The organism is Mycolicibacterium arcueilense, from assembly GCF_058536225.1.
In genome coordinates this window covers 221770-279440 of the sequence record NZ_JBZTYL010000005.1, presented here as the reverse complement: position 1 = coordinate 279440, position 57671 = coordinate 221770, and the positions used below count along the sequence as shown (strand labels likewise).

Genomic DNA, 57671 nt, shown 5'->3' with positions numbered 1-57671 from the left:
TGGGCTCCGAGTGCATCTCACGCCAGTGCGCGATCCAGCCCGGCAGCCGGCCCAGCGCGAACAGCACCGTGAACATGCGGGTCGGGAAGCCCATGGCCCGGTAGATCACGCCGGTGTAATAGTCGACGTTCGGGTAGAGCTTGCGCTCGATGAAGAAGTCATCGGTCAACGCGATCTCTTCGAGCTGCTTGGCGATGTCGAGCAGCTCATCGTCGCCGCCGAGCTTGCCCAGGATCTTGTCGGCCTGCTCCTTGACGATGCGGGCCCGCGGATCGTAGTTCTTGTAGACCCGGTGACCGAAGCCCATCAGCTTCACACCGTCTTCGCGGTTCTTGACCTTCTTGACGAAGGTCTGCACATCGTCGTCGCCGGTGCGGATCTTCTCCAGCATCTCCAGCACGGCCTGGTTGGCGCCACCGTGCAGCGGGCCCCACAGCGCGTTGATGCCACCGGAGATCGAGGTGAACAGGTTGGCCTGCGACGAGCCCACCAGGCGCACCGTCGAGGTCGAACAGTTCTGCTCGTGATCGGCGTGCAGGATCAACAGCATGTCCAGCGCCCGCACGATCTCGGGATCGACCTCATACGGCTCGGCCGGGAAGCCGAACGTCATCCGCAGGAAGTTCTCCACCAGGGTCAACGAGTTGTCCGGGTACAGGAACGGCTGCCCCTCGGACTTCTTGTAGGCATAGGCGGCGATGGTCGGCAACTTCGCCAGCAAGCGGATCGTCGACAGCTCGACCTGCTTCTTGTCCAGCGGATCCAGCGAATCCTGGTAGTAGGCGCTCAGCGCGTTCACCGCACTGGACAGCACCGGCATCGGATGCGCGTTGCGCGGGAAACCGTCGAAGAACCGCTTCAGATCCTCGTGCAGCAGGGTGTGCCGCTGAATCTGGGTGGTGAACGACTCCAGCTGCTCGGCCGTCGGCAACTCGCCGTAGATCAGCAGGTAGCTGACCTCGATGAACGTGGAGTTCTCGGCCAACTGCTCGATCGGGATACCCCGGTAGCGCAGGATTCCGGCATCACCATCGATGTAGGTGATCGCAGATTTGGTCGAAGCGGTGTTGACGAAGCCACCATCGAACGTGGTGTAGCCGGTCTTGGACAGCAACGGACCAAGCGCGATGCCGTCACTGCCCTCGGTGGCATGGACAATGTCCAGGTCAATCTCGCCACCGGGGTACTTGAGGGTGGCAAGCTCCTGCCCCCTCGACGGGTTTTCGGCCACGGGAATCCCTTCATCCTCGTTAGGAAGTCGTTGGGAACCAACTAACTGCTCTACAAAAGGTAGTCGCAATCGATCGGCGCTGCCCGCGGGGGGTTACCAACGGGTCACCACCAACTGCCCCGCGCCTCGTCACGGGCCTGGCCCGGACCGCCCCGATTTTCCTGAGATCCCAGCTCAGCGACCGTTCCAGATTGGCGCACCGACGCCCGTGGCCGCCCACTTATACTGCTCACGGCAACCCCGTGCGCGATACCGACGTGGTGCCGCACACAGGCAAGGAGGGGGCCGTGGCCGATTGGTCCGGGGGCCAGTTCGGCGTCGGCGGGCAGTCGCCCACGCCAGGTTGGCCGACGACGAATCCCAGTTTTTCGTCCGCTCCGCCGCCCCATTTCCCCGACTACCCGCTGGCGACACCGCCACCGGTCTTCGGTGCACCGCCAGGGGCTCCCCCGCCCAAACGCCGCAAAGGCATGGTCATCGGACTGGTGGTAGCTGCGGTGGTGACGGTGCTCGCGGTACTGGCGGCGCTGACCGTCGTGATCACCCGGTCGGATTCGGGCGGCAGCGGCGCAGGTGGCGAAAGCGCGCAAGCCGCGGTGGTGGCATACCTGGAAGCACTGGCCCGCGGTGATGCGGCCACCGCCCTGTCGTACAGCAAGTCCCAGCCGGTATCCGCAGACCTGCTGACCGACGAGATCCTCGGTCGCCAGATCGCGAAGTGGCCGATCACCGACATCCGCGTCCTCGACACCACCGACAACAGCGTCGTATCCCAGGTGCATGTCACGGCAAAGTTCGGCAACGAGGTCTCCGAGACCAGGCTGCTGGTGGAGAAGCACGGCGGCTGGAAGCTCACGAACGCGTTCATCAAGATCGACAAGACCCAGATCGGGCAGAAGGACGCCGAGACCCTCACGGTGTTTGGCCAACCCGTCGACCAACCCCGCTACGTGTTTCCCGGCTTTGTCGACGTCGGCAGCAGCAGCCCGTACCTCAGCGTCACCTCGAAACCGATGCTGCTGCAGGAATTGGCCGCCGGAGTGTCAATCATGTCGATGAGTTTCAAGCTCAGCGACGCCGGCGAGCAGGCGATCCGCGCCGCGATACCGGACTCGTTCTCACCGTGCACCAGTTCCAACCTGATCAGGCCGCCGGGCTGTCCCGTCCGGATCACGGCGACGAACTACGTTGACGGCACAGCCACCTGGGGCCCGATCGAAGGCGCCGACACGTTCAAGATAATTCCGCTGACCAGTGCGATGACGGCCTCGCTGATCGGCACCCTCACCGCGACCATCACCCTTCAGAACATCAACGGAGCCATGGTGCCGAACACCGTGACGGTTCCGACATCCGGGACCGCGGACCTGTCGACAAGCCCACCCAAGCTGACCTGGAACTAAAGACCTGAACGAGCGCGGAGGACATCGATGACATACCCACCACAGCCACCGCCGGAGTGGAACCAGCCGTCGGGCAATCCATTTGGCTCCAACCAGCCGTTCGGACAGACCCCACAGTGGCCGAATTACGGCCAGCAGCCGCCGACGTGGTCGGGGTACGGAGAGGCACCGCCCAGCGACTTTCAGCCACCCAATCGGAACAACACCGGTTGGATCCTCGGCACGATCGCGGGAGTGGTCATTGTCGCGCTCCTGCTCGGTGGCCTGCTGTGGAAGCTGAACTACGGCGACAAGAACGACACCAAGAACACCGCCGATTCCACCACTAGCTCGTCGGTTACCAAGGCCCCGCCGAGCACCACGGCGGCTCCCACCTCGACCGCACCGGCCGCACCGCCGAAAGCGGCACCCGCAAGCTGTGACGGCCGCACCGCGCCTCCCGGCCCCCAGACCCCCGCCGGATGGTCGACGGTGACCACCACTCGGGGACTCGCCTACGACGTGCCCGCGGACTGGACGGTCGAGGAATGCAGCACCACAGTCGGCTGGGAAAAACCTTGCCCCGATGGACCGTTCGGCTATTGCCCGGTGCGGCTCCTGAAAGGCGCGGCCACCATGCCCAGCAGGGCGTGCCCGAAAAGCAGCAGTGCCATCAGCGGAACCACGGTGATCTCGGATCTCACGGACGTCAACGAATCCGCAACGCTGGAAGCAAAGCTGGCGACCAAGATCTTCACGTCGGACAAGGGTGCGGTGCCGTCGGTCTCACTCGGAGCACCACGCAACCTCACCGTCTCTGGAGCGCCCGCAGCTCAGGTCGTCGCGACCGTGACCGGTATCCAAGACAACTGCGCCGGCAGCTCGGCGCTCTATTCGGTGGTGTCCACCACCGTGCCGGGTCAGTCCGGGACCGTGAACTTCATCATCGACCTGGAGCAGGGCGCTGACGGCGCGGCCGATCCGGGCGTCATCGACCAGATCGTGGGAACACTGCGCCGGATCGACTAGGTCGTGTCTGCTATTTACCGGCGCGGCACTGCACCCGTGTCGACTCCGCGCGAATAGGACTTGTCGGCGGCAAGTCAAGCCTTCCCGTGGGCCGCAACACCATTCACATCAGTTAGACAGTCTCTAAGTGTAGATTTCCAGCTACCTGATGGCTGTAATCCTCGGCGTAACTATCTCGAGGGTTGAAGTAGCTGCGTCTGGACCAGCGGCCCTGCTACACGCTGTGGCGAACGGGCAGCTTTCGGTCGTGAAATCGCTGCGCAAAATGCGGCAACAATCTGCACATCCGCCACAGTGTCGGCTCGTAACAGCCCCAACCGGCGAACCCACACATGGCCGCCGTCGTGGGGCTGCCCGATTTGCCAGACCCGGCCTAGGACCGGTTATCCCGGTATCCGCGAGAGGATCTCAGCGGTGACCGCTTCCGCGCGGCCGCCCGGGTCCGGGCTCATGAACACCACGTCGATCACGACGTTCGACTTGGCCACCACAGCACGCGCAGCGTGCTGACCTACCAGCTGCCCTTCCATCACCGCGCTGCTCACCAGCACGATCGACGAGTTGGTCGCCGAACGGGTCACCGTACCGACGTCGTAGACGACCGGCCCGGCCGGCGTTGTGTGCGTGACAGTTCCGCGACATCCCTGCCACACCTTCTCGATCGCGTCGACCTGTCGACTCGCCGCGGACGCATCGGCGTACAGCGTCGCTCGTTCATCGAGGATGCCCCGTATCAACATCGTCTTCACATCCACGCTGCCGAAAGATCGATCGTGTGTCGCGGTGTAACCGCTGTTCGCGAAAATATCGGGACTTCCGGAGGCTATGACCGGGAAACATTGCGGTGGTGCGGATATCGATTCGGCAGCAGTTCTCAATGCGGTCAAGTCGAACGTGCTGTATCCGTCGTTCAAACCGACGAGCCGGATGGAATCGTCGAGATTGAGCAGCAAGCCGGGCAGCTGCGCTTCGGTGACCAGGGGCAGCGGCGGGGGCTCCGGCGTCGTTGTCGTGGTCGTTGTCGTGGTCACGGGACTGGGTGTCGCCGTCGGCGCAGTTGACTTCGCCTCCGTCGCCGTAGCGCTCGAAGAACTCGGGATCACCGCCCAGATCACCAGCGCCGCAACGGCCACCACAATCAACGTGTACGACAGGCTCAACCCGACCAGGGCACGGTCACGCCCCCGCTGGCCGGTCCGCTTGATCTGCGACAGACCCAGATGGCCCAGCACCGCACCCACCGGCGCGAACAGGAACGCGAACACCACCGACAGCGTCGCCAACGTATTCGCCTCATCATTTGGCGGCGATGGCGGCGGACCTGCCGGGACGACCGGCGGCGCCAGATACGGCGGCTGGCCCGACGAGAACTGCTGACCCGACGGATACTGCCCAAACGGGGTGTCACCAAAAGGCGAACCGCCGAACGGATCCTGCGGACCCCCAAAACCACCCTGCGTCATATCAACCCGGAATTCTGTCGAAGATTCGTTTGACCACGGTGACCGCCTCGTCGGTCAGTCCTAGCCCCATGATGTGCAAATCCACGAGAACGTTGGCCTTGACGCCGATCGCACGCAGCATCCACACTTCCGAGCCCTGATTGCTGCTCCGCAAGGTGATGATTCCGTCTTTCTTGTCCTCTGGGCCACCCAGCACGAAGTTCGTGGAACGGCCGTCTTCGATCGTCCACTTCAAGGCCTTGCCGGCGCACCCACGCCACAGTTCGACGTAGTGGGCGAGCGCGCGTTGCGCCGCCGCGCCATCAGCGAACATCGCCACGCCTTCGTACGCCTCCATATCTACGCCGTCGAACTGTGCGACTCCCGCGGTCTTGACGTAACCGCTGTTCTCGAACGGCAGTGGTGTGAACATGCTGAATGAACTGGCGCATTCGACCGGACTGTACGTATGGGTGGCAGGCAGGCCGACATCCATGTTCTTCTCCTCGGCGACCAACTCCGGGTTCTTCGTGATCTCCTGCATCTCGGCCGGACTCGGGAGCAAGCCCGCCAACTGAGCCTCGGTGACGAGCGGCGGTGGCGCTGGGGTGGTAGTCGTTGTCGTCGTCGTGACGGGAGCCGTGGTCCTGGTTCCTGTCTCGGCGGTCGTGGTAGTCGAAGAACTCGGGATCACCGCCCAGATCACCAGCGCCGCAACGGCAACCACGATCAACGCGTACGACAGACTCAACCCCACAAGGGCACGATCCCGGCCCCGCTGCCCGGTGCGCTTGATCTGGGACAGACCCAGATGCCCCAACACCGCGCCCGCAGGCGCGAACACGAACGCGAACACCACCGACAACGTCGCCAACGTATTGGCCTCATCATGCGGTGGCTGTGGAGGCGGTGACCCTGGAGCCATCGGCGGCCCCGCATACGGCGGCTGCTGCCCCGATTGATACTGCCCGAAAGGCATACTGCCAAACGGAGAACCACCGAAGGGATCCTGTGGACCCCCGAAACCACCTTGTGTCATATCAACCCGGAATCTTGTCGAGAATGTGATTGGCGATGATGACGTGCTCACGCCCGTGCCGCTGCGCCCAGACCTGGGCATCCACCAACACGTTCGCCTTGACCGCAATCGCGCGGCTCATCACCACTTCCGGGGTACCCGGGCTGACGCTGACCAGCGAAGTGACACCGCCATCGTTCTCGGGTGCACCGAGATTGAACTCCATTGCTCTACCCGTCGATCCCGAGGTCACTTTCAGCACCCGCCCCGTACACCGGCGCCAGACATCCTGATAACCCGCCAGCGCCTGCTCGGCTGCGGCTGCATCGGGGAACCTGACAACGCCCTCGGCCGTGACGACGTTGTCGGCGCCCACATGGGTGGTCGCGTATGCCTCGCGGTAGTCACTACCCGCATACCCCTGGGGCAACAGACCCATGAACGAGGCCGCGCACTCGGCCGGGTCGAACGTGAATATCTCAGGCGGCTGGTCCTGGACCCGGGTCTGGGTTTGTGAGTTGGTCACGGTGTCGTCGTTCAGAATGTCCCGCATCTCAGCCAGGTTGGGCACCAGGCTGGGTAGGTCTTTGGCCGTCACGGTGGGCTCCGCCGGCAGCGAACTGGTGCTCGTGGGCGACACGGACGGTGAACTCATCTGCGACGTAACCGGTTTCGAATCGACACTTTTGGCACTGATGACGGCCCACACGACCAGCGCCACCACAACCAGCACGATGACCGCGTAGGACAGCGCCAACCCCACCAGTGCCCGGTCGCGGCCCCGCTGCCCGGTGCGTTTGATCTGCGACAGGCCCAGATGCCCCAACACCGCGCCCGCCGGCGCGAACAAGAACGCGAACACCACCGACAACGTCGCCAACGAGTTCACCTCGTCATTCGGCGGCGGCCCCGGCGGTTGCGGTGGACCCGGAACCGTCGGCGGCCCACCATATGGCGGCTGCCCCGTCGGATATTGTCCGAACGGGTTGCCCCCGAACGGATCTTGAGTGGTCACCTACAACACCCCGAAGCTCGAGGTGACCCACCGGATCGGGTCGGCGCACCGGAACGGGGCGATCCCCCGGGAATGCAGCTTGTTGCCGCTGGGCGGCTGCCCAAGCGCGGACACGACGAAATAGCGGTGCGGCAACACTATTCCGGTCGATGGATTCTCCACCGCGGCCACGATCGCGCCGCCATGCAGCCGGGTCAGCAGGCTGCGCACCTCTTCATGCAGCAGTTGCCCGCCGAGTTCGTCATAGCGCGGCGCGTCGGAGGTATCGCGAAGATACGCCGCGCCGGTGTTGGACATGATCATGCTCCACTCGGAGCCCTCGACATTCCGCAATGTCCGCAGCGCATCGAACTTCGACAGGATCACCGCGAGCTTCGGCTGTCCCTGCCCCACCGCCATCAACAGGTTGTTCAGCACCGACCGGGGATCACCGCCGCTGAACTGCTGGGCCGGCAACAGGTCTCGCAACTGGTCACGGATCGTCTGGACCCGCAGGGGATCGAACATGAAGAACACGGCGTCGGCGTTGGCGAAGAACCGGAACGGCGGCGTATGCAGGTCGCCGGATTCCATGTCCTCCCCGGCCACATCGCGCAGCACCAGGAACCGCCGAATCCCGTGCCAGCCGCCGATGGAGAACACCAGCGGCTCCCGCTGACTCGATGCCTGGGTGTGCATCGTCGGCGTCGGAGGGATCAGCCCGCGCTGCACGAAGAGCGGGGTCTCGTAATTCGCCTCGTAGGCCTGCGCGGTGGCTCGGGTGACGGGTTCCATTGACACCCCGAGCCGTTCGCACAACAGCTCCAGTTGCTTGACCAGAACGGCGATATAGAGGCTCTTGCCGGTGGCGCGGGCGCCTGCCATCGCGATGCAGATCGCATGCCCGTGCCGCCATCCCTCGGGCAGCGTGTAGTGGCACACCGTGCAGATCTCGACCGCCGGCCCCTGCAGTGCACGGCTGGCGTCCGCCGTCGTCGGTGGCGGACCGCCGTGGCCGGGATTGGTCCAGGTGTAGAGCGGACCGCACTCGGCAGGCGCGCCGAGAAAGGCCGTCGCCACGTCGTCACGGTAGCGAGGTGCGCCCGGCTGCGGAATCAACGTCCACAGGAAATGATTGGGATTCAGCACCGAGAAGCAGCGCGGGCACTTCGTCACGTCAGCGCCCGCACCAACGCCGCCGTGACCCGGTCCAGCACCGGCGGATGTGCCAGCAGCTCAGCCCCGGCCTCGTTGCCCGGACGGGGCGACGGCAACCGCGCACCATCCGCGTCGAGGCGCCGGTCGTTGGACAGTGCCAGCACCGGAAACTGCTGCCGCACAGCCAGAGTGGGAAAGTCGGAGCAGATGACGGTGCGCGCCGGTCCGGCCGGCAACCGCGACCACCTGGCGCCCGCCGACCACCGGGGTTCGGCCTGGCGCAGCGCCTCCACCAGGGCGGCGGCGTCGCCGGCCGGTACCGGGGTGACCTCGGCGCCGACCAACACCGCCGATACGTCTCGCACTCCGAGCGCATCGGCCACCCCGACCACGATGTCGGCCGCCGCGAACGTACTGCCGTCGGCGAACCATCGCCGCATCGACGCCGACGTGTCGAGCGCCAGCACCACCGAGCCGCCGGAGTTCCCCGGGCCACGGCCGGTCACCTTGCGCGCAGACGTCCGGGCGGCGGATGCCAACGGGCCCATGGGCGTATCGGCTACCGCGCTGACGGCCACCTCGATCTGGGTGCCGTTCGGGGTGAGTGCGGCGAAGGTGACGACGGTGTCGCCGCCGACGTCGACGGGATCGAACATCACCTGCACCGGGTCGACATCACCGGGGTTGTCGTGAGCGATCGCCAGGTGGATGAGCGTGCCGGAATTGAACCGGTCCGCGCCGACCGGGCGCACCACGATCGTGACCGGTCCGGTCAGGCTCGGCAGCACCGCCTGGTGTGCTGTCGAACGCACCACCGGCTGGTCAGGCCCACCCTGCACTTCCAGTGCGGCACCTCCGACCGCGCCGGTAATCGACACTGTCAGTGCCTGATTCGGAATCTGGACACGCTGGTTGCGCGCACCCACTACATAGATCGGCATCAGCGGCTCCCCCGCAGTCGGGCTGCCAGCGACGGTTGTGCATCAGCGCGGCGCGTCAACAGCCTGCTCACCATTTTTCGGTATCGGCGCAGCTCGCCGTCGGACAAGTCTCCGGACATCTGCGCCATCAGCGCGGCCACCCCTTCGACCTCGTGGTCGTCATTCTGCAGCGGTGCTGCCACCTGCTCGGCCAGTTGCGCCAGCACTGCCTCGACGCCGCTGACCGGAATCTCGGTGTCCTCGGCCGCCACGGTGTGCAGCAGGCTGACGGCCAGCACCACGTGTGGCGCGATCTCGTATCCGTCCACCAGCGGGAGCACCCGGTGTACCGCGTCGGCGGCGAGTTCCGGATCGGCAGCCAGCGTATGGCAGCTGTCCGGGAAGGGCTGGCCGGCAATGGTTCCCAACACCGCGAAGGTCAGCAGACCGGCCAGGAAATCACGGTGAACCTCGCCCGGCCGGGCCGAGGTCAGTGCCTGCTCCCAGAACGGGAGGTAGGCCCGCTGATGGGTATCCACATAGCGCTGCTGCATCCACTGCTGAGGCGTGATGTGCCGGACCGCGGCATGCGCGACGGCAGCACTGTCGTCATTGCCGTCGATCACCTTGGCGGCCAACCGATCCAGCTCGGAAGAATCGGGGGCACCCAGCAGTGTGCGGACCGCTGCGGCGCCGGGCAGTGCGCCGTCACCCACGACGGCCAGTAGATCGGCCGGGTCCCAGACGGTGTCGCCCGCCACCTGGACGAACCGGGGCGAGCCGGATACACCCAGCCACCAGAGCTCGGCCACGCGATCGCCCGGGACGGACGGGCCACGCCGCACCGCGCGTACTCCGCGCACCGCCGCCCGGGTCCAGCCGGAATCCCACGGCTGCGCCCGGGAAAGCTCTGCGGCGGTGGGAAAGTCGACCCCGTCGACCAGCCAGTCCAGCAGGCCGTCGCCGATGGCCCCGGCCGCCACGTCGCCGCCTGAAGTGCGGAGCAGCGCCGCGGCCAATGTCAGCCTGCCCTCGGCGCCGAGGCGTCGGGCCAGCTCGGCGGCGCGTGACGGATCATCGAGCTGCGCCACCACGTCACCACGCAACGCCGCCACCAGCCGGTCGTCCCGCACGCCGGCCCGCAGCAGCAGGTCAACCACTTTCAGCACCCGCTCGGGTCCGGTGTCGCGGGCCCGCTGGAGCGCCGGTCCGATCGCCGCCTGCACCTCGACCGGCGTCGCCTTTCCGTGAAAACCCCTCGGCCCCAGCGGAATCAGACCTCGCTGCGCCAGCCAGGCGTCGTCACCGAGCGCCCGGCACAGATAGCTGACATCGGCGAAGTCGGCGGCTGCGCCGTGGGGCAGGTTCTGCACCGCCTGCCAGGCCTCGGCGGTGGTGGTGCCCACCACCTCACCCAGAACACCTGCAATGGTCTGGGCTGCGGCAGATCCCGCCGGCACCCCCGGCGGCGAGTACGTGGTGATGACCTCGTGCGCCTCGTCGATCGCGTCGGCGAACTCCGCGTTGGCCGTCACCGCCATCGCCATCGGCCACGCCGGATGCAATCCGGCATCGGACACCTCCGCGGCGAACCGGTCGATGTCGTCGAGCACGGCGCGCGCCGACACCGGATCCAGCAACACGACCTGCGCCATGGCCGACCACGCGGTGACCTCGATGGCCTGCCCGGCCGCGGTGCGGTGGGGCTCCCCGCCCAGTTCGCCGAGCGAGATCAGCTCCGTCTCCCCGATACCGACGACTCCCGGCGGAACCGCGCCCAGGTCCCCGATCGGCACTGCCGTCAGGTGCTGGCCGCTCTGCAGCGCCAAGGCCAGCTGATCGGCGCGGTCGAAGGTCGAGAAACCTAAGTCCGCTGCGGTCCCGGACGACATCAGGAAGCTGACCAACCCGATCCACTGCGCGGCCGATTCGGGTGATTCAGCCCCGAACACCACCGACGGACCACCGGCGAGCGCGGCGACGACAGCATCCAGCAGCCCGAACAAGGTGGTCAGGCGCCACGTGGCGGGATCGAGCGCGAACGCGATCACGCTGTCCTTCGTCACCACCGCACCCGGCTCCGGGGCGCGCGGCGGCAGGGCCGCGCGGGAAACCGCCACAGGCCCGTACGGCCGCAGCCATTCGGCCGACCGCCACCATTCGATCGGCCGGCGCGCGGCATCGGGCTGCCGGTCCAGCACCACGTGGGCGAACACGTTGCCCGGCCGCCCGGTGCTGTCGGACCCGGCCGGAATCGAATGCCAGTAACCAGCCGCACCACTGTCGAGCGGGCAGTAGGCCAACCGGCGCGGGCCGCCCTCCAACTGTTCTGGTGTCGGGTAGGCGGGCAACGGCTCCACCGGATGGAACACCGTGCGCACACCGGCGATCAACTGCTGTGTCTCATCGGCGGTCAACCCGCCGGTGGACTCTTTGACCTGCCAGCCGCCGGCGGACCCGACCTTGTCGAACGACGTGTAGGCCAACTGGCCGTAGCGTGCGGTCATCGCGCCGGCGGGGTGAGTCGCAGGGTCTCCACCGGCGGGTCGAGCAGGGCGATGACCCGGAGCCGCGCGGGTGTGGGGGTGTTCACGAACAACCTGATCCATCCTTGCAAGCCACGCACATCAGCGGCCCACAGCTCGCCCGTGCCGGTCGTGGTGAGGGCCGTCCAACGCAACTCCTTCGACGGCCGGTCGCCGATCTGGCCCTGCTCGGTGAGCGGCGCCACATCGACGGCCTGACCGTCATGCACGCCGAGCGGAATTCGCTGTGGATTGTTGACCAACACGAAAGCCGGAGACCCCGGCAGGTCGTGTTCGGAGCGCATCGCGATCGTGGCGGAAACCGGAAAACCGTTGGGGTCACGGGCAACCTGCACGGCGTACTGCAGCCGTAGTAGCCCGGCGTACTCGGTGCTGGTGACCGTGCCGGTGACGCGCCGTCCGCCGGAGAACGCCACCGGTGCCAGGTGCAGCGAGCAGCCGCCCACGGGGAGTTGCCCGGTCAACTGCATGCCGCCGTATTTCTCGTACTCCTGCAGCGAGATCTCGAACGACTTGCCGGTGAGCCCGTCACGCGGATCGTGTCCCTTCGGGGCCAGGTACATCACGACGCCGGCGGCGCCGTCCGGCCAGTCGAACGTCAGCACCTGCTTGTTGCAGTACTCGGCCAGTTCGATGTCGGTGATCGTGCCGGTTCGCACCGACGACAAGGTCTTGCCCAACAGGGCGCGCCCGCCGAGCAGCGTCACCGGAGTCAGGTAGGCACGGCTCCAATCGGCCGGCCACGACACCGCGACCAACACCGACTCCGGCCTGCCGTCCGGTGTGTGCCGCGTGACCACCGGCTGGGTCAGCTGCAACTCGGGCGTGAGTCCTACCTGTTCGAGGGCGTCCTCGGCCAGTTCGGCGGAATCGGCGCCGGCGTTGGGCCCGTTCTCGCTGCGGTAGATCACCACGCGCCCGGCGGGCGGAGGCGTCCAGGTCAGGTCGAACACCGAGCCGTCACCACCGGCCACCACCGCCAGGTCGGTGACCGGCTCCAACACCGCAGACACCGCGACATCAGCCTCGACCGCCTCGGACAGTCGCAGCACGCCGTCCACGGTGGCCGCGCACCGGGCCCGGTACAGATAGCGCTGCCCGCGAACGGTGTCGGTGTCGATGAACCCGGAAAGGTTGGCGCTGTCGGCCAGGATCCGGTACTGAGGGCCGTCGCGGCCGGCGTCCTCGGCCGGGATGCGGTAGACGAACACCGCGCTCACCCCGGTCGGCACCGCCCACTGTCCGATGACCCGTCCGGAATCCTCCCGGATGTCGAACGCGGTGAGCGGGCTGACCAGCACCCCGGCGGCGTACAGCACCGGTTGGGCAGCGAGCGCGTCGGCACGCGACGACCCGACGTTCACCCACACCTGGAAGTGCCGGGCCGCAGATGTGGCGGGCCGGGCGTCCTCGGCGTACGAGTTTGCGGTGGCGGCCACCAGGTCAGCCCGGTCCGGCGCGTACGGCGCGTCACCCTCGGCGCTGACCAGGCGGTAGAGCACCACCGGTTCAGCCGACTCGTACGGCGGCCAGCTCAGGTCCAGCGTGGCACCGTCCGGGCGTCGCCGCAGCGCGATGTTGTGACTCGGCGGCTGCTGGGCACCGAACGCGAACGGCGCGAAATCGGCTGCGCTCAACGGTGTTTCGGCCGGCGCAGGCGGCGGCGGCGCCGCTTCGGCCGGCAGAGCCGGCGCAGGAGAGACCGGCGGGCCCGGCGTCTCGACGGTTTCGGTCACGGACTCGGTGACGGATTCGCCGGAGCGGTGCCGCCCCGAGGGGGCGTCGGGCCCAGGTCCTGCGTCGCCCAACTCGGCCAGCACCCGGGCCATGTCCTCGGCATGCTCGGCCACCGAGCCCGGCAGCATCGCCCGGATCCGTTCGACGTCGGTGCAACCCGACCGCAACACCAGGCGCACGTGGGCTTCCTTGAAGCTGCGGGCAGCCACGACCCCGGAGTCGAGCAACTGCTGACGCCAGGCCAGCAGCGGCGCCAACCGCGGATCGTCCTCGTTGTCGGGGGCGGGACGTGGATCATTCATCGCTAGAACACCATGTCCTCCCCGGGCGGCACACCAAGGTCGGCCCGGCTGATCATCGTTGTCGGCTCGTCCTCGAACCCGGGCGTGACCGCCACCGGAGTCTCGAACAACGCGAAGTCATACGGCGGCAGACCGTCGCTGGCCTGCACCACGACCGCCCGGTAGCCCAGCCCCCGACGGTTGACGGTCACCTTGTCCACGGCGACCGCCGAACGGCCCGCCGTCACGGCGGCATGGGTGAACAGCGACGCGTCGAACGGGGCGGCATGGCCGGGTCGGTGATCGGTGATTCCGGCGCTGAACTGCTGGGCGGGCACCTGCCGACCGATGGTGGGCACCAGGACGTTTCGGGTCAGCGTGTCGCTGACCCCGGTCCCGCTGTCCTCGTTGAACATGTGCTCCACCCGGGCCCACAGCGCGTCGGCACCGGTGGGTTTCACCCGGCCGCCGATCACCGCCTGAGACCATTGGTCGAGCCCCGAGGACGAGCCCACACCGGGCTGCTTGAACAACGCCGTCGGCTCCTCACGCAACCGCGCGGCCGCCTCGCCGACCATGTCCTCCCACGGTTTGCTCAGCCAACCCAGGGCATAGAGCCGGCTCTGGATGCCGTGAATGGCGTTGTCGGCCTGCTCCGTCGACGCCATCGCCACCCCGACCTGGGTGGACCGCGGCAGCCCTGCGACGAGTTGACCGACCGGCGGACGTGCCGGCGGTGCCGCACCGAAGGGTGCCCGCAGCACGGTGCCCAGGGTCCTGCACCAGGCCAGCAGCTGGCCGTAGGCCGTCGACAACCGGCCCACGTCCTGCACTGCGGTACGTAAGTTCGCCTGCAACGCGTCCAGTTCGGCGGCCTGCGATTTGCGCATGTTCATCTCGGCGAACAGGTCTCGCTGACCGAGCAGGAACAATGCCATCGACACGATGATGTACAGGCCGATCAGGGCTCCGCCGGTGGACAGGGCGAACTTCCACCGCACCCAGTCCAAGGCGGCCACACCGATCAGGATCACCAGCACGGCCAGCAGCGCCCAGGTGAACGTCTTGAGGATGGTGCTGATGGCCTGCTGCCGTGCCTTCAGCCGCTCGTCGACCGCACCGCGGTTCGCCAGCGTCTGAATCTGGGACACCAGATCCGCCACCTCGGCGCGGCCCCGGTGCATGAAATCGGCCAGGATCGAGCTGACCTGCCAGGCATAGCTTTTCGTGACGGACGCCTGCCAGCGATCGAGCTCGGTCCCGGTGTTGCGGGCCTCTACGCCGGCCGCCGGGTCGGAGTACGCGCGCTGCAGCCGATCCCGCAGGTTGGCCGCACCGAGCACATCGGCGCCCTCGACCGAGCTGACGCCGATCACCGCCGCCAGCGACGTCGGAATGCCCTGGAAGCGCTCGGACGCACTCGGCACCACGTCGGCGGCGTTGTAGACCACCCCGATGGCCGCGCCGACCTGGACGGGCTCCAGCCCGCCGGCGCGCCGGCCTCCGTCGGCCAAAGTCAGTGCGCCGTTGACGAAGTCGGTCCACAACCCGCTCATGTCCTGCTGGGCGAAATGTTCCGGCTGCCCGCCCAGGGCGTTACTCAGGGTTTCCGCGCTGCGGCCCAGGTCCTGCCAGTCGGACTGGGTGGTGTCGGCGACCACGGCGAACGCCGAGTCGGTGCGGCCGAAGACGGTGCTCTGCACCGTGGTGACCACCGCCGAGGTGACGGTCCCCATCACTGCCGACCACCACGCCGCGGGTGCGCTGCGGACAGCCGCACCCATGAACTTGAGGAACATCTTCATCGCGGCCCAGATCGAGATGGCCTGCTCCGGGCCTGCGGTCGCCGCGATCCTCGGACCGCGCAGCACGTCCCGGTGTTTCGTCCACAACGCGCGCGCCATCGACTGGGCGGCGGTCGGGACATCCTCGACGTAGACCACCGGCACCTGCCCACCGCGGGGCAGCGGCAGCCGGCCCGTCGGGTCGAACAGGTGCGCCCGAAGCCCTTCCTCCACGCCGTCGGTATCGAGCCACCGATAGAACGCCCGCACCGCGCGTACCGTCTGCCCCGGCAGGATTTCCAACGTGTCGAAGGGACCCTGGTCCACCCCGGCCCACAACCCCGTCACGCCGGCCACCACCGGAGCGGCGAACTGCGCCACATCCAACGGATCGGTGAGCCGGCCCCAGGCCACCGCACCCAGACCGGGCGCCGCCGAATCTTCCGGCGCGATCAACAGGTTGTGCCAGCCCTCGAGCACCAGCGCCAGATCGGGAGTGGTGGGGACCGCGTCACCGCGGGTGAACAACAGCCGCAGCAGGTTGATCGGCGCACCCATCGAACTGCTGCGGACGGTTTGCTCCACTGCCTGCTCGACCGCCAGCGGGACCCGATCGGTCGGCGAGACGTCGACCGGGACGAGCACCGCGATCCGGATCCGGTCATAGCGTTCACCGGTCAGCATCTGCTGCAGCACCACCGGCTCGCACTGTCCGTCGCGAACCAGCGTTCCGTGCGTCGAGCTGTCGCCGACTTCGGCGGCGTCGACCCACACGAACGACCCGATCAGACCGACCGCGGAGTAATCCACCAGGACGGACAGGATCTCCTCGGTCTGTGGGCGGGGCGCCAGCAGCACCGTCAACGCCCGCTGCGGCGCGGCGGTCGGAGTTGTCCCGGGAAGCGCCATCGTCAGAACGTCCCGCCATCGGGGATGACGACCGAGCCGCCGTCATCGAAGAACGCGCCCGCACCGGCCGTCTCACCCTGAGCCAACGCCGCACCCTCGCGCTGCAACAGCTTGATCAGCGCCTCGGTCGCCCAGAACACATCGGGCGCCACGTCACGGAAGATCGGCGTCTTGGCGGCCTTGGACCGGGTGGCGACGGTCGTGAACGCACCATCGGGGGTGGCCCCGGGGGTGTCGGCCGGCAGGTACTGGGCCGCGACGTCACGGACGTTGCCCAACCACGTTTCGGCGGCCGCCTGCCTCTCCTCTGCGGTCTGCGCGGCCGCGATCGGCCCGACCCGGGAAGTGATCCCCGGACCGGAGGTTCCGGTCTTGAGGAACTCCCGCACCAGTGCCGCCGCCGACAGCTCGACGATGCCGCTGGCCGGGTCCTGGCTGTGCGAGTCATAGAGCGCACGCAGCACCGTGTACGGCCGCAGCGACCGCATCACCGGCGGCTCATGGGAGGTGGCGATGGCCAGCAGGCTCGACTCCAGCACCGCGGGCAGCCAGTCGTAGGACGCGGTGAACGCCGACGGAGGGGTCAGCAGCGGATTCGGGAAGCCCAGCCACTGGTTGTCGTCCCCGTCGTAGATGCGCACCGGATCGGTGAACGGCGACGCCGGGATCTGGATCCGTCCGAGCATCTGACCGAGGAACCAACCCGCGGTCATGGTGCGCCGTTCGGCGTCGGTCATCGGCAGTGACGCCGACAACGGCCGCGAACGGCGGTACCGCCAGAACGCCCCCCGGCCCGGACCGGCGGTCTGCGCCCACTGCTGCGCGGCCGGCTTGAGCACCGAATCGAACACCAGCGGTGAGTAGTTCGGGTAGGACCCGAAGATGTCGATGCGGGTGACGCTGTCCTCGTCGGACAGCGACCGGCCGTAGTTGTCCTTGGTGGCCTGGTCGATGCGCGGGTTGGCGCGCAGCACCTCGGCCAACGTGTCGGCCACGGGCTGGCCCGCGAACGGGATCTCGGAGAATTTGTACCGGTACTCGACCTGCTGGCCGGGGTGCACCCGCTGCAACGCCTGATCGTTGACACTGGCCAGCGGCCGGGCCAGCGACAGGGCCTCGGCGAACTTGGTGTCGATGTCACGACGCCGGTTGACCAGCTCCGATTCCGAGGCGCCCGCGCCCTGCACGTAGTCCCGCAACGAGACCTTGCAGAACTCCTCGAACGACTCGCCGGGCCGTCCCACGTAGAGCCGGGCCCGCGCCAGCAGTTCGGCGGGCCGGGTGTGCACGTCGAACTGCGCCATCGACGGCACTCGCGGCCGCCCGTTCTCCGGATCGGTGCCCAGCGCCCGGGTCACCCACGTCGCGGTGCGCTCGACGAGCCCGCCGGGCGCTGCCGTGCCGCCGGTGGTCTGCCACAGGCCGAGGATCACCCGGGTGGTGGCGTCGTCGACGGCGGTGCGCAGCGGGATCATCGCGTTCGAACCGCCCACCGCTTTGGGCAGGTCGGTTTCGTAGCGCTGCTTGAACGCCGAGGAGCTGATCAGCAGCACCTCGTTGTTGGCTTCGGCGAACCGTGAGGGCACCAGCTCGTCGGCGTCGGACGGCCATGCCACGTACTGGTCGGTGGACAGGCGGGCCAGGCCGACGTCTGACGGCGGCTCGGACCGGGCCTTCTCCAGCAGGATCATCGCCTCGCCCAGCGCATCGCGCAGCGGCGCCAGCAATTCGGCGCCCATCACCCGCAGCACATCGGCCATCCGGGCCGCGGCGTCGGCATAGAGCTGGCGGCGCACCGTCGACCGGAAACCGTCCAGTGCGATGCCCAGCACCTGGTCGGCGTTGGTCATCACGCCTCGCAGGGACCGCAGGGCGGCGTCGACCTGCGGAGGGATCGCGACGATATCGGGCGGGCCCATGGCGCCGAGTTGCGCGATGCCGGGCGCCAGGACGCTGTCGAGGTGCAGGCGTAGCCGGTCGATCAGCTCGCGGGCATAGGGCAGGCCGAGCGAAGCGGCCGCGGTACCGACCATCTGCTCGACCTGGTCGGCGAACTCCCGATGCCAGGAGAACACCATCGCGTACGCGGTCTCGGAGCAGGCCCGGGCCAGGTCGGCGCGGCGGTTCATCACGGCCTGACGGAACACCGGCACCCACTGCTCGGCGGACATGCCCTGGGGGTTGGGCAGGTAGCCGCGTAGTTGCCGCTCGATCAGCCCGTTGACGGTGGAGGACACCGCCTCGGGCGGGAAGGCGCCGTTGGCGATCCAGTTGCCCAGGATGCCGACGCGTGCCTGCTCGTCGCCGGCCGCGGCCGGCATCCGCAGCTCGTTGCAGTGCGCCTGCCACTGGCTGCTCAGCAACGTGTCCAGCTGTTCATTGCTGGACGCCGGATTGCCGGCCTGCAGGTGCCCGAACGACAGCTTGTCGGCACAGCTGCGGGCCAGGCGCTGCGCGGCGTACTCCGCGTAGCGGTCCCGTCCCATGCTCAGGCTGGAGAAACCATAGGTGCCCCACGGCAACACATCCCACGACGAGATACCCCAGCCGAGCACGTCACGGTCGCCGGTCGGCGACGCGGTGTTGCCGAGGTCGTAGGACACGAACTGGTCGCTGGCCTTACCGCTCATCATCAGGCCGGCCAGCCCGCGGGCCAGACCGCGGTACACGGCGTACTGGGAGCCGTCGCCGAACAGGGTGCGGTCGGCGCCGATGTAGCGACCCACCGGGAAGACGCGGGCGAACGGGATCGGCTCGCCGTCACCGTGATGCTGGCCCAACGCGCGCAGGATGCGCACGTCGTGTTCGCGGGCCGCGCCGGTCTGACTGGCGACGATCTCGCCCAGCATGGCCAGCGCGTTGGCCCGGACACCGATCCGCGCGCTCTCCGGCAGCGACTCGAAGATGTCGGGGGTCACCATGAAGACGCCCATCAGCTTCGGGTCCAGGCCGGTGACCAGGGTCAGCAGCCGGCAGATGTCCAGCGCCATCGACGCGCCCGCACCGCCGGCCATCGACGACACCACGAGCACCAGCGGCGGCTCGTTGGGGTCGAATCGGCCCATGCCGGGCACGCTGACCGTCGACATCTCCGAGATGGTCTCGACCCGGAACAAGGCATCCCAGGCCGCCTGCAGCCGGGCATGGATCTCGCTGGCCTTGCTCAGCGTGATCATCCGGCCGATGGCGCGGTACTGCCCCGCACCTGCCGAGATCGGGTTGGTCACCTCTTGCGGATTGCGCGGCGCCCAGGTGGCGATGGCGTCCAGCGCACCGTCGGCGGCCAGCCGCTGCGACAGCGCGCCGTCGAGGATCGCGTAGCTGCTGCCCTGCGGGCCACAACCGATGTAGCTGCCGCCCTGCGCGGGCACGTTGGCGAGACCCTCGGGCCCCGATTCGGCAGCGCTGGGCACGTCGATGTGCACGAACTGCCAACCCGACAGCACCTTGTCGACGCCGGCGGCGTGCAGTTCGGAGCGAAGCTGGTCCATCATGAACGCCAACGTGGCGCCACCCGAACCGCCGCATCCCACTACCAGGAATCGTCGCATCAGGCTCCTTCTCCAAACGGATTGAACGGATCGCTGTCATACCGCTGTGGTTGGGCCGGCCCGGGCCGACCGGGACCGGGCCCCGACGGCGGGGGACCCATCGGCGGCGGTCCCGACGGAGGCGGGCCCATCGGCGGGGGTCCCGACGGAGGCGGGCCCATCGGCGGCGGTCCCGACGGTTGTGCACCATCGGCGAACGGGTCATAACCGACCGGCGCTCCCACGGCGGTGTCACCGAACGGGGACGCACCCGGCCCGGCATCGTCGTGCGGTGACGCCAGCCCGGCCTGGACGGCCCGCAACCGAAGGCCGTTGAGAACCTCGGGCAGCCGGCGCGCCACCTCTTCGTAGAGCTTTTCCCGCGCCGCGATGTCGGTGTTGCCGCTGACCAGCAACAACACTTCGGCCTCGGTGGACGGCCCACGCGGATCGTGCAGCACCACCCAGGTGTTGTGCACCGCCAGCGGCAGCACCGCGTGCAGGCCCGTGGCATCGGTGGCCGGCAATTCGGAACCGGTGGTGACCAGGTGGCCGGCGTCGACGCTGACGTGGCCCGCGCCGAACGGGCTGCGGCCCAACACCACGGTCAGCGTCGTTCCCAGCACCGAGAGCCGACGCGTACCGCCGGCCAGCCCGGGTACCGGGTTGACCAGATCGGTGTCGACCATCGCGAACGGTTCGCCGTCCCGCAGCGCGATGTCCGAACGCACCTCGGCCCGGATCCGTTCGGCCAACAGTGGGATGTCGGGGATCTTGCTCACCCACCACTTCGACAGGTACAGCAACCCCAGCGGGATGCCCGGGCCGAGCAGGAGCGCGGCGATGAGCACCAGCACGAAGTTGACGGTGCTCAACGGCTTGATCAACGATGCGGTGAACGGCACCTGGACCGTCTGCGAGTCATCGGGGTTTTCCAGCGCGGCGACGTGCAGCGGGACCGTGCCGTTGAGGCCGCCGTGCCCGTCCTGCTCGGTGCGCAGGGTGACTTCCAGCTTCCCGGTCTGCCCCTCCTGCAGCTTCAGGCAGTTGCCCGGCGAGTTCGCCGCCGAAGTCACCTTCGGTGTACCGATGCCCTCCGGGCCGGCTTCTACCGTGACGGCGTCGGAATCGGCGATCCATACGCAACCCGGGCCGGTGACGTTCAGCGACGCTGTCGCTCCCTCTGCGGCCTGGACGCTGCCGAAGTCGATCCGCTCGCCCGGCGACGGCAGGCCGAGCTTGGGCAGGATCTGCAGGTTGACGTCGACGTTCTGCGGCGACAACTGGGTACCGGGCGCTACCTGCACACCCGTCAGGTCCACTGCCGGCGCGGTGGTGACGACCAATGACATCTTCAACGTGGCCGGGCCGGGCTCGACCTGGCTCAGATCGACCTTCACCGGTTTGCCGATGTCCTCCTTCGGGACATTGGCGAGCAGGTCGATGGGCGCGGCCCCCGCAGGCACCAGCTGTGCCGACAGCGTGGCCGAACCAACCAGGTCGGTGGGCGTCAGAGGCTTGTTCTGCCCGTCGACGAGGCCGAAGGTCACCCCGTCCAGGGTTTGGCCGCTGTGCCACGTGACTGCAGGCCCTTGCTTACCGTCACTGCTGATCAGGGCAGGGAAGATGTCGGTGGAGATGTGGATGCTGACCTTCGACACCGCGTCGGGGTGCTTACCGGCGGTGTCGACGTAGACGATGCCCCACTGGCCGATCCACTCACCGCCGCCGGTGTTCTGCATGACGATGTTCTGCCCGGTCTCGGACAGCCACTCGTACGTCACCTTGACGCCCGCGACGTCGATGTCGGTCGCGCCGTCTTTGCGTGGCAACTCGACGGTCTGCCCCGACGGTGACACCAGATAGGGCACCACGCCGGGCACGTCGCCGGAGCCGAGGATGGTCACCGACTTGATCGAGCGGTCCAGCACGAAGTTGTGCTTGGCCTCCGGGCACACCTGCAGCTGACACACCGCGCCCTGGCTCTCGATACCCGGGTCCGGATTGAGTGCGTCGAATGCGAACAGCATGTCGTCGATGTCGGCGACCGAATAGAAGTCGCCCGGCACCGGATCGGTCTTGTCCCCACAGGTCTTGCCCGCGAGACCCTTCCCAGTGCTGATCGCGCTCATCACGTCGAAGTCCGCCGGCGCCGTGGTGGCACCCAGGCCGATGCCGAGCATGACGATCCCCGACGACCGCACCTGATCGGCCACGCCGCCGGACCGGCAGATCGAGTCGATCGCGCGCTGCCGGGCCTGATCGACACCGTCCTGGCTGCTCAGATCGACGCCGTCGGCGTACGGCTTGGCCACCTCGCGTGCGGTGAAGTCGATCTTGCCGTCGGAGAACCACGCGATCGCCTGGCAGCGTTGACCGCCCTCGGTGTTCTTCGCGCGGGCCGCCAACGCCTGACGTGCCCCGTCCAGAGCTACCCAGTAGTCGGTGTCGATGCCGGTGTTCTTGGACTCCAGGCTGCCCAGTTGCTGCGCCAGTTCACCGGCGTTGGCATCAGTGAGGCGGGTCCAGTCGTGTTCCGGGGTGTACGTGTCGGAGAAGCCGGCCGACGCCACCTCAAGGTCCGCATCCACCCGTCCGACATAGCGCCCCAGGGTCTGCAGCAGGTAGCGGGCGGCCTGCACCCGCGCGCCCTGTGGATCGCTTTGCTGCAAGCTGCTCGACTCGTCGAACAACAGCAACAGGTCACCGGTCTTCTGCGCGGCCAGACACGCACCGAAGCGCTGGGCGCCGCCGGCCGATTCCTGTGCCGACGCGGTCGGGAGGGTCAAACCGACCAGCACGGTCGCCAGCCCGGTCAACACGACCAGCACCATCGTGGCGACGACGCGCACAAATCCCCTGTGCAATCCCCTCGTCATCGCTCTAGAGCCTGCCCGCCCACAGGGCGATCTGCCAGGCCCCTACGGCGATACCCACCAGGCACACCGCCAGCACCGCCCAGTACAGCGTCGAGGTCCAGTTCGGCGCCGAGTAGATGGCATCCGTGCGGCGCCGGGTGTCGACCCGTGTGTAGACCGCCAGCGCGCCGATGGCCACCGGTCCGGCCAACAACCAGCCCGCGACCGCCGTGAGGATCATCGGCCCCATGACCGCGCCGATCACCGCGGCGATCACTCCGGCCAGGGCCAGTGCGAGCGCCACCGCAAACCAGATCAACGGTGGTCCGGTGGTCCGCAGCGCGGCCGCTCCCGGCCCGACCGTGATGGGCTGGCCGAACGCGTCCTGCGCTCCCATGGGCTGGCCGGCAGGCGGCCCCCCGAAGACCTCGTGCGAGGCTCGCTGAGGCTGAGGCTGGGACTGAGGTGCGCCGGCCCACGGGTCGAAACCCGACGAGGGCCCACCCGGCCCTGGTGCGGGACGCCCGCCGGGGCCGGGGGGCGGGCCGGAGGGTCCGGTCCGGGCCGGGGGACCGAAGTCGCTGAAATCGAATGGACTCGGGGTGCTCAAACGCCACCAATCCTTCCGTCTTCAGTTCTCGGTCGAGCCAGGTCGGCGCAGCGTGGGATGCCCACCGCTGAACACGAAGCCAGTCCCCCGAACCGCACCACGTGATGCTATCGAAGCAGGCTGCACGGCGACCCCATGGTTGGCCGAAGCCATCGCCCGTCGTGGGCCGCCGAATGGGTTGTTGCCGAATGGATCAGCCGGGCCGTCCCCGTGCCAGCCGTCTGTCATCTGCTTTTCCCCACCCATTGCTCGTTGACCCCGCCGAACAGCGATCGCCAACCGACGACGATCCGAAGATTCGATGGTAATCGGGCCCGGCGCCGCCGTGCGCAGCGGCGTTCGCTGAACTGCGCGGAACCCGACGAATACTGCCGATACTTCGCATTCACGCGGCCGATTGAGCCTAACCGCATCTGCGGGGTCGGCTGTGCGCCAAGATTTCCCGGATGTGGAGCTCCCGCGAGCTATCCCGCACCCTCGACGACCGCCAGGAAATCGGCGTACGTCGCCTTGATCTTGTCGACGATGTCGTCCACGCTCACCGAAGCCCAATCGGCCCGGGATCCCAGCTCAGCGATGGCCGTCATGATGATCGAACCCCACACCACGGCCGTCAGCTTGAGCTGGCGATCGTCGCCGGGCACGCCCATCCGCCGGGACAGCGCGACGTTGACCGCATCCGCCCGGAACTGCGACGCGGTGTGCATCAACGCCGGCGACGAGGTGACGATGCGCGCCGAGGCCAACAGCCGATCGGCCGTGAGCTGGGTCGGCGGCGCGGTCTTGGTCTTGAGGAAGGCCTGCACGTGAGCGCGGTACACCGCCTCGAGATGGCCGATGTCGGCCGGTTGCGCCGTCAACTCGACCGCCACGCTCTCGATCACCTCGTCGACGAACGCCAGCACCACCGCATCCTTGGTGGCGAAGTAGCGGCTGAAGGTGCGGGGCGAGACATCTGCGACCGCCGCGATCTGCTCGACGGTGGTGCTCTCGAATCCGTGGCGGTCGCACAGGTCGATCGCGGCCTCGATCAGCATCGCTCGGGTGCGTTGCTTCTTGCGTTCACGCAATCCGGTCTCGGCCTGGCGCATCCCGTCAACCACGAGATCGGATGTTAGCCCTCAAAGGCCTGCTTTTCGGTCCATTTCGGCAACTATGTGGCGTTGAGTGCCATTCGCCGGTGGTCATACTTTGTCAGCCTCGGACTGTTCCTGCGGGACGGTCGTCTGTGCGCCGTCCGCGCCTACCCGATAGCGCACGAACGCCGGCACCGCGAGCGCGGCGATCAGCACACCGACGATCACCAGCGCCCCGCCGCCCGCCGCGGCGACCGTGGTGCCCACCGCTGCCGCTGCCGCGCCGTGCAATGTGTCCGCCAGTCGCGGGCCGCCGGCGACCACGACCGTGAAGACGCCCTGTAGCCGGCCGCGCAGTTCGTCAGAGGCCGCCTGCTGCAGGATCGTCGACCGGAACGCGGCCGACACCATATCGGCCGCACCACCAACGGCCAAGAACGCCAACGCAATCCACAACACCAGCCCGGCGCTGCCGCCTGCCGCCCCGCCCGCGACACCGAACCCGGCCATCGCCACGCCCCACACCACGATGGCCACGACCACGGCCAGTCCCTGCCTGCGGATCCGCGGCAGCCAGCCCGAGAAGACGCCACCGGCCACCGCACCCACCGACATCGCTGCCGCCAGCAATGCCATGGCCGTGCCGCCCTCCACCGGACCGCCGAAGCTCTCGTGTGCCATCTGGGGGAAGAGCGCGCGAGGCATCCCGAAGATCATCGCCACCAGGTCGACGACGAACGACATCAACACCACCCGATTACCGGCGAGGTAGCGGAAACCGTCCAGCACCGCCGTCAGGCCCCATCGCGAACCGCCGTCCTCGGTGCTGACCGGCGGCATCGGCGCCAGCCGGAACGTGGCCCAGATCGGCACCAGGCAGCAGATGGCGTCGATGAGATAGAGCGTCGACAGATCCACCCAGTGCAACATCACCCCGGCCAGCAGCGGTCCGACGATCGCACCGAACTGGAAGACCGTCATGTTCAGCGCGTTCGCCGCGGGCAACTGCTCGCCCGGCAGCATCCGTGGGATCGCCGCCGACCGGGTCGGGCTGTTGATCGCGAAGAACGCCTGCTGCACCGACAGCAGACACAGCACCACCCAGACGTTGTTCAGCGACAGCGCGGCCTGCAGCCACAACAGCACCGACGACACGGCCAGGCCGATCGAGGCGATGATCAGCAGCAGCCTGCGGTCCATCGCGTCGGCCCAGGCACCGCCCCACAGGCCGAAGACCACCAGTGGGACGAGCGCGAACAGGCCGGACAACCCGACATAGGCGGAGTTCTCGGTGAGCACGTACAGCTGCACCGGCACCGCGAAGATGGTCAGGTTGGCGCCGATCACCGTGGGGATACCAGCCACCCACAGCCGCCGGAAGTCCGGGGTGCGCAGGGGTGTGGTGTCGGCGAAGAACCTACGCACTAGGGCTGGAGGCGTTCGGCTTGATTGCCGATCACGCGAATTCGGTTGTGTACCCGGTTCTCCCGGCCCTGCCAGAACTCCACGCTCTCCGGCGCGATCAGGTAGCCGCCCCAGTTCGGCGGCACCGGAACCGTTTCGAGATCGGCGAACCGCGCCGTCACCTCGGCGAGCTGGTCGAGCAGCGCCGGGCGCGACGCGATCGGGCTCGACTGCTGCGACGCCCACGCACCGAGCTGCGAACCCCGGGGGCGCTTCGACCAGTACTCCTGGGTGGCCTCACGGCTCACCTTCGTCACCGGTCCGCGCACATGGACCTGGCGCCCCAGCCGGTACCAGGGAAAGGTCGCCGACGCGTACGGATGCGCAGCCAGCTGTGACCCTTTGGCGGAGTCATAGTTGGTGTAGAACGTGATGCCTGTCTCGTCCATGCTCTTGCACAACACGGTTCGGGTGACGGGTCTTCCCTCGCCGTCGGTGGTGGCCACGACCATGGCATTGGCCTCGGCCACCCCGGCGCGGAACGCATCGGCCAGCCAGGTCCGCAACAGCGTCAGCCAACCGGTTGCCGGGTCCTCGCCCAGCCAATCGACGTCCAGGTCGCCGCAGCCGTCCTTCTCCACGTAATCCACGCGCATGGCAGCCAGGTCGTGTTGGTCGTGTTCAGGCGCTGGTCCGGAAGGTATGGCCACCGCGGTAACGCTACGCCTGGACTTGGTGCAACAATCTGGCCATGCCAGCTGTACCGGAAGACTTCGTTGCCGGCCTCGAAGGCGTCGTCGCCTTCACCACCGAGATCGCCGAGCCGGACAAGGACGGCGGCGCGCTGCGCTACCGGGGCGTGGACATCGAGGAACTCGTGGACCGCCGGGTCACCTTCGGCGACGTGTGGGGACTGCTGGTCGACGGCAGTTTCGGCACGGGCCTGCCCCCGGCCGAGCCGTTCCCGCTGCCCATCCACAGCGGCGACGTCCGCGTCGACGTCCAGGCCGGACTGGCGATGCTCGCACCGATCTGGGGCTACGCGCCGCTGTTGGACATCGACGACACCACCGCACGTGACCAGTTGGCCCGGGCCTCGGTCATGGCGCTGTCCTACGTCGCCCAGTCCGCCCGCGGCATTTACCAGCCCGCCGTGCCGCAACGCCGGATCGACGAATGTGACACGGTCACAGCACGTTTCATGACGCGCTGGCAGGGCGACCCGGATCCCAGGCACGTCGAGGCGATCGACGCCTACTGGGTCACCGCCGCCGAACACGGGATGAACGCGTCGACGTTCACGGCCCGGGTGATCGCCTCCACAGGCGCCGATGTCGCGGCCTCCCTCTCCGGCGCGGTGGGCGCGATGAGCGGGCCGCTGCACGGCGGTGCCCCGGCCCGGGTGCTGCCGATGATCGAAGAGGTCGAGAAGTCCGGTGACGCCCGCGCGGTGGTGAAATCCATCCTGGACCGCGGCGACAAGCTGATGGGCTTCGGGCACCGCGTGTACCGGGCCGAGGATCCACGGGCCCGGGTACTGCGGGCCACGGCGAAACGCCTTGAGGCGCCCCGTTACGAGGTGGCCGCGGCCCTGGAGCAGGCGGCGCTGGCGGAGCTTCGCGAACGGCGCCCGGACCGGGCCATCGAGACCAATGTCGAGTTCTGGGCGGCGGTGATCCTGGACTTCGCCGAGGTGCCCGCCTCGATGATGCCCGCGATGTTCACCTGTGGCCGGACCGCCGGCTGGTGCGCGCACATCATGGAACAGAAACGGCTGGGCAAGCTGGTCCGTCCGGCCGCCATCTACGTCGGCCCCGAACCGCGCAGCGTGCAGTCGGTCACCGGATGGGACAAGATCGCCACGTCGTGAGCGGTGCCCGCTTCTTGCGCCGAAACTACGGGTTCTGACGAGTTCAGGGCCATTTCCGTCACAAAGCGTAGTTTCGCGGTTCGTGCGGGTGTCAGAGGGCAGTGGTTCCATGGGACCTGTCCGCCGATGAGATCCGCCTGCCGCGCGGGTCTGCATTGAAACCGCTCACCCACACCAGGAGAAGATCATGGCGATCGAAGTAACACCCGCAGTCCTGCCGCATCTGGTTGTCGACGACGCCGCCGCGGCAATTGACTTCTACATCAAGGCATTCGGTGCCACGGAGCTGGGCCGGGTGCCCGGCCCCGACGGCCGCAGACTGATCCACGCCGCGCTCGGCATCAACGGGTCCACGGTCATGCTCAACGACGACTTTCCCGAGTACAACGACGGCAAGTCGACGACCCCCAAGGCGCTGGGCGGCACCCCGGTGACCATCCACCTCACCGTGACCGATGTCGAGGCCAGTTTCGCCAAGGCGGTCGACGCCGGCGCAGAGGTCATCATGCCGCTGGAGGACCAGTTCTGGGGTGACCGCTACGGCATGGTGCGCGACCCGTTCGGCCACCAGTGGTCACTCGGGCAGCCGGTGCGCGAGGTCAGTCCCGAGGAGATCGCACAGGCCATGCAGTCCGGGCAGTAGCCCACTCCCCCGCCGTCGCGCGCAGTCCATACTGATCTCCTGCCACGAAGGAGATCGATGAACACCCAGCCCACCGACACCACGCCGGCTGCCCGCGCCCTGCGCTGGCGGGTCGTGGACATCGTCGTCGCCAGCGTCCTCGCAACGGCGGCCGGGCTGGTGTTCGTCGTGTGGAACATCGCGTCCAACCCGATCGGCGCACCATTGACGGCGGCGCTTCCGGGTCTACAGGCGTTGCTCGCCGGCGGCTGGTTGTTCGCCGGTGTGCTCACCGCCCTGGTGATCCGCAAGCCCGGCGCGGCCCTGTACGGCGAGCTCGTCGCGGCCACGGTGTCGGCGTTGGTCGGCAACCAGTGGGGTGTGCTCACGCTCGAATCCGGACTGGTGCAGGGGCTCGGCGCGGAACTGGTTTTCGCGGTGTTCCTCTACCGCCGCTGGGGATTGCCGGTCGCGCTGATCGCCGGGGCCGTCGCCGGGCTCGCCCTGGCGATCAACGACCTCATCCTCTGGTATCCCGGTTCGGCCAACACGTTCGCCGCGATCTACACGGTTTCGGCGATCGTGTCCGGCGCACTCGTCGCCGGGCTCCTGTCCTGGTTCGCGGTCAGGGGTCTGGCGAAGACCGGCGCGCTGAGCCGGTTCGCCTCGGGGCGGATCGGCCCCGAGGCTCGATGAGCTCACCGCACGGCGCCGGTGCCACCGTCACGGCGCACACCTGGGGTTGGTGCCATGCCGGACGCGCCGCCTGGGCCGTGCGGGATCTCGATCTGCGGATCGAGCCCGGCGAGCGGGTGTTGCTGCTGGGACCGTCCGGCGCCGGGAAATCGACTCTGCTGCATGGCATTGCGGGATTACTCGGCGGTGCCGAAGAGGGCAGGCAGGCGGGAACACTGCGGGTCGACGGTGCCGCGCCGAGCGAACAGCGTCACCGGATCGGGATGGTGCTGCAGGATCCCGACGCCCAGGTGATCCTGTCCCGGGTCGGTGACGACGTCGCCTTCGGCATGGAGAACCTCGGCGTTCCGCGCGAACAGATCTGGCCCCGGGTCCGAACGGCCCTCGACGCCGTCGGCCTGAAACTCGCTCTATCCCAATCCACCTCGGAACTGTCCGGCGGACAGAAGCAGCGGCTCGCACTGGCCGGGGTGATCGCGATGGATCCCGGGCTCATCCTGCTCGACGAACCGACGGCGAATCTCGACCCCGCCGGTGTCCTCGAAGTGCGGGATGCGGTTGCCGCCTCGGCCGCCCGGACCGGCGCCACACTGATCGTCATCGAGCACCGCACCGATGTGTGGATGCCCGTCATCGACCGCGTCGTCGTGCTCGGCGCCGACGGTCAGGTGATCGCCGACGGAACACCGGATGCGACCATCCGGCGCAATCACGACTACCTGGTCCGATCGGGTGTGTGGGTGCCGGACACCCCGCTGCCCGAGATCACCCGCCACCGGTCCGCAACCCGCGAATCACTGCTGCATGCCACGGATCTCGCACTGGCCCACCCGGGGGATCCGCCGATGCACGTCGGGTTGAACTTCGAGATCGAGGCCGGGCGGACCACGGTGATCACCGGTCCGAACGGGGCGGGCAAGTCGACGCTGGCGCTCACCCTCGGCGGCCTGTTGCCCGTGCCCGCCGGACGTCTCGAGGCACACCCCGACTTCGCCCCTTCCCCGGCTCGCCGCAAGCCCGTCAAATGGCGATCGAAAGAACTGCTCACCCGGATCGGCAGCGTGTTCCAGGATCCTGAGCACCAGTTCCTCACCGCCACGGTGCGCGACGAACTCTCGCTGGGGCCCAAGGCCATCAAGCTTCCCACTGCCGAGATCACCGCCCGCACCGACGAACTCCTCGAACGCCTGCACCTGACACACCTCGGGGCGGTGAACCCCTACACGCTGTCGGGTGGCGAGAAGCGACGCCTTTCGGTGGCGACCATGCTGGCGACCGCGCCCAGGGTGATCATCCTCGACGAGCCGACCTTCGGCCAGGACCGCCGCACGTGGGAGGAGTTGACCCGGTTGCTGGCCGAAATCGCCGATGGCGGTACGGCGGTCGTCGCCGCAACCCACGATCTCGATTTTGCCGACGTGCTCGCCGACGCCCGGATCGTGCTGCCCGACTGGGAGCCCACCGCGGAGACCGCACCATGACCGCGCGCACGATCAACCCGGTCGCACGACTGCTCACCGCGCTGGTCATCGCGGGTGCCCTGGTGCTGTCGGTCGACTGGGTCTCGGCGCTGACCGCACTGGCCGGGGAGATCGTGTTGTTCGCCGTGGTCGGTGTGCGACTGCGGGCGGCGCTGACCCGAGGTGCGGTGGTCGCCCTCGCGGCCACGCTCACCGCGATCACCATCCTGCTCTACGGGCAGGTCAGCGGAACGGTGTACTGGCACTTCTTCCTCGTCACGATCAGTGACGGATCCATCGCCCTGGCCGCCGCCACCTTCCTCCGGGTCCTGGCCATCGCACTGCCGTCGGTCATCCTGTTCATCGACGTCGAATCGACGGAATTGGCAGACGGTTTGGGTCAGGTGCTGCGACTGCCGGCCAGGTTCGTGATCGGCGCCCTGGCCGGCCTGCGACTGGTCGGGCTGCTCGGACAGGACTGGCAGTATCTCGGCTATGCCAGGCGGGCCCGCGGGGTGGCCGACCATGCGAGAGTGCGCCGGATCGCGGGGCAGACGTTCGCCTTGCTGGTGTTCGCCGTGCGGCGCGGGTCGAAACTTGCCACCGCGATGGAAGCCCGCGGGTTCGGCGCCTACCCCACGCGCACCTGGGCCCGGCCGTCGCCGTTCGGCGTCCGCGAATTCGCCTTGATCGCGGCGGGATTCGCCATTGCCGCCGCCGCCATCGGCGTGTCGGTTTCCTCCGGAGCCTGGAACTTCATTGGCACTCGATGAGATCCTGGGCCGGCTCGGCCCCGCCGCGACGACCGTGCTGATCGACGGCCGTTCCGGGTCGGGCAAGTCGACGCTGGCGGCACAACTGCACGAGAGCTGGGCCGATTCCGTCGTGGTCCGCCTTGACGACATCTACCCGGGATGGGACGGATTGGCGTGGGCCGCAGAGCATGTGCAGCATTCGCTGCTCGAGCCACGGGCGGCCGGGCATAACGGACACTGGCGGCAATGGGATTGGGCCACCGCCGCTCCGAGTGGGCACCACGAGGTCGAACCCGGGCAACGGCTGATCGTCGAGGGCATCGGGGCGCTCACCCCGGCCGGCCGGGCGCTGGCCGATCTGGGTATCTGGGTCGACGCCGACGACACCGAGCGCAAGCGCCGGGCACTGGACCGCGACGGCGAGACCTACCGGCCGTACTGGGACCGGTGGGCCGCCCAGGAGGACGAGTTCATCGCGCGGTTCCACCCCAGGGCGTGCGCCGATCTGATCGCGGTGCTGACCGCAGGCAGGTTCGAATTCACCGCTCCCGGTTAGGGTCGACGCGGAACAACCGGAGGGGAGAGTCGATGCTGGACTGGCTGGCGCAGCTCGTGCAGCCGCTCAACACCACGCTGTTTGTGTTGGGCGGCGACGCGGTCAGCTGGGCCGAGCTGCTGGGCTTCCTCACCGGCGGGCTGTGCGTGGCGCTGACCGTGCGCAGGCACATCGCCAACTTCCCGGTGGGTATCGCCAACTGCCTGTTTTTCCTGGTGCTGTTCACCTCGGCCCGGCTGTGGGCCGACGCCGGTCTTCAGGTGCTCTATATCGCACTGGGTTTCGCCGGGTGGTGGCAGTGGCGGTACGGCAACGCCGGTCGCACCCCGCTGATGGTCACCCGGGCCCGACCGGACCAAATCGGTTGGTGCATTGGCGTTGTCGTAGCCGGCACGGCTCTGCTGACGGTCATCCTGCGCGCCGCCCACGACGCGGCCCCGTTTCTCGACGCGCTCACCACGAGCCTGTCACTGGTCGCGCAGTGGCTGCTGAACGGGAAGTACGTCCAGACCTGGTACTTCTGGATTGCCGCCGACTGCGTCTACATCCCGCTGTACGTGAGCCGGGACCTGAACCTGACCGCGGCGATCTACACGGTGTTCCTGGTGCTGTGTCTGTCGGGGCTGCAGTCCTGGCGGAAGGTGCGGGTGCCATGAGCGAGTTCGGTCACGGCCTGTTCATCGGCAAGTTCTATCCGCCCCATCGCGGACACCACGCCGCCATCACGGACGCGGCGAACCGGTGCGACCGGGTGAGCGCGCTGGTGATGGCGGCCGCACCGGAGACTGTGCCGCTGACCGATCGGGTGGACTGGCTCCGAGAGACACACTCGGCGCAGACCAACGTGACCGTCGCCGGAATCCCTTGCGATGCACCGCTGGACGTCACCGACCAGCGCGTGTGGGCAGCGCAGGTGGCTGCCATGCGGGCCGGGTTGCGGGCGGCAGGCTGCCCGGCCGAGGTCGACGCGGTGTTCTGCGGCGACGACTACGGTGACGAGCTGGCACGCTGGTTCGACGCCGCGAGTGTGCGGATCACCCGGAGCCCGGTCAGCGCCTCGGCCGTCCGCCGCGACCTGGCCGGCCGGTGGCTCGAACTGGCCCCGGCCACGCGCGCGGGGCTGACGACCCGGGTCGTCGTGCTCGGTGCCGAGTCGACGGGGACGACGACGGTCGCTGCGCAACTGCAGCAGCACTATGCGGCACGCGGCGGAGTGTGGGCCACGACGCGCAACGTCGAGGAGTACGGTCGCGAGCACACAGCCCGGCTCTGGGAACGCCAACCCGACCGCGCCATCGACGAATTGGTGTGGGATCGCACCGATTTCGATTACATCGGGGCCGAGCAGAACCGCCGGGAGGAAGCCGCCGCTCGCGACGGCTCACCGATCCTGGTGTGTGACACCGACGCGTTCGCCACCGCGGTCTGGGAACGCCGCTATCTCGGGACGGCCGCACGCAGCGGTCAGCCCTGGACCCGGGTGCCGCGCCGTGCGGTGTATCTGCTCACCGACCACACAGACGTGCCGTGGCACGACGACGGCATGCGGGAGGGAGACCTGGATATGCGGGCGGCGATGACCGGTTGGTTCGCCGATGCTCTGACCGCGGCCGGGCACTCCTGGGTGCTGTTGACGGGCTCGCTGTCCGACCGTGTCGAGTTGGCGCTACGCACCGTCGAACCGCTGGTGGAGCTTTCGATGCGCTTCGGGGAGCCGTTGCACGGGCCCGGCTTCGAGTAATCCCGAGCCGGGCCCCGGCAACTCAGTGTGCCTGCAGGCTCGCGGTGAGTCGCTGCCGCACAGTCGGTTTCGGTGCCGTCGCGGCGACCGCGACCATCTCGTCGACCGAGGTGAACTTGTCCCGTGGACGGTCCTCGCCACCGCGGGCGATCTCGGCGGCGTCGATCGCCCGCCACCCGGCGGCGTCGACCATGGCGGGCTGGCGGGTACGCACCAGCTTGTCCAGGGCGGCCGCCTTGTGCACCGGATCGGTCAGCGCGCCGGCGTTGTAATCGTCGACCAGCTGGTGCACGGTCTGCGCCGCGCATGACTTGTTGGTGCCGATGAAGCCGGTGGGCCCGCGCTTGATCCAGCCGGCCACGTAGGCGCCCGACGCACCGCGCACGCGTCCGGCGTCGTTGGGCACTACGGCGGCATCGTCGTCAAACGGAAGATCGGCAATTGCCTTGCCGCGGTAGCCGATCGAGGTCAGCACCAGGCCGGCCTCCAGCTCACGCACCTGATCGGTTCCGGTGAGACCGAATTCGATGCCGGCCACCCGGTCCTCGCCGAGCACACGCTGCGGGGTGAGACGGTAGGCCAACCGGATCCGCGGCCGGGTCAGCGGTGCGGACGCATTGCCCAGCTTGGTCAGGATCTCCAGCTTGTTGCGGGTCAGCGGATCGGTCTCGCGGGCCAGATCTGCGACCACCAGCTGGTGATCGGCCTCGTCGAGCACCACGTCACAGGTCGCGGTCAGGCCGATCAGCTCAGGCAGGGTGAAGGCCGATTCGGCGGGGCCGCGGCGGGCCGCGATGACCACCTCGGAGACCTTCGAGTTGCGCAGGGCCGCCAACGCGTGATCGGAGATGTCGGTGCGGGCCAACATATCCGGATCGGTGGTGAGCACCCGGGCGACGTCGAATGCGACGTTCCCGTTGCCGACGATGACCACCCGCTCGTGGCTCAGGTCCACCGGCAGATCGGTGAACTCCGGGTGCCCGTTGATCCAGGCCACCATCTCGGTGGCGGTGCCCGTGCCGGGCAGATTCATGCCGTCGATGTCGAGCCGTCGGTCGTTGGGCGCACCCACCGCGTACAGCACGGCGTGATGGTGCTCCAGCAGGTCGGCGTGCGACAGGTGCTTACCCACCTCGACGTTGAGGTAGAACCGGAAACCGGGCTGCCTGCCGATGGTGTCGAACAGCGTCGTCACCCGCTTGGTGCTCTGATGGTCCGGTGCCACACCGGCACGCACCAGCCCGTAGGGCGTCGGCAGCTTCTCGAACACATTGACGCGCACGCCGCGCTGCGTCAGCAGTTCGTCGGCCGCGTACATGGCGGCCGGGCCGGAGCCCACGATGGCCACCGTCAACGGACCGCCTGGCCGCGCCGCCACATGCGGTGCCGCGATCACCGGCGCCAGCTTCGACGTCGGCGGCAGCTTGCCTTCCCGCTTCGGGTAGAAGGCGGCGTTCAACTCGATGAACGGCAGCTGCTTGTCCGTGAGCTTGGTATCGGCCGCGATGGCGCCGACCGGGCAGGCGCTCACGCACGCGCCGCAGTCCACACACGCCTCGGGGTCGATGTAGAGCATCTCGGCCGTCGCGAAGCCCGGCTCATCCGGTGAGGGATGGATGCAGTTCACCGGGCACGCGTAGACACAGGACCCGTCGCTACAACACGACTGGGTGATCACGTGGGGCATCTAGAACCTCTGCAGACCTTGCGCTTTCCGGACGAGCTTCAGGCGACCGAGACCAGGTGCTCGCGCTGTGGCTCGCTACGGTAGCGGCTCGGCGCCCCGTCGATCTTGCAGATCCGCCAGATCAGCTTGGCGATCGGGTTCATCAGGCCGGTGTCGTGGCACAGCATGCGGACATCACCGAACATGTCCCGCAGCATCTTGCGCGACTCCGGCGAACGGAAGAACAACTCCTTGCGCACCGAGCGCGGGATGTCGAATTCCTTCCAGAACGTGCGCGGCGGCACGATGATCGCCGAGCACAGGATGCGCATGGTCAGCGGCACGAACAGCGACAGGATCCAGCGCTGACGACGACGCAGGTTCGGCACCCGCTTGTGCAGGTACTGGTGTGCGAACGAGATGTGCCGCGCCTCCTCGGCGACGTGGATCGCCATCACCCGTTCCATGATCGGGTGCAGGGCCTTGCCCTCGCGCAGCACGTTCTTCTGCGTGTGGTCGATGGGCTCCTCGCCGGCGAGCACGCCGAAGAAGAACGGGATCGGCAGCGGGCCCGCAGCCAGCGGGATGAGCGGCTGCAGCCACTTGAGCAGCCGCGGCATGCCCGGCACGTCCATGCCGATGCGGTTGACCATCTCCTGGAACATCAGGGTGTGGTTGCACTCCTCAACCGATTCGTGCAGGCAGTACCGGTATTCCGGCGAGCCGTTGGGCACCCAGAACGAGTACTCCATCAGGCCGCGAATCAGGATGTTCTCGAAGTGCAGGCCGACCTTGGCGACGTTGGCCTGGCGCCACATGCCGATCTCGATCTGCCGCTCGACCGGCTGCGCCTGGTACCACGGGTGACCGCCCATCGGGTCGGTCCCGGGCAGGATCCAGCGCGGATCGTTGGGGATGACGGCAAATTCCGGAGAATCCCAGTCGATGTCCTTGTACGGGTTGAAATTGCGTCGCACCGAGCCCTCGGACAGCGTCGCGAGCATGTCGGTGTACTGAATGTCGTCGCTGACGTCCATGTTCTTGCGCCAGCGCCTGACCATCTTGGTCCGAGCCATGTTGCAGACCTCTCTATACTTGTCTGAGGTTTACATCTACCCACCTGTTGTACAAACGGTACCGCAGGTATCGAGTAAAAGTCCATGCCTGATTTGAATTGTTTGCCGATAGGTGACCGCACGTGGTCGATCTGAAGACCGAAGACCAGGTAGAGGCGATGGCGGCGGCCGGAGCTGTGGTAGCCGACACACTGCAAACAATTGCCAGTCAGGCCGCTCCGGGCCATACCACGGCCGATTTGGACCGAATCGCCGCCGATATCCTCGCCGCGCATCACGCCTCCTCGCCGTTCCTGAACTACCACCCGCGGTGGGCGCCCAAACCCTTCCCCGCGGTGCTGTGCGTGAGCGTCAACGACGCCGTGGTGCACGGCATCCCCGACGACACCGTCCTGGCCGACGGCGACCTGGTGTCGGTGGACTTCGGAGCAATCCTCGACGGCTGGTGCGGAGACTCCGCCCGCAGCTTCGTCGTGGGCACCGCAGCAGCGGCCGACACCGCGCTGATCGAGGCGACGGACGCAGCCCTGGCCGCGGGGATCGCCGCGGTACGGCCCGGCAACACCCTCGGTGACGTCGGACACGCCATCGCCTCGGTGGCCCGCGAGGCCGGCTACGGGCTGCTGGCCAACCACGGCGGCCACGGGATCGGGCGCACCATGCACGAGGCGCCACACGTCCCCAACTCGGGACGGCCCGGCCAAGGCATGACATTGCAGCCCGGACTGGTGATCGCGATCGAGCCGATGCTGATCGCCGACGGCACCACGGGCTACGTCCACGACCCCGACGGCTGGACACTCCGCAGCGCCACCGGAGCCCGCGCCGCGCACAGCGAACACACTGTGGCGCTCACCACCGACGGTGCCCGAATTTTGACGCGGTAGCGGCCGACTTTAGGCTGGTCCCATGGCTGAACTGATCATCCCCGCCGATATCAAGCCCCGCGATGGCCGTTTCGGATGTGGACCCTCCAAGGTCCGCCCGGAGCAACTGACCGCGCTGGCCGCTGCCGGGGATCTGTTCGGCACGTCCCACCGGCAGGCACCGATCAAGAATCTCGTCGGCCGCGTCCGCGACGGGCTGCGCGAGCTGTTCTCGGTTCCCGATGGCTACGAGGTGATCCTCGGCAACGGCGGCTCGACCGCATTCTGGGATGCCGCGGCGTTCGGTCTGATCGACAAGAAATCGCTGCACCTCACCTACGGGGAGTTCAGCTCGAAGTTCGCCTCGTGCGTGGCCAAGAACCCGTTCATCGGCGACCCGATCATCGTCAAGACCGATCCGGGCACCGCACCGCAGCCGCAGTCCGACCCGTCGGTCGACGCCGTCGCCTGGGCCCACAACGAAACCTCGACCGGCGTCTCGGTGCCGGTGCAGCGCCCGGCCGGTGATGCGCTGGTGCTGATCGACGCCACCTCGGCCGCCGGCGGCCTGCCCGTCGACATCGCCGACACCGACGCGTATTACTTTGCGCCGCAGAAGAATTTCGCCGGCGACGGCGGCCTGTGGCTGGCCATCGTCAGCCCCGCGGCACTGGCCCGCATCGAGGCCATCGGCGCATCGGACCGCTGGGTGCCCGATTTCCTGTCGCTGCCCATCGCGGTCGAGAACAGCCTCAAGAACCAGACGTACAACACCCCGGCGATCGCCACGCTGATCCTGCTGGCCGAGCAGATCGACTGGCTCAACGGCAACGGCGGGCTGGACTGGGCCGTCAAGCGCACCGCAGACTCCTCGCAGCGGCTGTACTCGTGGGCCGAGGGCACGTCGTTCGCCACCCCGTTCGTCACCGATCCGGCCCTGCGCTCGCAGGTCGTCGGCACGATCGACTTCAGCGATTCGGTGGATGGCGCCGCAGTCGCCAAGGTGCTGCGCGCCAACGGGATCGTGGATACCGAGCCCTACCGCAAGCTCGGGCGTAACCAGCTGCGGATCGGCATGTTCCCGGCCGTGGAGCCCGACGACGTGAGCGCCCTGACCGCCTGCGTCGACTGGGTCGTCGGCCAGCTCTGAGCAATCCTTCGATCCCGGTAGCCCTCCGCCAGCGTGTCAGCCCGGTAACGGGCTGATAACGCAGTAGGGTTCGCGCAGGAGGTCAGGTCGGTATGCGAGAACTCAGAGTCGTTGGATTGAACGTAGACGGCAGACGCATCATCTGCGAAGACGACGACTCCAAAGAGACGTTCAGCTTGCGTGTCGACGACCGGTTGCGCGCCGCGATGCGCGGCGACAAGGTCACCTCGAATCAGCCCGAGATCGATGTAGAGGTGCAGAACGTGCTGCGACCCAAGGAGATTCAGGCAAAGATCCGCGCCGGCGCATCGGTCGAGCAGTTGGCCGCAGCAGCCGGAGTGCCGATCGAACGGGTCGAGCGATTTGCCCATCCGGTATTGCTGGAGCGCGCGCGGGCGGCCGAGTTGGCCACCGCAGCGCATCCGGTACTGGCCGACGGACCCGCCGTGCTGACACTGCTCGAAACCGTGACGCAGGCCATCGTGGCGCGGGGCCTCGATCCCGATTCAATCGCCTGGGACGCCTGGCGTAATGAAGACAGCCGCTGGACCGTGCAGCTGGCCTGGAAGGCCGGTCGGTCGGACAACGTCGCGCACTTCCGCTATTCCCCCGGGGCCCACGGCGGCACCGTCTCGGCGTCGGACGACGCGGCCCGCCAGCTGATCAACCCCGATTTCGACAGGCCGCTGCGCCCGGTCGCTGCGGTCCCGCATCTGTTCGACAACCACGAGGCCGAGACCCACGACGTCCCGGCGGCGGCACCCGAGCAGTTCAGCCGGCCAGCCGAACCTATGCCCGCGCCGGCTCCCCCGGCGCCCAAGCGCAGCCGCAAGGCCCGTGCGACGGTTCCGGCCTGGGAGGACGTGCTGTTGGGCGTGCGTTCCTCGGGCACCCAGCCCTGATCGTTTTCGTGGAGTCAGTGCTGAAGATTGCGGCCATCAGGTAGCCACAATCTTCAGCGTTATCTAGTCAGGCCGCCAGTTCGACGCGGGTGAACTCGCAGTCCGGACCGCAGGCGTGGCCACTCACTGTGATTCCGTGTCGCCGCATCACCTGGGCGATCTTCGCGGCGGTCCGGCACGGTCGGTCGAAAACCTGACGGTAGGACAGTCGGACGGTTGAGCGGCCGTCGACCGCGGCGTCGAGATCACGCTCGACATCCTTGCTTCGTGCCGATGCAGTGTTGTGGAACAGGAGGCCGTCGAGTTCGACCACGAGCCGTCGGTCGTACTCGGCATCGCGGTAGCTCACCTTCACCGATGACGTCCAACGCTTCTGACGAGCGGCCCGGGGCAATCCGTGCGCCCGTTCCACGCGGTTGAGGTACCTGTGCTCCAGGACCGAGCAGCTGCCCTCGGCGATGTCGACGATCACCGCCCGCAGCCAGCGTCGTCTGCGAACCCGCCGACGGGCGTCGAGGGCTCGCAGCAGACGTCGCGCCGTAGTGCGCCGCGATTGGCAAGCGTCGGCCAGCACCGCAATCGCATCGAACTCGGATACGGCCTGACATGCGACGTCAAGGGCCGCTTCTTCGAAACGCAGCCGTGGCGGACCGACATGCCAGAGCACCCGCTCCTGCAGGTGGGTCAGATGGTGGATGCGCACTCCGGGTGGTTCGGCCAGCACGCCCCGGTCACGGGAGACTGCGACATGGATCACCGCACCCTCGCCGGTCAACGCCGATTCCAGGCACAACGCCGCCGGAGCTGCGTAAAGCACTGCGGCCCAGGCTCGTTGCAGCCAGGACAAAGGTCCGGTGTGATCGACGTAGACGCCGTCGTGGACCCGCGCCCACTCATTGCGCCGGAGCAACCGTCGAATGTCGTGCTGCTGCAGCCCCGCATCCAGGGCCTGCCGACGCGAGATCACCCCCGACTGCTGCCGAAGCACGTCCTCGATGTCCACGCCATCGATGCTTGCCCACCGGCTCCTCCACGACCAGACCCGTTCCGCGCACCTGTGGACAACTACTTGCGCTGAAGATTGCGGCTACCCGGTGACCTCAATGTTCAGCGCTGTCGACCGCTCTGTGGCGCACGACTGGTGGCCTGAGGTCAGCCCTGGGTCAGCCCGATGGCCAGCAGTGCCAGCCACCCGCCCGCCACACCGACACCCGACCCCAGCACGAACCAGCGCCACACCGGCCGGTGCCGCCAGCCCCACACGGTGGGCGCCAATCCCCCGACGGCGACCATGTTCAGGCCCACCGCCAGCAGCGGGTGCACGCGCAACAGCCCCATCCCGAGTACCACGATGGCCGCGGCGAGCACGGCTGCCACGAAACCCGCCACCGTCAGGCCGGTCGCCCACGGCGTGGAATCGTCGGTCACGGTGTCAATCTAACGCGAGTTCAGCTCCCGAGCCGGGCACGCTCGTAGAACGCGAGCGCCGCCGCCGTGGCGACGTTGAGCGAATCGGTGCCGCGTGACATCGGGATGCGTACACGCACGTCGCTGGCCCGCATCGTGTGCTCGGTCAGGCCTGGCCCCTCGGCGCCGACCAGTACCGCCACCCGATCCCCTTCGAGCTGCGTCATCGCTTCGGACAGGGTCGCGGCAGCCGGATCGGGAGTCATCGCCATGAGTCGGAACCCCTTGTCCCGCAAGAGCTCCAGATCACCGGGCCACGAGGAGGCCCGCGCGAACGGAACCAGCAGGGCGTGGCCCATCGACACCCGCACCGCCCGCCGGTACAGCGGATCTGCGCACCCCGCCCCGAACACCACGGCATCGACCGCCAGTCCGGCGGCATTGCGGAAGATCGAGCCGAGGTTCTCGTGGTCGTTGACCCCTTCGAGCACCGCCACGGTGCGCGCCTCGGAGATCACCTCCGCCACCGTCAGCTCCGGCGCCCGCGAGGCCGAGGCCAGCACGCCACGGTTGAGGTGGAACCCGACCGCGGCAGCCATCACGTCGGCGTCGGTCCGGTAGAACGGCACGTCCACACCCTCGAGGTCGGCGGCCAGTTCCGTCAGGCGCCGGTCCGTGCCAAGCAGTGCACGCGGGGCAAATCGGGAGGCCAGCATCCGCTGCGCCACCAGCACGCCTTCGGCGATCACCAGACCTTTGCCACTGGGCAGATCGGGTCGCCGGTCCACGCTGTTGAGGTCGCGGAAGTCGTCCAACCGGGAATCGGCCGGATCGTCGATATCGATAACCTGCAGCAGACTCACACGCCTTCGAGAACCATGGCCGACATCAGATCGGCTGCGGTGATCAACGTCTGGCGTTCATCCGGATCCAACCGGGACAGTTGCGTCTTGAGCCACTCCTGGCTCGCGCGGCGCTCGGCCTCGACGAGGGTCATCCCGGCCGGTGAGGCGGACACCACGATCTGGCGTCCGTCCAACGGATGGGCGGCCCGCGCCACCAGACCCTGTTCGGCCAGTGAGGCGATCACCCGGGTCATCGACGGAGGACGCACCCGCTCACGCGATGCCAGCGCGCCCGGTGTCATCGCGCCCTCCTTGGCCAAGGTGGCCAGCGCCGAGAACTGGGTCAGCGAAACCGGGGATTCCGCACGCCGCGTACGTAATTGACGCGCGAGTCGAACAACCGCCAGGGCCAGATCATTGGCGAGCCGCGCCTCCGGATCCTTCACATCGGAAATAGTACTGAGGCGCTCAAGGTAAAGGGCTAAAACCAAGACCAATGAACGCGGACCGCATCGGATACGTTGGTCACCGATGACCGAGGACAACGACGCGCCGGAGCCCCAACCGCCGGCCCTGCCTGCCGCACTGCTGGAACCGTGGCCGGTGATTCTGGTGATCGCCACGGGCTGGCTGATCGCCACCGTCCTGACCTTCACGGTCAGCGGTCTGCAACACTGGCGGCCGTTCACAGTCGCCGGACTGGCGATCGGCGTTCTCGGCACGACTATCTTTCTGATCCAGCGCCGCGCCGTGCGCCGCGGATCCCGCGGTGCGCAAAGCGGATTGACCTGAGGAGACACCATGGCCGCACCCCTACTGCAAGCCACCATCGACATCGACGCACCGGTCGACAAGGTCTGGGGGTTGATCTCTGACCTCCGCCGGATGCCGCAGTGGAGCCCGCAGTGCCGGCTGATGAAGCCGCTCGGCCCGCTGCGTCCGGGAACCCGCACGTTCAACCTCAACCGGCGCAAGTTCGTGTTCTGGCCCACCACGTCACGGCTGACCGAGGTCGTCGACAACAAGAAGCTGTCCTTCCTGGTGGAGGGCAACAACACCGTGTGGAGTTACGAACTGGAACCGACGGGCACGGGCACCCGGGTGACCGAATCCCGCCACGCCGAGAACGGCACCACAGCCGTGTCCAACGCTCTGGTCGGCGCGTTGTTCGGCGGCGTCCCCAGCTTCGAGGACGAACTCGTCGAGGGAATGAAAGACTCGCTGGCCCGGATCAAGGCCGCCGCCGAGAACTAGGGACGACTCCATCGACTGGGTCGAATTCGCCTCAGCACCGGACCAGATTCGCCTCAGTCGGCCGGACCAGATTCGCCTCAGTCGGCGGTGTCGAGCACACCGTCGTCATACGGCTCGTACATCGGCGACCCGGTGCCGGGCGGTTGCGGGGTGTCCGAATGGGCCCCGCAGCCGTACTCGGCCTCCACCACATGCCCGTCGGCCGACAGATCGTTGGCGCACACGCCGAACATCACGCCCAGCGCGCCACCGAGCGGCAGGTAGAAGCCGCAGTCGCGGCAGACCCGGCGTGTCGACCGGGCCATCGCCGAACCCGGCCCGTAATCGCCGTCGTGCCAGCGCTGCGCAGCCTGCGCCCGACCCCACTCGCTGAGCACCTGACGCCGGCCGAAGCCGAGCTCGAGGGCCGCATCGTCGATCAGCGGATCACCGGTGGCCACATAGCCCGGGACCAGACGCGGATCATTGGGCGGCGGGGCCAACAGGTCGCCGGGCCCGAGGTCCCCGGGACGAACCCGCTCCTCCCACGGCACCCACTCCGGCGCCAGCAGCGCCGTCGGACCCGGAACCAGGACCAGCTCGCTGATCGTGGCGTGGTCGGCGCCCGGGTAGGCAGCCACCACGACGGCCCACTGCCAGCCACGGTAACCGGGCAGGTCAGCCAGGAATCGGTGCGTGGCCGACGAGGCGTCCTCGATGCTCGCACCGAGGTATTCGCCCACGGCGCCCTCGCCGCTGAACTCGATCAGCGCCGCGCGAGCCTGTTCGGCGGCACCCAACAGCACCGCCTCCTGCTCCTGCGACGGTGCCGCCGGGCCGGTCTCGGGTGTCTGCTCAGCAGATTCGGTCACGCTTTCCATCGCCTCCATAGTGCCTGATCGGGACGACCCCAGACCACACCGGTCGCCTGTCGGCCGCCCGAGCGCCCGATAAGAGAGAATCGGGGGGTGACCTACTACCCGCCGCGGCCGCCGGCCGATCACGGCGCGGAACATCCCGGAATGGCCAACTACCCCAGCGACGAGACGCCGCGGCGGCCACGCAGACAATCGGTGCCCAGCTCCAACCGCTGGCTGCCGCCGCTCGACGAGCAACACACCACCGCGCACCCCAGGCAGGACGACTCGCAACGCTCCCACGGCGTCGGCGCGGCAGCCGGTGAGAAGGTCACCGTCACCCGGGCCGCCGCGGCACGCAGCCGCGAAATGGGTTCGCGGATGTACGGTTTCGTGCACCGCGCGGCCACCGCCGACGGCGCCGACAAGTCCGGGCTGACCGCACTGACCTGGCCGGTTGTGGCAAACTTCGCCGTCGACGCAGCCATGGCCGTCGCACTGGCCAACACGTTGTTCTTCGCTGCGGCCAGCGGCGAGTCCAAGAGCAAGGTCGCGCTGTACCTGCTGATCACCATTGCGCCGTTCGCCGTGATCGCCCCGCTGATCGGTCCCGCGCTGGACCGCCTGCAGCACGGTCGCCGAATGGCGCTGGCGGCCTCGTTCGCACTACGCACCGGGTTGATCGTGATCTTGATCGCCAACTACGACGGCGCCACCGGGAGCTATCCGTCCTGGGTGCTCTACCCGTGCGCGCTGGGCATGATGGTGCTGTCCAAATCCTTCTCGGTGCTGCGCAGCGCGGTCACGCCGCGGGTGCTGCCCCCCTCGATCGACCTGGTCCGGGTCAACTCCCGACTGACCACCTTCGGACTGCTCGGCGGCACCGTCGTCGGCGGCGGCATCGCCGCGGGGGCCGAATATCTGTTCAAGGTGGCTCAACTGCCCGGGGCGCTGTACGTGGTCGTCGCCGTCTCGGTGGCCGGCGCGGTGCTGTCGATGCGGATCCCGAAGTGGGTCGAGGTCACCGAGGGTGAGGTGCCCACCACCCTGAGCTACCACGGTCAATCCGGCGGGCGGGACGAGATGCGCCGTCACCCCGGCAAGCCCAAGGCCGAACGTCAACCGTTGGGCCGCAACACCATCACCGCGCTGTGGGGCAACTGCACCATCAAGGTGATGGTCGGATTCCTGTTCCTGTACCCGGCTTTCGTCGCCAAGTCCCACGATGCCAGCGGCTGGGAACAGCTGCTGATCCTCGGACTGATCGGGGCTGCGGCCGGAATCGGCAACTTCGGCGGCAACATAGCCGCCGCGCGGCTCAAGCTAGGCCGCCCCGCACAGCTGGTCGTGCGGGCCGCGGCCGCCGTCACGGTTGTCGCGCTGGCCACCGCGCTCACCGGGAACCTGCTGGTGGCCGCTGGGGCGACACTGATCACCTCGGGCGCCAGCGCCATCGCCAAGGCCTCCCTCGACGCGTCCCTGCAGGACGATCTCCCCGAGGCCTCGCGGGCCTCGGCATTCGGCCGCTCGGAATCGGTGCTGCAGCTGGCCTGGGTTATCGGCGGCGCCACCGGGGTGCTGATCTACACGGACCTCACGGTCGGGTTCACTACGATCACGGCCGTGCTGATACTCGGACTGGCGCAGACGATCGTGAGCTACCGCGGCGAATCCCTGATTCCGGGCCTGGGCGGTAATCGCCCGGTCCATGCCGCACGAGAAGGTGGCAGCCGTCCCGCGGCAGCCCCGACAACAGCACAGTGGGAGTCCTGATGAAGCGTGTCCTGGCGGTCCTGGGGGCCGTGATCGTACTGGCGATCGCCGGTACCGCGGTCGGGGTCTGGCGACTGCACAGTGCACAGGGCGACCGGCTTCCGGAGATCAGCGCGTACTCGCACGGACACTCGGTGCGGGTCGGCCCGTTCCAGTACTGCGAGGTACTCAACCTCGACGACTGCAAGGAGCCGCGGGACACGGGCGAGTTGGCGGTCAGGAAAGACAACCCGGTGCAGCTGTCGGTGCCCAGTGCGGTCGCCCGTGCACCGTGGCGGCTGCTGCAGGTGTACGAGAACCCGATCGACACGACGGTGTCGTACTTCGCGCCCAAGACGACGCTGGCCGTGACCATCCCGACCGTCGATCCCAACCGGGGTCGGCTGACCGGCCTGGCGGTGCAAGTGCTGACCCTGGTTCAGGACCAGGACGGCGAGGAGTTCGCGCTGCCGCATGCGGAATGGTCGATCAGCACCGTCTGGCCCTGAGCCTCCGGCCGCTTTGCTGCTTGCCTTGACAAGCAACACTGGGCCGGATCTCTCAGACCGTGATTTTCGACGGTTGTGCAGCGTTAACGTATTTTCATGAGGCCACTGAGGGTGGGTCTGGCAACCGCCGGACTTGTGTGCGGCGGCATCGCGGGAGCGCTCGGCGTCGGGTTCGGTACCGCCCACGCCTACACCTACGGCCCGTTCCAGTGGTGCCCTGGGCAACCGCTGCCGAACGACCCGCCCCGGTCGGATGCAGACCTGGTGTGGGACATGGGTATCTGCCACACCTACTACTTCGAATATGACGTGCGAACCCACGCCCCTGCCCATTACTGGGAGGGACCCAACCTGTTCCCGACGCCGATCCCGCCGCCTCCGCCGCCGGAGAATCCGCCGAACATTTTCGAGCAGTGCCCCGGGCTCATCCCGTTCGTCAACTGTCTGCCCGGCCTCTGACCTTCCCGGCTACGACGCACCGTGTCCCTCCGGGACACGTTCACCCTGCGGCGTCGGCCCCGGCGGGGTGCCGTCACCGAAAGGCCTGCCGCCCAGGGATTCCCGCCCATGCGGCGTCAGCCAGTTGGCCAGGTCCGGGCCCTTGGGCACGATCTGCGTCGGGTTGATGTCCGAATGCACGATGTAGTAGTGCTGCTTGATCTGGACGAAATCGGTGGTGTCGCCGAAGCCGGGCGTCTGGAACAGGTCTCGCGCGTAGGCCCACAGCACGTCCATCTCGGCGAGCTTGGACCGGTTGCACTTGAAATGGCCGTGGTAAACCGGGTCGAACCGGGCCAGCGTGGTGAACAGCCGGACGTCGGCCTCGGTGATGGTGTCGCCCACCAGATAACGCTGAGTGCTCAGCCGGTCGGTGAGCCAGTCCAGCGTCGCGAACAACCGGTCGTAGGCCTGGTCGTAGGCCTCCTGCGAGCCGGCGAAGCCGCACCGGTACACCCCGTTGTTGACCTCGGTGTAGATGCGCTTGGCCACCTCGTCGATCTCCGCGCGCAACGGCTCGGGATACAGCTGCGGGGCTCCCTCGCGGTGGTACTCCGTCCACTCGGTGGAGAAGTCCAGTGTCATCTGGGCGAAGTCGTTGGTTACCACCGCACCCGTGGCCACCTCGACGATCGCCGGCACGGTGATGCCCTTCGGGTAGTTCGGGTCGCGTTTGAAGTACGCGTCCTGCAACCGCGGAATCTTCAGCACCGGGTCGAGCCCACCGGGATCGAGGTCGAAGGTCCAGCTGCGCGCATCGTGCGTCGGCCCGCAAAAGCCAATGGAGAGAACGTTTTCCAGGCCCAGCAGGCGCCGCACGATGATCGTGCGGTTGGCCCACGGGCAGGCCCGCGCAACGATCAACCGGTACCGGCCGGGTTCGACGGGGTAACCGTCACGTCCGTCGGCCGTGATCCTGGTGGTGATGTAGTTGGTATCGCGATTGAACTCGCCGGAGCTGGACTTGTCGGCGACGTAGGTGCCCTGAGCCATGGACCCAGTGTGCCCGTCGAGCGTTGGCTGGTGTTCGAAAAATCAGCGGATCCTCGAACACAAGCCGACGTTCGGCGCGGGAGTATTAGGCGTCGAGCTCCTGCGCGACGGCCTTGACCACCTCGGACACCCGGCGCGCGACCTTGCGGTCGGGGTAGCGCCCCTTGCGCAGCTCGGGCTGCACGATGTCCTCGAGCAGCGTGATCATGTCCGAAACCATGCCGTGCAGCTCATCGGGCGTGTGCTTGTGCTCGGGCCGCTCGGCCTCGCGCCGCGACCGGGCCAGACTCGGCGGCGGGTCGATGAGCTTGAGGCTCAACGCCTGCGGGCCACGACGGCCTGCCGCGACGCCGAACTCGACACGTTGACCGGCCTTCAGGCCTTCGACACCCGCGGGCAATGCCGAGGACCGCACATAGACGTCCTCGCCGTCCTCCTGGGACACAAAGCCGAAGCCCTTTTCGGCGTCGTACCACTTCACCTTGCCGGTCGGCACTGCACTCACCCGCTCGTCTTGTCAGAACTACCTACACACATAAAGTTCGCGCCCCGTCAGCGCCGGGACGCGATGGAGCGATCTTACTCGGCCCTCCCTGGGTGCTTCACCCCTATTACTCGGTAGGCTTGAAACCACCTCTGGAAGAGAGATGCGCCGGTAATGCGAGTGATTCTGAACATCATCTGGTTGATCTTCGGCGGCCTGTGGCTGGCGCTGGGATACCTGCTGGCCGCGCTGATCTGTTTCGTCCTGATCATCACGATCCCGTTCGGGTTCGCCTCGCTGCGCATCGCCTCCTATGCCCTGTGGCCGTTCGGCCGCACCATCGTGGACAAGCCGGGCACCCGGCCCGGCGCCCTGGTCGGCAACATCATCTGGATCGTCCTGTTCGGCTGGTGGCTGGCGCTGGGCCACCTGATCAGCGCGGTGGCCATGGCGGTCACCATCATCGGAATCCCGCTGGCGCTGGCCGATCTCAAGCTGATCCCGGTCTCGCTGGTGCCGCTGGGCAAGGAGATCGTCCCGGTCGACTCGCTGAAGGCCGCGGTATGACCCTGACCTCGCTCGGGCTGCCCTCGGTGAACAGGTCCGCCCCGCCTCTCGATCCGGCACCGACAACGGGGCCCCTGGTCGACACCTACGGCCGGGTGGCCACCGACCTGCGGGTCTCGCTGACCGACAAGTGCAATCTGCGCTGTACGTACTGCATGCCCGCCGAGGGCCTGGACTGGCTGCCCGGCGACGCGCTGCTCAGCACCGACGAACTGAGCCGACTGTTACGCATCGCGGTCACCCGCCTGGGCATCACGAGCGTGCGGTTCACCGGCGGCGAACCATTGGTCACCCGCCATCTGGAGGACGTGGTGGCAGCAGCTGCGGCGCTGCGCCCCCGCCCGGAGATCACGCTGACCACCAACGGCATCGGGCTGGCCCGGCGCGCGGCCGGTCTCCGGCAGGCCGGATTGGACCGGATCAACGTTTCCCTCGACAGCGTCGACGCCGCCCACTTCGCCCGCATCACCCGTCGGGACCGACTGGCCGACGTGCTGGACGGCCTGGCGGCCGCCAAGGCGGCCGGGTTGGCGCCGGTGAAGGTCAACGCGGTGCTGGATCCCGTGTCGGGCCTCGACGACGCCGTGACCCTGCTGGGCTACTGCCTGGACCACGGCTACCAACTACGGATCATCGAGCAGATGCCCCTGGACGCCGGGCACACCTGGCAGCGCGGCACGGTGATCGACGCCGACACCATCCTGGCCACCCTGCGCAAGCACTTCGACCTGCGGACCGATCCGAAGCCGCGCGGCTCAGCGCCCGCCGAGCTGTGGCAGGTCGCCGCAGGCGCCGATCACCCCGCGGGCACCGTCGGGGTGATCGCCTCGGTGTCGCACGCCTTCTGTTCGGCCTGTGACCGCACCAGGCTGACCGCCGACGGCCAGATCCGCAGTTGCCTGTTCTCCACCGAGGAGAGCGATCTGCGGGCACTGCTGCGCGGTGGTGCCGACGACGCCGACATCGAGGCGGCCTGGCGGACGGCGATGTGGGGCAAGCCCGCCGGGCACGGCATCAACAACCCGGATTTCGTGCAGCCCGCCCGGCCGATGAGCGCGATCGGCGGCTAGATGACAGGGCACACCATGGCCGTCACGGTCCGCTATTTCGCTGCTGCGGCCGCCGCAGCCGGAGTTGATGCGGAAACGTTAGATTTGGCAAAGGATTCCACGATCGCGACGCTCGTCGAGCACCTCAGCGGTCGCGACGCGGAGCTCGGGCGCGTCCTAAAGCGCTGCTCATACCTGGCGGACGGGGTCGCCGTCCGCGATATGGGCAAGCCGATATCAACGCAGCAGACGATCGATGTGTTACCCCCCTTCGCCGGCGGCTAACGTGATTTGCATCACATAACGAAATGGTCACGAGCTGGCTACGGCGGGGTGGAGCCCTTCGCTCACCTGCGACAACGCAGAAATAACCTGCACCTTTAAACAACTTTTAGAGTTTGCTCGGATCGAAAACGCCCGAGGCCGCTAAAGGTGACGGGATAGCGGGCAGCAGTTACCGTTCATTCCCAAGTCAACGGACCCTAATCAGTTGGCCCACCCTCATACCGAAGCGCCGAGCTCCATCCATCGGGCAGGGGTTAACGACGAACAACAAGGATGGAGGCGGGGGACCCAACCGGTCCACCGATTTACTTCAGGACCAGGAGCCGCTTGCGGCCCCTTGGGGTGAAGCCGTCAGAGTTTCGACGACGACGGCCGGGCGACCTCTCCCGCCCGAACCCGACAGCTGACCTCGTGGGCGCATACGAGAGGACCTTCACGCTTATGAGTGGACGGCATCGCAAGCCCACCACGTCTTCATCAGCCAAGAACGTCGCGAAGATCGCGGTGACCGGCGCTGCGATCGCAGGCGGCAGCCTCGCGATGGCCAGCCAGGCGATGGCGGCGACCGACGGCGAGTGGGACACCGTCGCCCGTTGTGAGTCCGGTGGCAACTGGGCGATCAACACCGGCAACGGCTACCACGGCGGCCTGCAGTTCTCGCCCAGCACGTGGTCTTCCAACGGCGGCGGCGAGTACGCACCCAACGCCTACATGGCCACCAAGGAACAGCAGATCGCCGTCGCCGAGCGTGTGCTGGCCGGCCAGGGCAAGGGCGCTTGGCCCGTCTGTGGACGCGGACTCTCGGGCGCCACCCCGCGCAACGTGGTCAACGAGCCCGCTCCCGCTGCCCCGCTGGATGCACCTGCGGTCAACGGCGAACTGCCGCCTCCGCCCGAGGCTCCGGCCCCGGCTCCCGAAGCGGCCCCGATGGACGCCCCGCTGCCGCCCGCACCCGAAGCGCTGCCGCCGGCCCCCGAGGACCTTCCACCGGCCCCTGAGGCTCCGGCCCCGGCTCCCGAAGCCGCGCCGATGGACGCCGCGCTTGCCCCGGCCCCTGAGGCCGCTCCGATCGCCGACGCCGCGCTGCAGGTGCCGGCCCCTGAGGCACCGGCTCCGGCTCCGGCTCCGGCTCCTGAAGAAGCGCCCGCTCCCGCCCCTGCGGTACAGCCGGTCAGCTACTTCGATCAGATCCAGCAGGCCATCGAGAAGCAGGGCATCGACGGCAACATCGTCATCAACGGCTGAGTTTCAGGCCGAGCCGACCCATTCGTCGGTGCCGTCGGAGAAGTACTGGTGCTTCCACACCGGAAGCCGCTCTTTGACGGTATCGACGAGACGGGCACAGGTTTCGAACGCCGCCCCGCGATGGTCCGCTGCCACAGCGGCCACCAGGGCGGCGTCTCCTATATGTAGGGTGCCGATGCGGTGGCTGACCGCGATCGCCCGTACCCCGGTGGCCTGCGCGGCGACTTCGGCGGCCACTTCTTCCAAGGTCTGAAGTGCGTTGGGGTGCGCGGAGTAGTCGAGCCGGATAACCGAACGGCCGCCGTCGTGATCACGCACCACCCCGGAGAAGCCGACCACGGCTCCGGCCGCCTCATGGGCCACCAGCGCCTCGTATTCGGTCAGCGAGATCGGCGTCTCGGTCAGATCGACGCGTAGGACGCTCGCACTCATATTCGTCTCCTCTTCGCGCAAGCGCTCATCGCTGCGACGGGTGGTCCTTGCCGCTCAGCTGGTCCAGCGCATGCTCCAGCACGCCCGCCAGCACCCCCAGCCCGTCCTTGACCCCTCCCGGCGAGCCGGGCAGGTTGATGACAAGGGTGCGCCCGGCGACGCCGCAGACCCCGCGGGACAACACCGCGGTGGGCACCTTGTGCACGCCGGCGCGACGGATGGCGTCCGCCAGGCCAGGGATTTGATAGTCGAGTACGGCGATTGTGGATTCCGGTGTCGCATCCGTAGGTGAGATGCCGGTGCCACCAGAGGTGATGATCAGGTCGACGTGCTCGGCCAGCGCGGCGCGCAGGGCATCGCCCACGGCGTGCCCGTCGGCGACCACCATCTGTTCGGTGACGTCATAACCACGATCAGAGAGCCAGCCGACGATGAGGGGGCCCGTCCGGTCGTCGTAGACCCCTGCTGCGGCACGGGTGGAGGCGATGATGACCCGCGCCGAACGCGTCACTGAGTAGTTCTTTCCCACAATCCCGTTTTACCGCCTTCTTTGCGCAACACCTTGATGTCGTCGATGCGCGCGGCGGGGTCGACGGCCTTGATCATGTCGTACAGCGTCAGCGCGGCCACGCTCACCGCGGTCAGGGCCTCCATCTCGACGCCGGTGCGGTCGGTGCTGCGCACGGTGGCGGTGACGGTGACCTCGGTGTCACGGGCGTCGAAGTCCACGTCGACGCCGGTCAGCGCCAACTGATGGCACAGCGGAATCAACTCGGGAGTCCGCTTGGCGGCCAGAATCCCGGCCACGCGAGCCGTGGCCAGCGCGTCACCCTTGGGCAGGCCGCCCGAGGCGATGAGAGCCACCACATCGGCGCGGGTACGCACGGTGCCCACGGCCACCGCGATGCGTTTGGTGACGTCCTTGGCCGTGACGTCGACCATGTGCGCCGCGCCGGACTCGTCGAGGTGCGACAGTCCCACTACTACCTGTTGACGACGGTGGCCGACTGGATGAAGGGCAGCTCCTCGGCCGGCAACGGAAAGGTGAGGTCGCCGAACGGGGACAGCGCGCCGGTGCGGTCGGTGGCGAGCTCACTCACGGCGTGATCATCGCCGTCGGAGAGCACGGGCCAGCCGTTGTCGACGTAATGGTTCTTCTTGTTGTCAGCCACGCTCCATATTGTGGCAGGCTCCTCCACCGGAGGCGAGACCGGCGGGGGAGAGCCCGGAGAGGGATCGCGCGGGCTGCTTTACGCTGGTCAGGATATGACCGCCGCACAGACTCCCGGATTCCCGCTGGGTGCCTGGCTGTCCGACCTCGATGACAAGGCCCTGATCCGCCTGCTGGAGCTGCGGCCCGACCTGAGCCAGCCGCCACCGGGAACTATCGCTGCGCTCGCCGCGCGCGCGACCTCTCGCCAGTCGGTCAAGGCTGCCACCGATTCCCTGGACTTCCGGCGGCTGGCCATCCTGGATGCGCTGCTGGTCCTGCACGCCGACACCCACGCCGTGCCGGTGTCGCAGCTGGGCGAACTGTTGGGCGACCGGGTCTGCGCGAACGAGCTGGCCGATGCGCTGGACGATCTGCGCGAGCGGGCCCTGGTGTGGGGCGAGGCCGAGGTACGGGTCGCGCCCGAGGTGGCCACCGGCCTGCCCTGGTTCGTCGGTCAGGCCACCGTCGAGGTGGCCGCGCGCAGTGCCGAGGAGATCGCCGGCCTGCTCGACGGACTCGACGACGCACAGAACGATCTCTTGGCCCGGTTGTTGGAGGGGTCGCCGGTGGGCCGCACCCGCGACGCGGCACCGGACACTTCGCCGGACCGGCCGGTGCCGCGGCTGCTGGAAGCCGGGCTACTACGCCGGATCGACGACGACACCGTGATCCTGCCGCGGTTGGTCGGCCAGGTGATGCGGGGCGAGGCCCCCGGCCCGGTCGAGTTGACCACGCCGGTGCTTCAGACGTCGTCGACGACACCCGCCGATGTGGACGCGGCGGCTGCCGGAGCGGCGATCGACCTGCTGCGCGAGATCGATCTGATCATCGAAACTCTCGGCAGCACACCGGTTCCCGAGTTGCGCAACGGCGGCCTCGGGGTGCGTGACGTGAAACGGTTGGCCAAGACCACCGGCATCGACGAACCACGGTTGGGGCTGCTGCTGGAACTGGCGGCCGGGGCAGGCCTGATCGCGGCCGGGATGCCCGAACCTGACCCGGGTGACGGGACGGGGCCGTACTGGGCGCCGACGGTGGCCGCCGACCGGTTCGTCGAATCCACTACCGCCACCCGCTGGCACCTGTTGGCCTCCACCTGGCTGGACCTGCCGGCCCGGCCCGCGCTGATCGGTAGTCGTGGGCCGGACAACAAACCCTTTGCCGCACTGTCGGATTCGCTGTATTCGACGGCAGCTCCCCTGGATCGCAGGCTGCTGCTGAGCGTGTTGGCCGAGCTGGCTCCGGGCGCCGGGGTCGACGGTGCGGAGGCCGCCCGGGCGATGGTCTGGCGGCGGCCACGCTGGGCGCTGCGCCTGCAGCCGGGCACCGTCAGCGGGCTGCTCGCCGAGGCGCATGCGCTGGGCATGGTGGGCCGCGGGGCGATCAGCACCCCGGCTCGCGGTCTGCTGGCCGGCGATCCCGACGAGGACGTGCTGGCCGCGATGGCCAAGGCACTGCCCAAACCGCTCGACCACTTCCTGCTGCAGGCCGACCTGACCGTGATCGTGCCCGGCCCGCTGGAGCGGGATCTGGCCGAGCACCTGGCCGAGGTGGCCACCGTCGAATCGGCGGGCGCGGCGATGGTCTACCGGATCAGCGAGGCGTCGATCCGGCGTGCACTCGATGCCGGGCGGACCGCCAGCGAGTTGCACACCCTGTTCGAGAAGCACTCGAAAACTCCGGTGCCGCAAGGGTTGACCTATCTGATCGACGACGTCGCGCGTCGGCACGGCCAGCTGCGGGTGGGCATGGCCACGTCGTTCCTGCGGTGTGAGGATCCGGCCCTGCTGGCTCAGGCGGTGGCCTCACCGGGCGCCGACCGCCTCGAACTGCGGCTGCTGGCGCCTACCGTGGCGGTGTCCCAGGCACCCATCGCCGACGTACTGACCGTGTTGCGCGAGGCCGGATTCGCCCCGGCCGCCGAGGATTCCACGGGCACCGTCGTCGACATCAGGGCCCGCGGTGCACGCGTCGTCGCACCGACCCGGCGCCGCGTCTACCGACCGTCCACTCCGCCGACCGCCCAGACCCTGGGTGCGATCGTCGCGGTGCTCCGGAAGGTGGCCGCCGGTCCGTTCGCCAGCGTGCGGCTCGATCCGGCGATGGCCATCACCCAGTTGCAGGAGGCCGCGATCAACCAGACCTCCGTGGTGATCGGCTACGTCGACCCGGCCGGGGTGGCCACACAGCGGGTGGTCTCCCCCATCAACGTGCGCGGCGGCCAGTTGACCGCGTTCGACCCGGCCGCCGGGCGGGTCCGGGAGTTCGCCATCCACCGGGTCACGTCGGTGGTGTCGGCCGACCCCGACTAGCCGCGACACAGCGTGCTCACAGAGCGGTTCACCAATATGGCGGTGTGACAACGATGTTGACGGCAGCGGATCAGGTACCCCCGGCATACCGGGGAGTGTCGCTGCTGCACGGTTGGCTGCCCCCGACATTGTGGGCGCTGGCAGGCGTGGCGCTGATCGCGGCGATCGGCTGGCGCACCCGGCGCTGGCGCCTGATCTGGCTGCCGTGCGCGATCGCGGTCGGCGTCGCCCTGACGGCATGGGCCCGCTGGTTCGTCCATTCGCAGGGGCTCGCGGGCGATCCCGCACCGGCGGCGCTGTGGATCTGGATCGGGTTGACCGGGTTGGCCGTGGCCGTGCTGGCCCTGGGTTGGCGCGGCAGCCGCTGGCGCCGACGGACCGCCTCGGTGGCCGCAGTTCCGTTGTGCCTGCTCAGCGTGGGCGTCGCGGTCAACCTCTGGGTCGGCTACTTCCCCACGGTCACCGCCCTGTGGAACGAGGTGACGGCCGGCCCGCTACCGGGTGAGACCGACCTCGCCACCGCCCTCGACCAGCGCCAACGAGGTGAGATTCCGTCCCAGGGCGAGTTGGTGTCCGTCACGATTCCCGCCGACGAGTCCGGCTTCAAGCACCGCGACGAACTCGTGTACCTACCGCCGGCCTGGTTTGCGCCATCGGCGCCCGCGCTTCCCGTGGTGATGATGATCGCCGGCGAATTCAACACCCCGGCCGATTGGGCGCGCAGCGGCAACGCGATCGCCACCATCGACGCTTTCGCCGCCGAGCACGGCGGCAACACCCCGGTGTTCGTCTTCGTCGACGTCGGCGGCTCCTTCAACAACGACACCGAATGCGTCAACGGTCCGCGCGGCAACGTCGCCGACCATCTCACCAAGGATGTACCGCCGTATCTGACCAGTACCTTCGGTGTGCGCGACGCCGGCTGGGGTGTGGTCGGCTGGTCGATGGGCGGAACGTGTGCGGTGGATCTGACCGTGATGCATCCCGAGTTGTTCAGTTCGTTCGTCGACATCGCCGGGGACACCGGCCCGAACGCGGGCACCAGGGAGCAGACCATCGCGCGCCTGCACGGCGGGAACGCCGCGGCCTGGGCCACCTTCGACCCGGCCACGGTGATCGACAAACACGGCGGCTACCACGGCGTGTCCGGCTGGTTCGTCATCTCCTCGGACGCCCCGGTCAAACACGGGGCGCATCCGGCCAATCCCGATGCGGTGGGCCTCGGCGGCCAGGACGCCGGGGGCAACCCCGGCGATCAGACCGAGGCTGCGCACACCCTGTGCGACCTGGGCCGCAGCCACGGCATCGCCTGCGCGATCACGGCGCTGCCGGGCAAGCATGACTGGCCGTTCGCCGAAGAAGTGTTGAACACCACGCTGCCCTGGCTGGCCGGTGCGGTCGGTACCCCGGGAGTGCCGCAGGTGCCACTCCCGGCCGGTGGTGCACCGCCGCCGGCACCGACCGCTGCCCCGCGCTGAATGCGCGCGTCGGCCGATTCGGGATAATGGATCCGATGAATTCTCCCGCGATGCGCGATGAGTGGATGGGATCCCGCGAATGACTGACGGCCCACTGATCGTGCAGTCCGACAAGACGGTGCTGCTCGAGGTCGACCACGAGCAGGCCGGGGCGGCCCGTGCCGCCATCGCGCCGTTCGCCGAACTGGAACGCGCCCCCGAGCACGTGCACACCTACCGCATCACCCCGTTGGCGTTGTGGAATGCCCGCGCGGCCGGCCACGACGCCGAGCAGGTGGTGGATGCGCTGGTCAGCTTCTCGCGCTACCCGGTACCGCAGCCGCTGCTGGTCGACATCGTGGACACCATGGGCCGCTACGGGCGGCTGCAGCTGATCAAACATCCGGCGCACGGATTGACGCTCGTCAGCCTCGACCGTGCCGTGCTCGCTGAGGTGCTGCGCAACAAGAAGATCGCCCCGATGCTGGGTGCGCGCATCGACGACGACACCGTGATCGTGCACAACAGCGAGCGCGGCCGGGTCAAGCAGATGCTGCTGAAGATCGGCTGGCCGGCCGAGGACCTGGCCGGCTATGTCGACGGCGAGGCCCATCCGATCGAACTGGCCCAGGACGGCTGGGCGCTGCGCGACTACCAGGAGATGGCTGCCGACTCGTTCTGGGCTGGCGGCTCGGGCGTGGTGGTGCTGCCCTGCGGGGCCGGTAAGACGCTGGTCGGGGCGGCTGCGATGGCCAAGGCCGGCGCGACGACGCTGATCCTGGTCACCAACACGGTGGCCGGGCGGCAGTGGAAGCGCGAACTGGTGGCCCGCACCTCGCTGACCGAGGACGAGATCGGCGAGTACTCGGGCGAGAAGAAAGAGATCCGGCCGGTCACCATCGCGACGTACCAGGTGATCACCCGCCGCACCAAGGGCGAGTACAAGCATCTGGAGATCTTCGACACCCGCGACTGGGGGCTGATCATCTACGACGAGGTGCACCTGCTGCCGGCGCCGGTGTTCCGGATGACCGCCGACCTGCAGTCCCGGCGGCGGCTGGGCCTGACCGCGACGCTGATCCGCGAGGACGGCCGCGAAGGTGACGTGTTCTCGCTGATCGGGCCCAAGCGCTACGACGCACCGTGGAAGGACATCGAGGCCCAGGGCTGGATCGCCCCCGCCGAGTGCATCGAGGTGCGGGTGACGATGACCGACAACGAGCGCATGCTCTACGCCACCGCCGAACCCGAGGAGCGCTACAAG

At 68.1% G+C, this 57671-nt stretch carries 53 protein-coding genes and 1 riboswitch (2 of these 54 only partly in view); of the genes, 25 read left to right on the top strand and 28 right to left on the bottom strand.

Going from position 1 to position 57671, the window contains the following annotated elements; genetic code table 11:
- Positions 1-1231, bottom strand: the 5' portion of a protein-coding gene (locus AC4LGL_RS02375; RefSeq protein WP_491837445.1) for a citrate synthase. The gene continues 74 nt to the left of window position 1, outside the view; the window shows 1231 of its 1305 coding nt (coding positions 1-1231); it begins with the start codon at positions 1229-1231; its stop codon lies beyond the left edge, outside the window.
- A 287-nt stretch (positions 1232-1518) separates the two neighbouring features.
- On the opposite strand from AC4LGL_RS02375, the gene AC4LGL_RS02370 reads away from it, so the two are divergent.
- Together AC4LGL_RS02370 and AC4LGL_RS02365 are read left to right on the top strand one after the other, a co-directional pair.
- A complete protein-coding gene (locus AC4LGL_RS02370; protein WP_491837444.1) occupies positions 1519-2634 on the top strand; it encodes a hypothetical protein in 1116 nt (371 codons plus the stop codon).
- Positions 2635-2661: 27 nt separating this feature from the next.
- Positions 2662-3642, top strand: a complete 981-nt coding sequence (locus AC4LGL_RS02365; RefSeq protein WP_491837443.1) for a DUF8017 domain-containing protein — start codon at positions 2662-2664, stop codon at positions 3640-3642.
- 383 nt (positions 3643-4025) lie between these two features.
- On the opposite strand, the gene AC4LGL_RS02360 is transcribed toward AC4LGL_RS02365, so the two are convergent.
- From AC4LGL_RS02360 to pdxH, 14 genes are all read right to left on the bottom strand, one after another.
- A complete protein-coding gene (locus tag AC4LGL_RS02360) occupies positions 4026-4925 on the bottom strand; it encodes a sensor domain-containing protein (RefSeq protein ID WP_491837442.1) in 900 nt (299 codons plus the stop codon).
- A gap of 181 nt (positions 4926-5106) precedes the next feature.
- The gene (locus tag AC4LGL_RS02355) at positions 5107-6009 is read right to left on the bottom strand and encodes a sensor domain-containing protein (RefSeq protein ID WP_491837441.1); all 903 of its coding nucleotides are present in this window, start codon (positions 6007-6009) and stop codon (positions 5107-5109) included.
- A 115-nt stretch (positions 6010-6124) separates the two neighbouring features.
- A complete protein-coding gene (locus tag AC4LGL_RS02350; protein ID WP_491837440.1) occupies positions 6125-7117 on the bottom strand; it encodes a sensor domain-containing protein in 993 nt (330 codons plus the stop codon).
- Complete coding sequence (locus AC4LGL_RS02345; protein ID WP_491837439.1) at positions 7118-8272, bottom strand: TRAFAC clade GTPase domain-containing protein; 1155 nt, start codon at positions 8270-8272, stop codon at positions 7118-7120.
- Positions 8269-9195, bottom strand: coding sequence for a hypothetical protein (locus AC4LGL_RS02340; protein ID WP_491837438.1), 927 nt, complete (start codon positions 9193-9195; stop codon positions 8269-8271). Before AC4LGL_RS02340 ends, AC4LGL_RS02345 begins: the two co-directional genes overlap by 4 nt.
- Positions 9195-11681, bottom strand: a complete 2487-nt coding sequence (locus AC4LGL_RS02335) for a GAP1-N2 domain-containing protein (protein WP_491837437.1) — start codon at positions 11679-11681, stop codon at positions 9195-9197. Before AC4LGL_RS02335 ends, AC4LGL_RS02340 begins: the two co-directional genes overlap by 1 nt.
- Positions 11678-13759 (bottom strand): SaeA-related protein, encoded by a 2082-nt coding sequence (locus tag AC4LGL_RS02330; protein WP_491837436.1) that lies wholly within the window; start codon positions 13757-13759, stop codon positions 11678-11680. Before AC4LGL_RS02330 ends, AC4LGL_RS02335 begins: the two co-directional genes overlap by 4 nt.
- A gap of 2 nt (positions 13760-13761) precedes the next feature.
- The gene (locus AC4LGL_RS02325; RefSeq protein ID WP_491837435.1) at positions 13762-16431 is read right to left on the bottom strand and encodes a hypothetical protein; all 2670 of its coding nucleotides are present in this window, start codon (positions 16429-16431) and stop codon (positions 13762-13764) included.
- A gap of 2 nt (positions 16432-16433) precedes the next feature.
- Positions 16434-19982 carry a tubulin-like doman-containing protein gene (locus AC4LGL_RS02320; RefSeq protein ID WP_491837434.1) on the bottom strand — a complete coding sequence of 1183 codons (3549 nt, stop codon included), beginning with the start codon at positions 19980-19982 and terminating at the stop codon, positions 16434-16436.
- A complete protein-coding gene (locus tag AC4LGL_RS02315; RefSeq protein ID WP_491837433.1) occupies positions 19982-22840 on the bottom strand; it encodes a vWA domain-containing protein in 2859 nt (952 codons plus the stop codon). The genes AC4LGL_RS02320 and AC4LGL_RS02315 overlap by 1 nt, the downstream gene beginning before the upstream one ends.
- A gap of 4 nt (positions 22841-22844) precedes the next feature.
- Complete coding sequence (locus AC4LGL_RS02310) at positions 22845-23216, bottom strand: hypothetical protein (protein WP_491837432.1); 372 nt, start codon at positions 23214-23216, stop codon at positions 22845-22847.
- 677 nt (positions 23217-23893) lie between these two features.
- A complete protein-coding gene (locus AC4LGL_RS02305) occupies positions 23894-24532 on the bottom strand; it encodes a TetR/AcrR family transcriptional regulator (protein WP_491837431.1) in 639 nt (212 codons plus the stop codon).
- A gap of 81 nt (positions 24533-24613) precedes the next feature.
- Entirely contained in the window at positions 24614-25930 is a 1317-nt protein-coding gene (locus tag AC4LGL_RS02300) for an MFS transporter (protein ID WP_491837430.1), read from the bottom strand.
- A complete protein-coding gene (gene pdxH, locus AC4LGL_RS02295) occupies positions 25930-26619 on the bottom strand; it encodes a pyridoxamine 5'-phosphate oxidase (protein ID WP_491837429.1) in 690 nt (229 codons plus the stop codon). The genes AC4LGL_RS02300 and pdxH overlap by 1 nt, the downstream gene beginning before the upstream one ends.
- A gap of 41 nt (positions 26620-26660) precedes the next feature.
- Between pdxH and AC4LGL_RS02290 the strand changes: the two genes are divergently transcribed.
- The 8 genes from AC4LGL_RS02290 to AC4LGL_RS02255 all read left to right on the top strand — a co-directional run bounded on the left by AC4LGL_RS02290 (position 26661) and on the right by AC4LGL_RS02255 (position 33609).
- Positions 26661-27779, top strand: a complete 1119-nt coding sequence (locus AC4LGL_RS02290; protein WP_491837428.1) for a citrate synthase 2 — start codon at positions 26661-26663, stop codon at positions 27777-27779.
- Positions 27780-27966: 187 nt separating this feature from the next.
- On the top strand, positions 27967-28422 hold the full coding sequence (locus AC4LGL_RS02285) for a VOC family protein (RefSeq protein WP_491837427.1): 456 nt from the start codon (positions 27967-27969) through the stop codon (positions 28420-28422).
- 57 nt (positions 28423-28479) lie between these two features.
- Positions 28480-29097, top strand: coding sequence for an ECF transporter S component (locus AC4LGL_RS02280; protein ID WP_064883622.1), 618 nt, complete (start codon positions 28480-28482; stop codon positions 29095-29097).
- Positions 29094-30578, top strand: a complete 1485-nt coding sequence (locus AC4LGL_RS02275; protein ID WP_491837426.1) for an ABC transporter ATP-binding protein — start codon at positions 29094-29096, stop codon at positions 30576-30578. Before AC4LGL_RS02280 ends, AC4LGL_RS02275 begins: the two co-directional genes overlap by 4 nt.
- Positions 30575-31330: an energy-coupling factor transporter transmembrane component T family protein gene (locus tag AC4LGL_RS02270; RefSeq protein WP_491837425.1), complete on the top strand. Its 756-nt coding sequence runs from the start codon at positions 30575-30577 to the stop codon at positions 31328-31330. The genes AC4LGL_RS02275 and AC4LGL_RS02270 overlap by 4 nt, the downstream gene beginning before the upstream one ends.
- On the top strand, positions 31317-31868 hold the full coding sequence (locus tag AC4LGL_RS02265; RefSeq protein WP_491837424.1) for an AAA family ATPase: 552 nt from the start codon (positions 31317-31319) through the stop codon (positions 31866-31868). The genes AC4LGL_RS02270 and AC4LGL_RS02265 overlap by 14 nt, the downstream gene beginning before the upstream one ends.
- A gap of 32 nt (positions 31869-31900) precedes the next feature.
- Positions 31901-32524, top strand: a complete 624-nt coding sequence (gene pnuC / locus AC4LGL_RS02260) for a nicotinamide riboside transporter PnuC (RefSeq protein ID WP_491837423.1) — start codon at positions 31901-31903, stop codon at positions 32522-32524.
- Positions 32521-33609, top strand: coding sequence for an AAA family ATPase (locus tag AC4LGL_RS02255; RefSeq protein ID WP_491837422.1), 1089 nt, complete (start codon positions 32521-32523; stop codon positions 33607-33609). The genes pnuC and AC4LGL_RS02255 overlap by 4 nt, the downstream gene beginning before the upstream one ends.
- Before the next feature lie 22 nt (positions 33610-33631).
- Here the strand turns inward: AC4LGL_RS02255 and AC4LGL_RS02250 are convergent, their stop codons facing one another.
- Both AC4LGL_RS02250 and AC4LGL_RS02245 read right to left on the bottom strand, forming a co-directional pair.
- On the bottom strand, positions 33632-35296 hold the full coding sequence (locus AC4LGL_RS02250) for a 4Fe-4S binding protein (protein WP_491837421.1): 1665 nt from the start codon (positions 35294-35296) through the stop codon (positions 33632-33634).
- A gap of 38 nt (positions 35297-35334) precedes the next feature.
- Positions 35335-36351, bottom strand: coding sequence for an AurF N-oxygenase family protein (locus AC4LGL_RS02245; RefSeq protein ID WP_491837420.1), 1017 nt, complete (start codon positions 36349-36351; stop codon positions 35335-35337).
- 122 nt (positions 36352-36473) lie between these two features.
- Between AC4LGL_RS02245 and map the strand changes: the two genes are divergently transcribed.
- The 3 genes from map to sepH all read left to right on the top strand — a co-directional run bounded on the left by map (position 36474) and on the right by sepH (position 39269).
- Positions 36474-37238, top strand: a complete 765-nt coding sequence (gene map, locus AC4LGL_RS02240) for a type I methionyl aminopeptidase (protein ID WP_491837419.1) — start codon at positions 36474-36476, stop codon at positions 37236-37238.
- A gap of 22 nt (positions 37239-37260) precedes the next feature.
- The gene (gene serC / locus AC4LGL_RS02235; protein ID WP_491837418.1) at positions 37261-38367 is read left to right on the top strand and encodes a phosphoserine transaminase; all 1107 of its coding nucleotides are present in this window, start codon (positions 37261-37263) and stop codon (positions 38365-38367) included.
- Positions 38368-38459: 92 nt separating this feature from the next.
- Positions 38460-39269: a septation protein SepH gene (gene sepH / locus AC4LGL_RS02230; protein ID WP_491837417.1), complete on the top strand. Its 810-nt coding sequence runs from the start codon at positions 38460-38462 to the stop codon at positions 39267-39269.
- Positions 39270-39336: 67 nt separating this feature from the next.
- Here the strand turns inward: sepH and AC4LGL_RS02225 are convergent, their stop codons facing one another.
- The 4 genes from AC4LGL_RS02225 to AC4LGL_RS02210 all read right to left on the bottom strand — a co-directional run bounded on the left by AC4LGL_RS02225 (position 39337) and on the right by AC4LGL_RS02210 (position 41967).
- A complete protein-coding gene (locus tag AC4LGL_RS02225) occupies positions 39337-40272 on the bottom strand; it encodes a type IV toxin-antitoxin system AbiEi family antitoxin domain-containing protein (protein WP_491837416.1) in 936 nt (311 codons plus the stop codon).
- Between the two features lie 149 nt (positions 40273-40421).
- Complete coding sequence (locus tag AC4LGL_RS02220) at positions 40422-40697, bottom strand: DUF2537 domain-containing protein (RefSeq protein ID WP_491837415.1); 276 nt, start codon at positions 40695-40697, stop codon at positions 40422-40424.
- Positions 40698-40717: 20 nt separating this feature from the next.
- Positions 40718-41539, bottom strand: a complete 822-nt coding sequence (locus AC4LGL_RS02215) for a TrmH family RNA methyltransferase (protein WP_491837414.1) — start codon at positions 41537-41539, stop codon at positions 40718-40720.
- Positions 41536-41967: an Rv0880 family HTH-type transcriptional regulator gene (locus AC4LGL_RS02210; protein WP_055117529.1), complete on the bottom strand. Its 432-nt coding sequence runs from the start codon at positions 41965-41967 to the stop codon at positions 41536-41538. Before AC4LGL_RS02210 ends, AC4LGL_RS02215 begins: the two co-directional genes overlap by 4 nt.
- Before the next feature lie 85 nt (positions 41968-42052).
- Between AC4LGL_RS02210 and AC4LGL_RS02205 the strand changes: the two genes are divergently transcribed.
- Both AC4LGL_RS02205 and AC4LGL_RS02200 read left to right on the top strand, forming a co-directional pair.
- Positions 42053-42313 carry a DUF2530 domain-containing protein gene (locus tag AC4LGL_RS02205; RefSeq protein ID WP_491837413.1) on the top strand — a complete coding sequence of 87 codons (261 nt, stop codon included), beginning with the start codon at positions 42053-42055 and terminating at the stop codon, positions 42311-42313.
- 9 nt (positions 42314-42322) lie between these two features.
- Positions 42323-42775: an SRPBCC family protein gene (locus tag AC4LGL_RS02200; RefSeq protein ID WP_491837412.1), complete on the top strand. Its 453-nt coding sequence runs from the start codon at positions 42323-42325 to the stop codon at positions 42773-42775.
- A 77-nt stretch (positions 42776-42852) separates the two neighbouring features.
- On the opposite strand, the gene AC4LGL_RS02195 is transcribed toward AC4LGL_RS02200, so the two are convergent.
- Positions 42853-43635 carry a DUF3027 domain-containing protein gene (locus AC4LGL_RS02195; RefSeq protein ID WP_491837411.1) on the bottom strand — a complete coding sequence of 261 codons (783 nt, stop codon included), beginning with the start codon at positions 43633-43635 and terminating at the stop codon, positions 42853-42855.
- 141 nt (positions 43636-43776) lie between these two features.
- On the opposite strand from AC4LGL_RS02195, the gene AC4LGL_RS02190 reads away from it, so the two are divergent.
- The 3 genes from AC4LGL_RS02190 to AC4LGL_RS02180 all read left to right on the top strand — a co-directional run bounded on the left by AC4LGL_RS02190 (position 43777) and on the right by AC4LGL_RS02180 (position 46331).
- Positions 43777-45384, top strand: coding sequence for an MFS transporter (locus AC4LGL_RS02190; protein WP_463792711.1), 1608 nt, complete (start codon positions 43777-43779; stop codon positions 45382-45384).
- Positions 45384-45872: a DUF2771 domain-containing protein gene (locus tag AC4LGL_RS02185; RefSeq protein ID WP_491837410.1), complete on the top strand. Its 489-nt coding sequence runs from the start codon at positions 45384-45386 to the stop codon at positions 45870-45872. Before AC4LGL_RS02190 ends, AC4LGL_RS02185 begins: the two co-directional genes overlap by 1 nt.
- Positions 45873-45968: 96 nt before the next feature.
- A complete protein-coding gene (locus AC4LGL_RS02180) occupies positions 45969-46331 on the top strand; it encodes a hypothetical protein (RefSeq protein WP_491837409.1) in 363 nt (120 codons plus the stop codon).
- 9 nt (positions 46332-46340) lie between these two features.
- On the opposite strand, the gene AC4LGL_RS02175 is transcribed toward AC4LGL_RS02180, so the two are convergent.
- Positions 46341-47363 (bottom strand): glutathione S-transferase family protein, encoded by a 1023-nt coding sequence (locus tag AC4LGL_RS02175; protein WP_491837408.1) that lies wholly within the window; start codon positions 47361-47363, stop codon positions 46341-46343.
- Positions 47364-47448: 85 nt separating this feature from the next.
- On the bottom strand, positions 47449-47859 hold the full coding sequence (locus AC4LGL_RS02170) for a cold-shock protein (RefSeq protein ID WP_055117540.1): 411 nt from the start codon (positions 47857-47859) through the stop codon (positions 47449-47451).
- A gap of 162 nt (positions 47860-48021) precedes the next feature.
- On the opposite strand from AC4LGL_RS02170, the gene AC4LGL_RS02165 reads away from it, so the two are divergent.
- The 4 genes from AC4LGL_RS02165 (at position 48022) to AC4LGL_RS02150 (ending at position 50993) form a co-directional block, all read left to right on the top strand.
- On the top strand, positions 48022-48414 hold the full coding sequence (locus tag AC4LGL_RS02165) for a YccF domain-containing protein (RefSeq protein ID WP_491837407.1): 393 nt from the start codon (positions 48022-48024) through the stop codon (positions 48412-48414).
- Entirely contained in the window at positions 48411-49484 is a 1074-nt protein-coding gene (moaA, locus tag AC4LGL_RS02160) for a GTP 3',8-cyclase MoaA (protein ID WP_491837406.1), read from the top strand. Before AC4LGL_RS02165 ends, moaA begins: the two co-directional genes overlap by 4 nt.
- Positions 49485-49499: 15 nt before the next feature.
- On the top strand, positions 49500-49748 hold the full coding sequence (locus AC4LGL_RS02155) for a MoaD/ThiS family protein (RefSeq protein WP_491837405.1): 249 nt from the start codon (positions 49500-49502) through the stop codon (positions 49746-49748).
- A 248-nt stretch (positions 49749-49996) separates the two neighbouring features.
- Positions 49997-50181: riboswitch (cyclic di-AMP (ydaO/yuaA leader) on the top strand.
- 8 nt (positions 50182-50189) lie between these two features.
- Positions 50190-50993: a transglycosylase family protein gene (locus tag AC4LGL_RS02150; RefSeq protein WP_491837404.1), complete on the top strand. Its 804-nt coding sequence runs from the start codon at positions 50190-50192 to the stop codon at positions 50991-50993.
- Positions 50994-50996: 3 nt separating this feature from the next.
- Here the strand turns inward: AC4LGL_RS02150 and AC4LGL_RS02145 are convergent, their stop codons facing one another.
- The 4 genes from AC4LGL_RS02145 to AC4LGL_RS02130 are packed head-to-tail and all read right to left on the bottom strand — an operon-like array spanning position 50997 to position 52606.
- Positions 50997-51425: a molybdenum cofactor biosynthesis protein MoaE gene (locus AC4LGL_RS02145; protein ID WP_491837403.1), complete on the bottom strand. Its 429-nt coding sequence runs from the start codon at positions 51423-51425 to the stop codon at positions 50997-50999.
- A 25-nt stretch (positions 51426-51450) separates the two neighbouring features.
- Positions 51451-51936 carry a MogA/MoaB family molybdenum cofactor biosynthesis protein gene (locus AC4LGL_RS02140; protein WP_491837402.1) on the bottom strand — a complete coding sequence of 162 codons (486 nt, stop codon included), beginning with the start codon at positions 51934-51936 and terminating at the stop codon, positions 51451-51453.
- Positions 51933-52406 carry a cyclic pyranopterin monophosphate synthase MoaC gene (gene moaC, locus AC4LGL_RS02135; RefSeq protein WP_491837401.1) on the bottom strand — a complete coding sequence of 158 codons (474 nt, stop codon included), beginning with the start codon at positions 52404-52406 and terminating at the stop codon, positions 51933-51935. Before moaC ends, AC4LGL_RS02140 begins: the two co-directional genes overlap by 4 nt.
- 2 nt (positions 52407-52408) lie before the next feature.
- Entirely contained in the window at positions 52409-52606 is a 198-nt protein-coding gene (locus tag AC4LGL_RS02130; RefSeq protein WP_055117555.1) for a hypothetical protein, read from the bottom strand.
- A gap of 85 nt (positions 52607-52691) precedes the next feature.
- On the opposite strand from AC4LGL_RS02130, the gene AC4LGL_RS02125 reads away from it, so the two are divergent.
- From AC4LGL_RS02125 to AC4LGL_RS02115, 3 genes are all read left to right on the top strand, one after another.
- Positions 52692-54950 carry a helicase-associated domain-containing protein gene (locus AC4LGL_RS02125; RefSeq protein WP_491837400.1) on the top strand — a complete coding sequence of 753 codons (2259 nt, stop codon included), beginning with the start codon at positions 52692-52694 and terminating at the stop codon, positions 54948-54950.
- A gap of 53 nt (positions 54951-55003) precedes the next feature.
- Positions 55004-56428, top strand: coding sequence for an alpha/beta hydrolase (locus tag AC4LGL_RS02120; RefSeq protein ID WP_491837561.1), 1425 nt, complete (start codon positions 55004-55006; stop codon positions 56426-56428).
- Positions 56429-56507: 79 nt separating this feature from the next.
- A protein-coding gene (locus AC4LGL_RS02115; RefSeq protein ID WP_491837399.1) for a DNA repair helicase XPB crosses the window boundary here: on the top strand, positions 56508-57671 show its 5' portion. The gene runs 486 nt beyond the window's last position; only the first 1164 of its 1650 coding nucleotides appear in the window; it begins with the start codon at positions 56508-56510; its stop codon lies beyond the right edge, outside the window.

What these genes read in the sequence shown, in the direction of transcription:
- AC4LGL_RS02365 (WP_491837443.1), top strand. Translation starts at nt 2,662, where the DNA reads ATGACATACCCACCACAGCCACCGCCGGAGTGGAACCAGCCGTCGGGC.
- AC4LGL_RS02355 (WP_491837441.1), bottom strand. Translation starts at nt 6,009, where the DNA reads ATGGCTCCAGGGTCACCGCCTCCACAGCCACCGCATGATGAGGCCAAT.
- AC4LGL_RS02340 (WP_491837438.1), bottom strand. Translation starts at nt 9,195, where the DNA reads ATGCCGATCTATGTAGTGGGTGCGCGCAACCAGCGTGTCCAGATTCCG.
- AC4LGL_RS02335 (WP_491837437.1), bottom strand. Translation starts at nt 11,681, where the DNA reads ATGACCGCACGCTACGGCCAGTTGGCCTACACGTCGTTCGACAAGGTC.
- AC4LGL_RS02330 (WP_491837436.1), bottom strand. Translation starts at nt 13,759, where the DNA reads ATGAATGATCCACGTCCCGCCCCCGACAACGAGGACGATCCGCGGTTG.
- AC4LGL_RS02325 (WP_491837435.1), bottom strand. Translation starts at nt 16,431, where the DNA reads ATGGCGCTTCCCGGGACAACTCCGACCGCCGCGCCGCAGCGGGCGTTG.
- AC4LGL_RS02320 (WP_491837434.1), bottom strand. Translation starts at nt 19,982, where the DNA reads ATGCGACGATTCCTGGTAGTGGGATGCGGCGGTTCGGGTGGCGCCACG.
- AC4LGL_RS02315 (WP_491837433.1), bottom strand. Translation starts at nt 22,840, where the DNA reads ATGACGAGGGGATTGCACAGGGGATTTGTGCGCGTCGTCGCCACGATG.
- AC4LGL_RS02310 (WP_491837432.1), bottom strand. Translation starts at nt 23,216, where the DNA reads ATGGGAGCGCAGGACGCGTTCGGCCAGCCCATCACGGTCGGGCCGGGA.
- AC4LGL_RS02290 (WP_491837428.1), top strand. Translation starts at nt 26,661, where the DNA reads ATGCCAGCTGTACCGGAAGACTTCGTTGCCGGCCTCGAAGGCGTCGTC.
- AC4LGL_RS02285 (WP_491837427.1), top strand. Translation starts at nt 27,967, where the DNA reads ATGGCGATCGAAGTAACACCCGCAGTCCTGCCGCATCTGGTTGTCGAC.
- AC4LGL_RS02280 (WP_064883622.1), top strand. Translation starts at nt 28,480, where the DNA reads ATGAACACCCAGCCCACCGACACCACGCCGGCTGCCCGCGCCCTGCGC.
- AC4LGL_RS02275 (WP_491837426.1), top strand. Translation starts at nt 29,094, where the DNA reads ATGAGCTCACCGCACGGCGCCGGTGCCACCGTCACGGCGCACACCTGG.
- AC4LGL_RS02270 (WP_491837425.1), top strand. Translation starts at nt 30,575, where the DNA reads ATGACCGCGCGCACGATCAACCCGGTCGCACGACTGCTCACCGCGCTG.
- pnuC (WP_491837423.1), top strand. Translation starts at nt 31,901, where the DNA reads ATGCTGGACTGGCTGGCGCAGCTCGTGCAGCCGCTCAACACCACGCTG.
- AC4LGL_RS02255 (WP_491837422.1), top strand. Translation starts at nt 32,521, where the DNA reads ATGAGCGAGTTCGGTCACGGCCTGTTCATCGGCAAGTTCTATCCGCCC.
- AC4LGL_RS02250 (WP_491837421.1), bottom strand. Translation starts at nt 35,296, where the DNA reads ATGCCCCACGTGATCACCCAGTCGTGTTGTAGCGACGGGTCCTGTGTC.
- AC4LGL_RS02245 (WP_491837420.1), bottom strand. Translation starts at nt 36,351, where the DNA reads ATGGCTCGGACCAAGATGGTCAGGCGCTGGCGCAAGAACATGGACGTC.
- serC (WP_491837418.1), top strand. Translation starts at nt 37,261, where the DNA reads ATGGCTGAACTGATCATCCCCGCCGATATCAAGCCCCGCGATGGCCGT.
- sepH (WP_491837417.1), top strand. Translation starts at nt 38,460, where the DNA reads ATGCGAGAACTCAGAGTCGTTGGATTGAACGTAGACGGCAGACGCATC.
- AC4LGL_RS02205 (WP_491837413.1), top strand. Translation starts at nt 42,053, where the DNA reads ATGACCGAGGACAACGACGCGCCGGAGCCCCAACCGCCGGCCCTGCCT.
- AC4LGL_RS02200 (WP_491837412.1), top strand. Translation starts at nt 42,323, where the DNA reads ATGGCCGCACCCCTACTGCAAGCCACCATCGACATCGACGCACCGGTC.
- AC4LGL_RS02195 (WP_491837411.1), bottom strand. Translation starts at nt 43,635, where the DNA reads ATGGAAAGCGTGACCGAATCTGCTGAGCAGACACCCGAGACCGGCCCG.
- AC4LGL_RS02190 (WP_463792711.1), top strand. Translation starts at nt 43,777, where the DNA reads ATGGCCAACTACCCCAGCGACGAGACGCCGCGGCGGCCACGCAGACAA.
- AC4LGL_RS02185 (WP_491837410.1), top strand. Translation starts at nt 45,384, where the DNA reads ATGAAGCGTGTCCTGGCGGTCCTGGGGGCCGTGATCGTACTGGCGATC.
- AC4LGL_RS02180 (WP_491837409.1), top strand. Translation starts at nt 45,969, where the DNA reads ATGAGGCCACTGAGGGTGGGTCTGGCAACCGCCGGACTTGTGTGCGGC.
- AC4LGL_RS02175 (WP_491837408.1), bottom strand. Translation starts at nt 47,363, where the DNA reads ATGGCTCAGGGCACCTACGTCGCCGACAAGTCCAGCTCCGGCGAGTTC.
- AC4LGL_RS02165 (WP_491837407.1), top strand. Translation starts at nt 48,022, where the DNA reads ATGCGAGTGATTCTGAACATCATCTGGTTGATCTTCGGCGGCCTGTGG.
- moaA (WP_491837406.1), top strand. Translation starts at nt 48,411, where the DNA reads ATGACCCTGACCTCGCTCGGGCTGCCCTCGGTGAACAGGTCCGCCCCG.
- AC4LGL_RS02155 (WP_491837405.1), top strand. Translation starts at nt 49,500, where the DNA reads ATGGCCGTCACGGTCCGCTATTTCGCTGCTGCGGCCGCCGCAGCCGGA.
- AC4LGL_RS02150 (WP_491837404.1), top strand. Translation starts at nt 50,190, where the DNA reads ATGAGTGGACGGCATCGCAAGCCCACCACGTCTTCATCAGCCAAGAAC.
- AC4LGL_RS02145 (WP_491837403.1), bottom strand. Translation starts at nt 51,425, where the DNA reads ATGAGTGCGAGCGTCCTACGCGTCGATCTGACCGAGACGCCGATCTCG.
- AC4LGL_RS02125 (WP_491837400.1), top strand. Translation starts at nt 52,692, where the DNA reads ATGACCGCCGCACAGACTCCCGGATTCCCGCTGGGTGCCTGGCTGTCC.
- AC4LGL_RS02120 (WP_491837561.1), top strand. Translation starts at nt 55,004, where the DNA reads ATGTTGACGGCAGCGGATCAGGTACCCCCGGCATACCGGGGAGTGTCG.